Source organism: Hymenobacter antarcticus (assembly GCF_039539545.1).
Lineage (GTDB): Bacteria > Bacteroidota > Bacteroidia > Cytophagales > Hymenobacteraceae > Hymenobacter > Hymenobacter antarcticus.
This window is the reverse complement of sequence record NZ_BAABDI010000018.1, coordinates 1-57,671: the sequence shown is the minus strand read 5'-3', so window position 1 is coordinate 57,671 and position 57,671 is coordinate 1. Positions and strand designations below refer to the sequence as shown.

General features: G+C 61.9%; 49 protein-coding genes and 1 pseudogene (1 of these 50 running past the window's edge). 28 read left to right on the top strand and 22 right to left on the bottom strand.

The window, feature by feature from the left end; translation table 11 throughout:
• The 4 genes from ABD819_RS13395 to ABD819_RS13380 form a co-directional block, all read right to left on the bottom strand.
• On the bottom strand, positions 1 to 157 hold the 5' portion of the coding sequence (locus tag ABD819_RS13395) for a hypothetical protein (protein ID WP_345125148.1). It extends 200 nt beyond the left edge of the window; only the first 157 of its 357 coding nucleotides appear in the window; it begins with the start codon at positions 155 to 157; its stop codon lies off the left edge, out of view.
• 108 nt (positions 158 to 265) lie between these two features.
• Complete coding sequence (locus ABD819_RS13390) at positions 266 to 619, bottom strand: hypothetical protein (protein ID WP_345125147.1); 354 nt, start codon at positions 617 to 619, stop codon at positions 266 to 268.
• 40 nt (positions 620 to 659) lie between these two features.
• Positions 660 to 932, bottom strand: a complete 273-nt coding sequence (locus ABD819_RS13385) for a hypothetical protein (protein WP_345125145.1) — start codon at positions 930 to 932, stop codon at positions 660 to 662.
• A 116-nt stretch (positions 933 to 1,048) separates the two neighbouring features.
• Entirely contained in the window at positions 1,049 to 1,666 is a 618-nt protein-coding gene (locus ABD819_RS13380) for a DUF3846 domain-containing protein (protein WP_345125143.1), read from the bottom strand.
• A gap of 382 nt (positions 1,667 to 2,048) precedes the next feature.
• On the opposite strand from ABD819_RS13380, the gene ABD819_RS13375 reads away from it, so the two are divergent.
• The 4 genes from ABD819_RS13375 (at position 2,049) to ABD819_RS13360 (ending at position 4,473) form a co-directional block, all read left to right on the top strand.
• Positions 2,049 to 2,438, top strand: coding sequence for a hypothetical protein (locus tag ABD819_RS13375; RefSeq protein ID WP_345125140.1), 390 nt, complete (start codon positions 2,049 to 2,051; stop codon positions 2,436 to 2,438).
• Positions 2,381 to 2,998, top strand: coding sequence for an IS630 family transposase (locus tag ABD819_RS13370; RefSeq protein ID WP_345125138.1), 618 nt, complete (start codon positions 2,381 to 2,383; stop codon positions 2,996 to 2,998). Before ABD819_RS13375 ends, ABD819_RS13370 begins: the two co-directional genes overlap by 58 nt.
• A 373-nt stretch (positions 2,999 to 3,371) precedes the next feature.
• A complete protein-coding gene (locus ABD819_RS13365; protein ID WP_345125134.1) occupies positions 3,372 to 4,013 on the top strand; it encodes a hypothetical protein in 642 nt (213 codons plus the stop codon).
• A gap of 256 nt (positions 4,014 to 4,269) precedes the next feature.
• Positions 4,270 to 4,473, top strand: a complete 204-nt coding sequence (locus ABD819_RS13360) for a hypothetical protein (RefSeq protein WP_345125131.1) — start codon at positions 4,270 to 4,272, stop codon at positions 4,471 to 4,473.
• A 135-nt stretch (positions 4,474 to 4,608) separates the two neighbouring features.
• Here the strand turns inward: ABD819_RS13360 and ABD819_RS13355 are convergent, their stop codons facing one another.
• The 4 genes from ABD819_RS13355 to ABD819_RS13340 all read right to left on the bottom strand — a co-directional run bounded on the left by ABD819_RS13355 (position 4,609) and on the right by ABD819_RS13340 (position 6,836).
• Positions 4,609 to 5,049: a hypothetical protein gene (locus tag ABD819_RS13355; protein WP_345125130.1), complete on the bottom strand. Its 441-nt coding sequence runs from the start codon at positions 5,047 to 5,049 to the stop codon at positions 4,609 to 4,611.
• Positions 5,050 to 5,227: 178 nt separating this feature from the next.
• Complete coding sequence (locus ABD819_RS13350) at positions 5,228 to 5,437, bottom strand: hypothetical protein (protein WP_345125128.1); 210 nt, start codon at positions 5,435 to 5,437, stop codon at positions 5,228 to 5,230.
• A 212-nt stretch (positions 5,438 to 5,649) separates the two neighbouring features.
• The gene (locus ABD819_RS13345; RefSeq protein ID WP_345125125.1) at positions 5,650 to 6,552 is read right to left on the bottom strand and encodes an IS3 family transposase; all 903 of its coding nucleotides are present in this window, start codon (positions 6,550 to 6,552) and stop codon (positions 5,650 to 5,652) included.
• Positions 6,549 to 6,836, bottom strand: a complete 288-nt coding sequence (locus ABD819_RS13340; protein ID WP_345125124.1) for a transposase — start codon at positions 6,834 to 6,836, stop codon at positions 6,549 to 6,551. The genes ABD819_RS13345 and ABD819_RS13340 overlap by 4 nt, the downstream gene beginning before the upstream one ends.
• Before the next feature lie 426 nt (positions 6,837 to 7,262).
• Between ABD819_RS13340 and ABD819_RS13335 the strand changes: the two genes are divergently transcribed.
• Together ABD819_RS13335 and ABD819_RS13330 are read left to right on the top strand one after the other, a co-directional pair.
• Positions 7,263 to 13,484, top strand: a complete 6,222-nt coding sequence (locus tag ABD819_RS13335; protein ID WP_345125123.1) for an FG-GAP-like repeat-containing protein — start codon at positions 7,263 to 7,265, stop codon at positions 13,482 to 13,484.
• A 562-nt stretch (positions 13,485 to 14,046) separates the two neighbouring features.
• Positions 14,047 to 14,319 (top strand): annotated as a pseudogene (locus ABD819_RS13330) (ISKra4 family transposase); the annotation flags it as partial.
• 34 nt (positions 14,320 to 14,353) lie between these two features.
• Here the strand turns inward: ABD819_RS13330 and ABD819_RS13325 are convergent.
• The 8 genes from ABD819_RS13325 to ABD819_RS13290 form a co-directional block, all read right to left on the bottom strand.
• A complete protein-coding gene (locus tag ABD819_RS13325) occupies positions 14,354 to 14,569 on the bottom strand; it encodes a hypothetical protein (RefSeq protein ID WP_345125122.1) in 216 nt (71 codons plus the stop codon).
• Between the two features lie 28 nt (positions 14,570 to 14,597).
• Positions 14,598 to 16,007, bottom strand: a complete 1,410-nt coding sequence (locus ABD819_RS13320; RefSeq protein WP_345125120.1) for a Fic/DOC family protein — start codon at positions 16,005 to 16,007, stop codon at positions 14,598 to 14,600.
• A complete protein-coding gene (locus ABD819_RS13315; RefSeq protein WP_345125119.1) occupies positions 16,007 to 16,276 on the bottom strand; it encodes an antitoxin VbhA family protein in 270 nt (89 codons plus the stop codon). The genes ABD819_RS13320 and ABD819_RS13315 overlap by 1 nt, the downstream gene beginning before the upstream one ends.
• Positions 16,277 to 16,414: 138 nt before the next feature.
• On the bottom strand, positions 16,415 to 17,374 hold the full coding sequence (locus ABD819_RS13310; RefSeq protein ID WP_345125118.1) for an ATPase: 960 nt from the start codon (positions 17,372 to 17,374) through the stop codon (positions 16,415 to 16,417).
• A gap of 26 nt (positions 17,375 to 17,400) precedes the next feature.
• Positions 17,401 to 17,694, bottom strand: a complete 294-nt coding sequence (locus ABD819_RS13305) for a hypothetical protein (RefSeq protein WP_345125117.1) — start codon at positions 17,692 to 17,694, stop codon at positions 17,401 to 17,403.
• Between the two features lie 105 nt (positions 17,695 to 17,799).
• Entirely contained in the window at positions 17,800 to 20,175 is a 2,376-nt protein-coding gene (locus ABD819_RS13300) for a TraM recognition domain-containing protein (RefSeq protein ID WP_345125116.1), read from the bottom strand.
• A gap of 50 nt (positions 20,176 to 20,225) precedes the next feature.
• Complete coding sequence (locus tag ABD819_RS13295) at positions 20,226 to 21,245, bottom strand: DUF5712 family protein (RefSeq protein ID WP_345125115.1); 1,020 nt, start codon at positions 21,243 to 21,245, stop codon at positions 20,226 to 20,228.
• Between the two features lie 7 nt (positions 21,246 to 21,252).
• Complete coding sequence (locus ABD819_RS13290; RefSeq protein ID WP_345125114.1) at positions 21,253 to 21,777, bottom strand: BfmA/BtgA family mobilization protein; 525 nt, start codon at positions 21,775 to 21,777, stop codon at positions 21,253 to 21,255.
• An 816-nt stretch (positions 21,778 to 22,593) separates the two neighbouring features.
• Between ABD819_RS13290 and ABD819_RS13285 the strand changes: the two genes are divergently transcribed.
• A complete protein-coding gene (locus tag ABD819_RS13285; RefSeq protein WP_345125112.1) occupies positions 22,594 to 23,385 on the top strand; it encodes a ParA family protein in 792 nt (263 codons plus the stop codon).
• A 260-nt stretch (positions 23,386 to 23,645) separates the two neighbouring features.
• On the top strand, positions 23,646 to 23,945 hold the full coding sequence (locus ABD819_RS13280; RefSeq protein WP_345125111.1) for a hypothetical protein: 300 nt from the start codon (positions 23,646 to 23,648) through the stop codon (positions 23,943 to 23,945).
• Between the two features lie 208 nt (positions 23,946 to 24,153).
• Here the strand turns inward: ABD819_RS13280 and ABD819_RS13275 are convergent, their stop codons facing one another.
• The 3 genes from ABD819_RS13275 to ABD819_RS13265 all read right to left on the bottom strand — a co-directional run bounded on the left by ABD819_RS13275 (position 24,154) and on the right by ABD819_RS13265 (position 26,057).
• Positions 24,154 to 24,549: a hypothetical protein gene (locus ABD819_RS13275; protein WP_345125109.1), complete on the bottom strand. Its 396-nt coding sequence runs from the start codon at positions 24,547 to 24,549 to the stop codon at positions 24,154 to 24,156.
• A 79-nt stretch (positions 24,550 to 24,628) separates the two neighbouring features.
• Positions 24,629 to 24,916 (bottom strand): hypothetical protein, encoded by a 288-nt coding sequence (locus ABD819_RS13270; protein ID WP_345125107.1) that lies wholly within the window; start codon positions 24,914 to 24,916, stop codon positions 24,629 to 24,631.
• A 97-nt stretch (positions 24,917 to 25,013) separates the two neighbouring features.
• Positions 25,014 to 26,057, bottom strand: a complete 1,044-nt coding sequence (locus ABD819_RS13265; protein WP_345125106.1) for an ArdC family protein — start codon at positions 26,055 to 26,057, stop codon at positions 25,014 to 25,016.
• Between the two features lie 688 nt (positions 26,058 to 26,745).
• Here ABD819_RS13265 and ABD819_RS13260 point away from each other — a divergent pair.
• The 5 genes from ABD819_RS13260 (at position 26,746) to ABD819_RS13240 (ending at position 33,216) form a co-directional block, all read left to right on the top strand.
• Complete coding sequence (locus ABD819_RS13260; RefSeq protein WP_345125105.1) at positions 26,746 to 27,123, top strand: ArsR/SmtB family transcription factor; 378 nt, start codon at positions 26,746 to 26,748, stop codon at positions 27,121 to 27,123.
• The gene (gene merTP, locus ABD819_RS13255; RefSeq protein ID WP_345125104.1) at positions 27,120 to 27,746 is read left to right on the top strand and encodes a mercuric transport protein MerTP; all 627 of its coding nucleotides are present in this window, start codon (positions 27,120 to 27,122) and stop codon (positions 27,744 to 27,746) included. Before ABD819_RS13260 ends, merTP begins: the two co-directional genes overlap by 4 nt.
• Positions 27,746 to 29,098, top strand: a complete 1,353-nt coding sequence (locus ABD819_RS13250; RefSeq protein ID WP_345125103.1) for a dihydrolipoyl dehydrogenase family protein — start codon at positions 27,746 to 27,748, stop codon at positions 29,096 to 29,098. The genes merTP and ABD819_RS13250 overlap by 1 nt, the downstream gene beginning before the upstream one ends.
• Before the next feature lie 11 nt (positions 29,099 to 29,109).
• Entirely contained in the window at positions 29,110 to 29,343 is a 234-nt protein-coding gene (locus ABD819_RS13245; RefSeq protein WP_345125102.1) for a GDCCVxC domain-containing (seleno)protein, read from the top strand.
• A gap of 702 nt (positions 29,344 to 30,045) precedes the next feature.
• Positions 30,046 to 33,216 (top strand): CehA/McbA family metallohydrolase, encoded by a 3,171-nt coding sequence (locus ABD819_RS13240; RefSeq protein WP_345125101.1) that lies wholly within the window; start codon positions 30,046 to 30,048, stop codon positions 33,214 to 33,216.
• A gap of 207 nt (positions 33,217 to 33,423) precedes the next feature.
• Here ABD819_RS13240 and ABD819_RS13235 read toward each other — a convergent pair whose 3' ends face one another.
• Positions 33,424 to 36,021 (bottom strand): toprim domain-containing protein, encoded by a 2,598-nt coding sequence (locus tag ABD819_RS13235; protein ID WP_345125099.1) that lies wholly within the window; start codon positions 36,019 to 36,021, stop codon positions 33,424 to 33,426.
• Positions 36,022 to 36,123: 102 nt separating this feature from the next.
• Positions 36,124 to 36,528 carry a hypothetical protein gene (locus ABD819_RS13230; protein ID WP_345125098.1) on the bottom strand — a complete coding sequence of 135 codons (405 nt, stop codon included), beginning with the start codon at positions 36,526 to 36,528 and terminating at the stop codon, positions 36,124 to 36,126.
• Between the two features lie 267 nt (positions 36,529 to 36,795).
• Between ABD819_RS13230 and ABD819_RS13225 the strand changes: the two genes are divergently transcribed.
• From ABD819_RS13225 to ABD819_RS13165, 13 genes are all read left to right on the top strand, one after another.
• Positions 36,796 to 37,503, top strand: a complete 708-nt coding sequence (locus ABD819_RS13225) for a hypothetical protein (protein WP_345125096.1) — start codon at positions 36,796 to 36,798, stop codon at positions 37,501 to 37,503.
• Positions 37,504 to 37,542: 39 nt separating this feature from the next.
• On the top strand, positions 37,543 to 37,668 hold the full coding sequence (locus ABD819_RS13220) for a hypothetical protein (protein ID WP_345125095.1): 126 nt from the start codon (positions 37,543 to 37,545) through the stop codon (positions 37,666 to 37,668).
• 70 nt (positions 37,669 to 37,738) lie between these two features.
• A complete protein-coding gene (locus ABD819_RS13215; RefSeq protein WP_345125093.1) occupies positions 37,739 to 38,116 on the top strand; it encodes a hypothetical protein in 378 nt (125 codons plus the stop codon).
• A 54-nt stretch (positions 38,117 to 38,170) separates the two neighbouring features.
• Positions 38,171 to 38,452, top strand: a complete 282-nt coding sequence (locus ABD819_RS13210) for a hypothetical protein (protein WP_345125092.1) — start codon at positions 38,171 to 38,173, stop codon at positions 38,450 to 38,452.
• On the top strand, positions 38,421 to 41,036 hold the full coding sequence (locus ABD819_RS13205; protein WP_345125091.1) for a VirB4 family type IV secretion system protein: 2,616 nt from the start codon (positions 38,421 to 38,423) through the stop codon (positions 41,034 to 41,036). Before ABD819_RS13210 ends, ABD819_RS13205 begins: the two co-directional genes overlap by 32 nt.
• Positions 41,033 to 42,187 carry a hypothetical protein gene (locus ABD819_RS13200; RefSeq protein WP_345125090.1) on the top strand — a complete coding sequence of 385 codons (1,155 nt, stop codon included), beginning with the start codon at positions 41,033 to 41,035 and terminating at the stop codon, positions 42,185 to 42,187. Before ABD819_RS13205 ends, ABD819_RS13200 begins: the two co-directional genes overlap by 4 nt.
• Positions 42,188 to 42,207: 20 nt before the next feature.
• Complete coding sequence (locus ABD819_RS13195; protein ID WP_345125089.1) at positions 42,208 to 42,846, top strand: hypothetical protein; 639 nt, start codon at positions 42,208 to 42,210, stop codon at positions 42,844 to 42,846.
• A 102-nt stretch (positions 42,847 to 42,948) separates the two neighbouring features.
• Complete coding sequence (locus tag ABD819_RS13190; protein ID WP_345125088.1) at positions 42,949 to 43,683, top strand: conjugal transfer protein TraK; 735 nt, start codon at positions 42,949 to 42,951, stop codon at positions 43,681 to 43,683.
• 22 nt (positions 43,684 to 43,705) lie between these two features.
• The gene (locus ABD819_RS13185) at positions 43,706 to 44,638 is read left to right on the top strand and encodes a DUF4138 domain-containing protein (RefSeq protein ID WP_345125086.1); all 933 of its coding nucleotides are present in this window, start codon (positions 43,706 to 43,708) and stop codon (positions 44,636 to 44,638) included.
• 11 nt (positions 44,639 to 44,649) lie between these two features.
• The gene (gene traM / locus ABD819_RS13180; RefSeq protein WP_345125085.1) at positions 44,650 to 46,077 is read left to right on the top strand and encodes a conjugative transposon protein TraM; all 1,428 of its coding nucleotides are present in this window, start codon (positions 44,650 to 44,652) and stop codon (positions 46,075 to 46,077) included.
• Between the two features lie 29 nt (positions 46,078 to 46,106).
• The gene (locus ABD819_RS13175; protein ID WP_345125083.1) at positions 46,107 to 46,994 is read left to right on the top strand and encodes a hypothetical protein; all 888 of its coding nucleotides are present in this window, start codon (positions 46,107 to 46,109) and stop codon (positions 46,992 to 46,994) included.
• A gap of 5 nt (positions 46,995 to 46,999) precedes the next feature.
• Positions 47,000 to 47,539 carry a hypothetical protein gene (locus ABD819_RS13170; protein ID WP_345125082.1) on the top strand — a complete coding sequence of 180 codons (540 nt, stop codon included), beginning with the start codon at positions 47,000 to 47,002 and terminating at the stop codon, positions 47,537 to 47,539.
• 162 nt (positions 47,540 to 47,701) lie between these two features.
• Positions 47,702 to 47,944, top strand: coding sequence for a hypothetical protein (locus ABD819_RS13165; RefSeq protein WP_345125081.1), 243 nt, complete (start codon positions 47,702 to 47,704; stop codon positions 47,942 to 47,944).
• A gap of 101 nt (positions 47,945 to 48,045) precedes the next feature.
• On the opposite strand, the gene ABD819_RS13160 is transcribed toward ABD819_RS13165, so the two are convergent.
• Positions 48,046 to 48,528, bottom strand: a complete 483-nt coding sequence (locus tag ABD819_RS13160; RefSeq protein WP_345125080.1) for an HNH endonuclease family protein — start codon at positions 48,526 to 48,528, stop codon at positions 48,046 to 48,048.
• A 1,359-nt stretch (positions 48,529 to 49,887) separates the two neighbouring features.
• Here ABD819_RS13160 and ABD819_RS13155 point away from each other — a divergent pair.
• Positions 49,888 to 53,478, top strand: coding sequence for an RHS repeat protein (locus ABD819_RS13155; RefSeq protein ID WP_345125079.1), 3,591 nt, complete (start codon positions 49,888 to 49,890; stop codon positions 53,476 to 53,478).
• A gap of 67 nt (positions 53,479 to 53,545) precedes the next feature.
• Positions 53,546 to 57,671, top strand: a 4,126-nt coding sequence (locus tag ABD819_RS13150; protein ID WP_345125078.1) for a DUF6443 domain-containing protein, incomplete at its 3' end; no start/stop codon positions are given.

Sequence of the window (57,671 nt, the reverse complement as noted above, 5' to 3'; positions counted from 1 at the left end):
CCGGCTCTTTGATGCGGCGCTGGGCCGTGCGGTAGTTAATGCCCAACGCCTCGGTAAACTGCAACGTGTTAGTGCCCGTCTGTTTCAGCAGCTCCGCTAGGGTGCTGGCCGTGACGGTTGAGGGCTGGGGCTGAATGGAAATGGCGTGTTCGGTCATGGGGAGGGGTTATTTTTTGCTGCGGTGGGGGAGAACGGGTGTCTGCACGGCCCGGAACGTGGCGCGGGGTTCCTCGCCGGCCGTGAGCTGGGCCATCAGCTCGGCTGCCTAGTCGGGGTCGAGCGGTTCGCGGCTGGGGCCAAAGAAGGTGAAACCATTGAACAAATCCCGGTCGCCCTGGATGAAGTGCACCACAAAATAACTGTCGGCGTCGGGGTACGCATAACGCACCAGCAGAACCAGCGCGGCCGGGTCAACGTCGTACTCGCCGCAAATCTTGGCCGCTAGGGTGTGGGGGCACTGGTTGATGCCGGCGTGGCCGGACTGCGGTAGCTCGGTGGCAATGGCCCACCCGTGGGCCAGGTGTACGACCAGGTCGCACCGGGTGGGATGGTGCTGGGCATCGAAAAAGTGAAACGGCCGGACCTGCTGGGTGCCGGGCATGTCAAGCGGGGTTTCCATAGAAAAAGGGATTGGCAGCAGGAAAGAAAGGGCGCGGGCGTTAGTGAGGGTAGGCAGGATGCGCGGGCGGGCCGGGCTGGGCCTCTTCGCGGGCCAGCGTGGCATTTTCCCACTGTTCGCTTTCGCGCAGGGCCAGTGCCGCCCAACGGCTCACCTGCTGCGGGTCGGTGGCAGTGCCCATCAGCTCCCCGGCCTTGTGCCGGCGCTCGGCGGCAAAGGCGGGATGATTCAGCACGTCGGCAAGCCTGGCCCTGGCGGCGCTCAGCGTCGGCCGGCCGGCAACAAGGGGGGCGGTTGGAAAGGAAAGGGCCATATCCTTACTTTGCAAAATATGCAAAACGTGTTTGTGCTTACTACAATAATACTGCGCGGGTTGTGCGTATGCCAAACGTCCCGGCTGGCGCTGGGCCAACCGGGACGTTGCGGGCATTACTTCATCATCCGGGACTTCATCAGCAGCACCGGCCCGGCTACCACATCGACGGGGAAATACTGGTCGAGCGGGTAGCTCTCGTACCAAAGGGCCGTAGCCAGCGGGTTGATGGGCCGTTCCTTGAACTTGCCTTCGTCATCAAAAACCAAAATCCATTCCTGGTACGGGCCGTGCTGGGGGCGGTGAACGTCGATGAAATCACAATTCAGCGCCTCGTACATCTGGTCGAGCTTAAAGCGCTTGCCCTTGCTGGGCCGGATTTCCTGGGTGCTCCCATCAACGCCTAGCAGCATCGCCCCGCCCTCGGCCGGGAACATCGCCCGGTGCTGGCCGGCGAAGTAGTCAGCGAGTGCGCCCACGCTGGCCACCTGCTGCCCGTTCTCCAACTTGAAAGGGCCGTGCTCATAGGCATGAGTAACAAACCGCTTGCCCGTGGTCCCGCACAAGGCCACAATGCGCGGCGGCTGCTCGGGCTGCACCTGCACAAACAGACGAGGGGGCAATGCCTTCCAAGCGGGCTGGGGGCCAACTTGAATTTGGCTGCTGTGTAAGCTGAACAACAACGGCGCGGCGGCCGTCAGTGTCGAGGAGGGGATTTGCGTGGCGTTTTCCATTACTAAAAAGCTATTAGAGTGTTGGTTGCTTCTTCTTAGTAAACGACTTTGGACTTTCTTTAGTTGCATTTTATACAATTATATTATGTATTAATTACTGTTATACGGGTATAAAAAATCCCTGCCGTTGTGGGTAGGGCGGGGCTGGAATAGACAAGGGAGGGCAGTTCTTTCACGCTGCCCTCCCTCTAACTTCTACCCGTAAGTCGGCGCTGGCCTCTTTCAAGGACGCCCACCGCGTAGCTGCTGGGTTAAAGGTAGCGCCGGCACCGGCCCCACTTTTCCCCGACCGCCCATTTTGGAGTCCTCTCAGAAAACGGAAAATATAGCACGTTAGAGCAGTTTCGGATTTAGTGTACATGATTTAGTTGTAACTTCGGAGATGCAAGCGTATTCACAGGATTTACGGGAGCGCGTAGCCGCCGCCTGCGCCGAACCAGGTGCCAAAATCTGCCAGGTAGCCGCGCGTTTCGCCGTTTCGTTGTCGTTTACTGACAAGCTGTTGCGCCGCCAACGCACGAGCGGCTCGGTGGCCGAGCTGCCCCGCCACCCCGGCCCCGCGCCGCGCCTGGACGCGGCGGGCGACGCGTTGCTGCGCGCCTGTCTCCAGGCGCAGCCCGATGCTACGCTGGCCGAACTGGGCACGGCCCTGGTGGCGGCCGGTGGCCCCGCGTTGCAACGCACGGCCGTCTGGCAGGCGGTGGAACGCCTGGGTTGGGGCCGCAAAAAAAAGGCACGCACGCCACCGAACGCGACACCGAACGCGTCCTAGCCTTGCGCCGCTTGTTTGTGGAAGATGTTCAGGAAGAAGATTTTACCCGGTTCGTCTTCGTGGACGAGACCAGCACCAACCTGACGTATTGCCGCCGCTACGGCCGCGCCCCGGCCGGTCAGCGCCTGGACCAAGCCGTGCCGCTGCACGGCGGCCCAAACGTGACGCTTATCGCCGCCCTGACCCCGGACGGGCTTGGGGCCTTGCTCAGCGTGAATGGGGCCGTCAACGGCGACGTGTTTGCCGTCTACCTCGACCAAGTGCTGGGCCCCACCCTGCGGCCGGGCGATGTCGTGGTCCTCGACAACTTGTCGGTGCACAAGGTGGAGGGCCTGCAAGACATCGTGCGAAAATATGGAGCCCGCCTGCGCTACCTGCCGCCTTATTCGCCGGATTTCAACCCCATTGAGTTGGCTTTCAGCAAACTCAAGACGTGGCTGCGCACGGCCCAGGCACGCACCCCCGACTTGCTGGAGCAGGCCATTGAAGCAGCTGCCGCGTGGATAACCGAACAGGATGCGAAAAACTGGTTTGACCATTGCGGATATCATGTACAGTAACCCCGAAAACGCCCTAAGGCTCAGGAAACGACCTTTGAAGCCGTGATTTTACGTGTTGCAGCCGACGACCAGTTACAGTATATAAAAGGGCCTTCTCGGCTTATTCAAATCACCGTTTGAGTGAACTTGATGGTTTTTTTAGCCAGGATATTCCACACTTGGCTTTTCCACTTTCTTTGCGGCGTGAATACCTGTTACTGCCCTTTTTCCTCTACCATGAAAGTTATTTGGTTTCCGGCTTTGGTGTTGCTTCTGGGTGCGGGGCTCCCGTCTTGTCAGGGCGACTTACCCCCCCCAATCCCTCCCCAAACCGGGGGTAGACCCCTGCACACTGCCGGCGAGTGCCAAGTATTACTTCACGGTAGCCAATGAAGTGGACACCCGGTACTTTTCCAGCGACACCATCTTCGCCGGCGGCCTCATGGGCACCGTGCGCCTGCTGGCCCCGCCCGTATACCGCTCGGTGGTGTGGCAAGTAGGCAGCGACCCGCGGACGTACACCACCAACCCCTTCAAGCTGAATTTTCCCACCGCCGTGGGCACCGTGCGCATCCGCTTAGTGGGCACGCGTCCCGTCGACGCCTGCCGCCCGGGGGACCGGGGGGTAGACACCCTAACGCAGCTCCTGACGGTAGTGCCGTTTAACTACCGGCACCCCCACGCGGCCGTGGAGGGGCGCTTTGCCGGCGCTACGACGGCCGCGCCGCTCGATACGTTCACCGTGCGCATCTTCACTCGGTTGGTCCCGCTCACGCCGAGCGACACGAGCAATTACGTGCTGAACGTCTACAACCTGAACAAAGGGTGCCCGGGCTTGGACATGAACGTCATTCCGGGCTACCGCGCCCTGGTGTTCAACCAAACCCGGGGCGACGCGCAGTGCCACGGCGTTTACGGCGCGGCGGCGGTCGATTCGACCGACCGCAACATTCTGCGCATCCGCTACCGCGAACAGGTCACCCCCGGCCAACCGGCATACGTCGACCGCGAATTTATTGGGCGTCGGGTACGGTAAGCACCCTTTTTTATTCGCTCGTAATTCTGAACCGAGCGCGTTTACGGGCCCACCGTTTGGCTAAACTGATTGGACCAGTAGCAGAGACTGCTCTGCTGCCGTGCGGTAAGACGTGGTCTAGTACCATGTTTCCTTTCGTTCCACTTGCTAATTCTTGCCGAGTTGGCTGCCATCAGTTGGATAAGAGTCGACACGTCACCCTCCTGCAAATAGAGAATAGTTTGTAGCTTGGAGGCTCACTTTTTAACCAATACCCATGGCGCAACGAGTAATTACCGAAGTCATCAGCCTGGCTTCTACCAGCCTGACTACTGAAGCGGCCTATACTACTTCTTTCGAGAACAAACCAACGGGCGATACAGCCAATGCGCTGAAAGAGGGATGGATAATCAAGCAGATTTCTACGTGCATTGAAAGCGGCTATCACTGCTCAACCTTTGTTTTGGAGAAGCCAGACTAGAAAACGGCTACGGCTTGCAAACGGCCACGGCTTGCTCTGCTTGGAATAGCGACCGTTTTCGTGAACGGCTAGTCATTAGCACTGCTGTGGCGGAGTCTGCCTTGCCAGTTTCGCCTGCGCCGTGCTGCTGGCTGGTTAGACGCCGTCGGCAAACTCCATCAGGTTGAATAGCTGCTCGGCCAGCGCGCGATTGCGCTTCGCTTTCACGCCAAGTGGGCTCGTGTCCAAGTCCAGCGTGGAAAAATACTGATACCACGGGGACGCATCCAGCCGCTCACGCTCCCCTTTCCGTTCGGCCGGCGACAAGCCCCTAACCCATCGGCTATAAGCTGGCTTCACTTGCCTTGCTCTGGCCTGCAACGCGGGGCCTTTCCGCCGCAGCAAGGCCACCGCCTGGGCGTCGGAGAGGGCCGTGGCCTGCTGCAGCAAGTGGGCAATATCGGTAGCCACTTGCGAATAAGCCAAGGAAGGGGAGGCCGGTTGAATGATGACTGCCGGGGCGGCCTGCTGCCCCTGAACAGGGGGCTGGATGACCGCGACGCCGAGCAGCGCGCAAAGGAGAAACGAAAACTTCATGGGCCAATAATAGGGAGGAGCGTCGGCATACGTACCCCGGCCCCTCACTTCGGCTATCGGCGTTCGCATGAACTGCTTTATCGGATGAACGGCGCGCGTTTATCTTCCGACCGTTTCAGTGAACCGAAGCGGGCAAGCCCATCTGCACGGCACTAGGCCGTAATTCATCCGTGTCTTCTTAGCGCGGACTGGCTAGGTTGCCCTTTTGTTTTTTGTGCACAACAGAGGCGAAGATGAGCAAGACCGCGCCCCCAACGCCCAGCCCCAGCCCCAGCTTCGCCAAGGAGTCGTTGCGGCCGGAATAGTAGCCCATCATGAAGATTCCGGCCAAGGCCAAGAGCATGCTTAAGGTGGCAACAAAGTAGAAGGAGCGGGATGGGTTTTTCATAGGGATTCGCAGTCGGTGGTATCGTGGGAACAAAAAGGTGCCGAGGCCATGGGTTTCTTCTGGCAAATCTGGCATTCGGACGAGCCTTACAAGATACCTGGTTTCGGGTATTTTTTGAAGCGCTGTCGGCCAGCCAAAGGTCAAATAAACACTCCTTATGGTAAACGGCAGAACTCAGCCCTGCACCTGGTGGCCAACTTGGGGTGGTCTAGTTAAGCAGGAGAGAATTGGGTGATATTGTTAAGTTGTTGTTGGTGAAATTGATAAGGCTTCATATAGCCAATGCTGGAGTGACGGCGCTCATGGTTATAGTAGTCAAAATAGTCGGCCACGCTGGCTTGCGCATCGGCCAGGTCCGTAAAAACGGGCCAGTCCCGGGCTTCGAGCTCCTCGGTTTTGAGGCGCGACCACAGGCTTTCGGCTTGGGCATTGTCGTAACACTCGCCGCGTCGGCTGTGGGAGAGCTGGGCCTGGGCATCGCGCAGCAGGGCCTTGTAGGCGTTGGCCACGTATTGCCCGCCCCGGTCGGAATGGACAATCAGGCCGGGGGTGGGCCGCTGAGCCAGTAGAGCCCGCTGCAAGGCGCTGGTAACCAGCACTTCGCTCATATCGGCCCGCACCTGCCAACCCACCACGTGCTTGGTGCACACGTCCTGAAAGGCGCACAGGTAGGCCCAGGTCCCGTTGGCCAGCGGCAGGTAGGTGATGTCGCTCACCCACACCCGGTTGGCTTGCGTGGGACGGGGCTGATTAAGCAGCAAATTGGGGGCGCAGCGCTGCCCGTGGGTCGAATCGGTCGTGCGCGGGACGAACGACTTGGGCTGCAAGGCTTTCCGCCCGTGGCGGCGCAGTCCCGTGCGCAGGGCCTGGCGGCCCACCCGGTGGCCTTTTTCCCGCAACTCGACCTGCAAGCGGCGCGTGCCGTAGCGGCGTTTATGGAGGTCAAAAACCGCCACCATTTCCGTTTCCCAGGCGGGCTCTTGCTTCCCCACTGCCCCATTCGCCTGCGCCACCCGCCAGGCGTAGTAGCGGCTGGAAACGACCCCGAGCACCTGACAGAGCTGCTGGACAGGATAACAAGTGCGTTGCTGGTCAATGAATTGCAGCATACTCATTGGGCCGGGGAATGTGAAAAGATGGCGATGGCTTTTTTTAAAATATCGAGCTCCTGCGTCAGCCGTTTATTGGCCGTGCGCAGCGCCCGTACTTCGGCGGCCTCGGCCGGGTCGGCGGGCAAGGGCGCCTGGGCCGCTTTCTGCCAGGCATAAATCCGCTTGGCATCAATATTCAGGGCGCGGGCGGCGGCCAGCGTGGAGCGGCTTTCGCTGGCCAACCGCAGCGCTTCGGCGCGAAAGGCCGCATCATAACGCGGCCGTTTTGTAGGAGGGGCTTTTTCCATGGGTTTGGGAAGTTACCACCTAATTCTCTCCTATTTTACCCGACCACCCCAAACTGGCCCTAATTAAGCTGGACTAGTTTAAGAAACTCGTCTACGATTCCTCGTTTACGAAACGCGCCGAGGAGATGAGTTTCGTAGACTGCTCCAAAGTAGCGGAATGGGGCCTTCCGTCTCCTCGGGGAATGGCGCCGGGGAGGGCGAGCAACGCCGATACGCGAACAGGGGCGTTCCTCCATCGTTGCCGGCCCCGCCAACCCCGTGGACGCCGGGATTTTGCCGGCAGACAACTGCTCCGGCTCTTTGGTTAGCGGGTAGGACGGGTCGTATATTTGTTGGAATTATTCAATTTCAACTATATACTGGACATCGGCAGCAACTGCTTGCGTCTTGGCCTTCTCCCCCGGACCTGGCCCGTCTGCAAGCTGCATGATGCACCCTTACGTTTTGGCCGCCCGTGCGGCCCACGTTACCCGGCTGGCCCTGCTGGGCGGTTTCCTCACGCTGCTAGCGTGGCTGCTGCCGGGCACGGCCGGGGCGCAGGTGTACGATTTCACGGCGGCCATCAGTTTCAACCCCGACGGTATCTACGGCACCTCGACCGGCCGTGCCACGGCCACTGACGCGGCGGGCAACCAGTACGTGACGGGGGAATTTACGGGCACCATCGTGCTGGGAAGCGCCACGTTGGTTTCGGCGGGGGGCACCGACGTGTTTGTGGCCAAGCGCAGCGCCAGTACCGGCGCCTGGCTCTGGGCCGTGAAGGCCGGCGGCACCAGCGGCGACATTGGCCAAGGCATTGCGGTGGACGCCAGCGGCAACGCCCTGGTCACGGGCTACTTCCAGGGCACGGCCAGCTTCGCCACCAGCCCGACGGCCACCGGTCTGACCTCGGCGGGCAACACCGACGTGTTCGTGGCCCGGTTTGGGGCCGCCGACGGGGCCTGCGCCTGGGCCGTGCGCGCCGGCGGCACCAGCGGCGACGTTGGCCAAGGCATCGCGGCCGACGGCAGCGGCAACGCCTTGGTCACGGGCTACTTCCAGGGCACGGCCAGCTTCGCCACCAGCCCGACGGCCACCAGCCTGGCCGCGGCCGGCGGCCAGGACGTGTTCGTGGCCCGGTTTGGGGCCGCCGACGGGGCCTGCGCCTGGGCCGTGCGCGCCGGCGGCACCAGCGGCGACGTTGGCCAAGGCATCGCGGTGGACGCCAGCGGCAACGCCCTGGTCACGGGCTACTTCCAGGGCACGGCCAGCTTCGCCACCAGCCCGACGGTCACCAGCCTGGCCGCGGCCGGCAGCCCCGACGTGTTCGTGGCCCGGTTTGGGGCCGCCGACGGGGCCTGCGCCTGGGCCGTGAAGGCCGGCGGCACCAGCAACGACGTTGGCCAAGGCATCGCGGTGGACGCCGGCGGCAACGCCCTGGTCACGGGCTCCTTCTTCGGCACGGCCAGCTTCGCCACCAGCCCGACGGCCACCAGCCTGGCCGCGGCCGGCGTCCAGGACGTGTTCGTGGCCCGGTTTGGGGCCGCCGACGGGGCCTGCGCCTGGGCCGTGCGCGCCGGCGGCACCAGCGGCGACGTTGGCCAAGGCATCGCGGTGGACGCCAGCGGCAACGCCCTGGTCACGGGCTCCTTCCAGGGCACGGCCAGCTTCGCCACCAGCCCGACGGCCACCAGCCTGGCCACGGCCGGCGGCCAGGACGTGTTCGTGGCCCGGTTTGGGGCCGCCGACGGGGCCTGCGCCTGGGCCGTGAAAGCCGGCGGCACCGGCATTGACGTTGGCTACGGCATCGCGGCCGACGCCAGCGGCAACGCCCTGGTCACGGGCTCCTACACCGGCACGGCCAGCTTCGCCGGGGTAGGCGATGCTATTGCCCCCAGCACAGGGCTGTTTGCCGCCCGGCTGGCCGGTAGCACGGGCGCCTGGCAACCCCCGGCGCTGGCCAACAATGGCAGCACCTCGACCGGCCGTGCCACGGCCACCGACGCGGCGGGCAACCAGTACGTGACGGGGGAATTTACGGGCACCATCGTGCTGGGAAGCGCCACGTTGGTTTCGGCGGGGGGCACCGACGTGTTTGTGGCCAAGCGCAGCGCCAGCACCGGCGCCTGGCTCTGGGCCGTGCGCGCCGGCGGCACCAGCAACGACGTTGGCCAAGGCATCGCGGTGGACGCCAGCGGCAACGCCCTGGTCACGGGCTCCTTCTTCGGCACGGCCAGCTTCGCCACCAGCCCGACGGCTACCGGTCTGACCTCGGCGGGCAACACCGACGTGTTCGTGGCCAAGTTTGGAGCCGCCGACGGGGCCTGCGCCTGGGCCGTACGGGCCGGCGGCACCTTAAATGACGTAGGGTATGGCATCGCGGCCGACGGCAGCGGCAACGCCCTGGTCACGGGCTCCTTCACGGGCACGGTCAGCTTCGCTACCAGCCCCACGGCCACCAGTTTGGTGTCGGCAGGCGGCATCGACGTGTTCGTGGCCAAGTTCGGGGCCAGCACCGGGGCCTGCGCCTGGGCCGTGCAGGCCGGTGGCGGCAGCGCCGACACTGGCTACGGCATCGCGGCCGATGGCAGCGGCAATGCCCTGGTCACGGGCTACATCGTGGGCGGGGTCAGCTTCGCCACCAGCCCCACGGCCACCAATCTGAACACAGTGAGCGGCAGCAGCGACGTATTCGTGGCCAAGTTTGGGACCACCGACGGGGCCTGCGCCTGGGCCGTACGGGCCGGCGGCACCAGCACCGACATTGGCCAAAGCATCGCGGTAGACGGAGGGGGAAACGCCCTAATCACGGGCTACTTCGACGGCACCACTAGCTTTGCCACCAGCCCCACGGCCACCAGCCTGACCACGGCGGGCAGCACCGAGGTATTTGTGGCCAAGTTTGGAGCCAGCGCCGGAGCCTGCGCCTGGGCCGTACGCGCGGGCGGCACCGGCGCTGATATTGGCTACGGCATCGCGGTGGACGCCAGCGGCAATGCCCTGGTCACGGGCTCCTTCAACGCCACGGCCAGCTTCGCCACCAGCCCCACGGCCACTAGTCTGGTGTCGGCGGGCAGCAGCAGCGACGTGTTTGTGGCTCGGTTCGGGGCCACCGACGGGGCCTGCGCCTGGGCCGTGCGCGCCGGCGGCACCAGCGGCGACGTTGGCCAAGGCATCGCGGTGGACGCCAGCGGCAACACCCTGGTCACGGGCTCCTTCACAAGCATGGCGGCGTTTGGCAGCGCCTCGCTGGTCGGGGGGGCTGGCGTCGCGACCGGCTTTGCCGTGCGGGTAAGTCCCGTGCCTGCGCCCGCCATCATCAGCTTTTCGCCCACCAGCGGCGTGGCCGGCACTCCCGTCACCCTCACCGGCACCAACCTCACCGGCGCCATGAGTGTGACGGTGAACGGCGTGGCCGTGACGCCTGCCAACGTCACCGCCGCCACCCTCACCTTCGTGGTGCCGGCCGGGGCCAGCGCCACCCAAAGCATCACCGTGACCACGCCCAGCGGCACCAGCGCCGCCAGCACGGCCTTCACCGTGCGCCTGACCGTAGTGGCCACGGGCACCAGCCCGGCCGCCAACGCCCTGACGGCCCCGGTGGCCAGCTCGGCCCTGGCCGTGGGCTTCACCGAGCCGGTCACGGCCGCCTCGGCGGCCACGATTAAAGTCTTCTCGGCCCAGGCCGGCGGCCTCAAGGCCGGCACCGTGACCAGCAGCGGCAGCACCGCCCGCTACACCAGCAGCCTGGGCGCGGCCCTGCGCGACTTCCGCGCCGGCGAAACGTTGAGCGTAACCGTGCCAGCCACCGTGCAGGGCGCGGGCGGGCTGGCCCTCACGGCCCCCTCCGTGTACCAGTTCACCACGGCCACCGCCGCCAGCCCCGGCACCTTCGCCGGCCGCACCGACTTCGGCGCGGGCACCCAGCCCTACGGCGTGGCCCTGGGCGACGTGAGCGGCGACGGCATCCTAGACATGGCGGTGGTGAACGACGCCAGCGCCAGCGCCTCGGTGCTGCTGGGCACCGGCACGGGCAGCTTCGGCCCCAAAACCGACTACGCTACCGGCACCAACCCCGAGGTGGTGGTGCTCGGCGACGTGAACGGCGACGGCAAGCTGGATATCGTGACGGCCAACTTCGGCACCAGCAACGTCTCGGTGCTGCTGAACAGTGGCACGGGCAGTTTCGGTGCCCACACGGACTTTGCCACCGGCACCCAGACCCGCTCGGTGGCGCTGGGCGACGTGAACGGCGACGGTGCTCTGGACATTGTAACGGCCAACTACGGCAGCGCCAACGTTTCGGTGCTGCTGGGCACGGGCACGGGCAGCTTCGGCCCCCACGCCGACTACGCCGCCGGCACCAGCCCGGCGGGCATCACGCTGGGCGACGTGAACAACGACGGCAATCTGGACCTGGTGGTGGCCAACATTGGCAGCAGCAACATTACGGTGCTGCTGGGCACCGGCACGGGCACCTTCGGCACCCGTACCGACTACGCCACCGGGCTGAATCCCGTGGGCGTGGCCCTGGGCGACGTGAACAACGACGGCAAGCTGGACATCGCCGTAGCCAACTTCGGCACCAACGCTAATTCGGCCTCGGTACTGCTGAACACGGGCTCGGGCGCCTTCGCGGCCCGCACCGACTACGCCACCGGCACCCTGCCCATCTCCGTGGCCCTGGGCGACGTGAACGGCGATGGCAAGCTGGACCTGGCCACGGCCAACGTGACCGGTGGCAGTGCCTCGGTGCTGCTGGGCACGGGCACGGGCAGCTTCGGCCCCCACGCCGATTATACCACCGGCACCAGCCCGGCGAGCGTGGCGCTGGCCGACCTAAACGGCGATGGCACGCTGGACCTGGCTACGGCCAACACCGGGGCCACCACCGCCTCGGTGCTGCTGGGCCTGGCACCGCCCGCCCTCACGGCCGTGGCCCCCAACCCCGGCGGGCTGGGCCAGAGCATCACCCTTACCGGCACCAACCTGAACAGCCCCACGGCCCTTACCATCAACGGGGCCAACGCCCTGGGCACCATCATCAGCAACACCGGCAACGTGCTGGTGGTGCGCGTGCCCGTGACGGCCACCGCTACCGGCAACGTGAGCATTACCACGGCCGGCGGCTCGGCCAGTTTGGCCTTTACCGTGATGGCGCCCCCCGGCAACGCCCTGGCGTTTGATGGCGTGGACGACTACCTGGCCCTGCCCGCCAGCACCCCCGTGCCCCTGGGCAACGCCGCCTACACCGTGGAAGCGTGGATAAACGCCAACTCCATGAACCTGGGCAGCATCATCGGCTGGGGCAACTACGGCACCACCAACCAAGCCAACGGCCTGAGCCTGTACCCCACGGGCCTCATCAACTACTGGTGGGCCAACGACCTGCAAAAAACCACGCCCAACCTAGTAGGCCGCTGGCACCACGTGGCCGCCACCTACAACGGCACCACCCGCACCATCTACCTCGACGGCGTAGCCCTGGGTTCCGACGTGCCGGGCGTGCACGCCGTGCCCAACGCCCAGAACCTGCGCATTGGCTCGAACAGCAACGGCGCCTTCACCTACCTCAACGGCCGCCTCGACGAGGTGCGCGTGTACTCCGTGGCCCTGACCCCCGCCCAGCTGCGGGCCGACATGACGAGCACCACGGCCGCCGTGCCCGCCAGCCTGGTGCTGTACTACAACTTCGACCAGGGTACGCCCGCCACGGCCAGCACCGGCGACAACACCGGTCTGACCACGCTCTACGACCTGAGCAACAACGCCACGCCCGGCACGCTCACCAACTTCGCCCTGGCCAGCGGCAACACCACGAGCAACTACGTGCAGAGCTACGCCCTGGTGGTGCCCACGGCCACGGTGTCCACCGCCCGCAGCGCCACGGGCTTCACCGCCAACTGGACGGCCCCGGCCATCGGCACGGCCACGAGCTACCTGCTCGACGTGTCGACCACGCCCGACTTCGCGTCGCCCATCGCCGGCTCGCCTTTCGCCACCACGGCCACCAGCTACGCCCTCACGGGCCTGAACCCGAGCAGCCCGTACTTCTACCGCGTGCGCGCCCTCAACAGCGCCCTGTCCCCGGCCGACCAGGGGGCCTACTCCAGCGTCATCGGCCAGGCCACCCCGCTGCCCGTGGAGCTGAGCGCCTTCACGGCCACGGCCGAGGGCAGGGCCGCCGTGCGCCTGGTATGGGCCACGGCCTCGGAGAAGAACAGCGCCCGCTTCGAGGTGGAGCGCAGCACCGACGGCCGCACGTTTGCCGCCATCGGCGCGGTGGCAGCGGCCGGTAGCAGCACGGCCTTGCGCAGTTACGAGCTGCTGGATGCCACGCTGCCCGCCAGCACCGCCACCCTCTACTACCGCCTGAAGCAAGTGGACCAGGACGGCAGTTTCAGCTACTCGCCCGTGCGCACGGTGGCGGTGGCGGGCGTAGCGGCCGGCCTGGGCCTGTACCCCAACCCGACCCACGGCAGCGGGGCCACGCTCACGGGCGCGGTGCCCGGCACCATGGTCACGGTATTCGACGCCTTGGGCCGCGTGGTGGCTTCAGCAACGGCTGATGCCGCGGGCAGGGCCACGCTGGCGCTGCCGGCCGGGCTGCCCATGGGGGTTTACGTGGTGCGCGCCGGTACCAAAGCCCTGCGCCTGACGGTCGAGTAACCCGAGCGGTTCTCGCTCGGTCCCAACCGGGGCCACGCAAAAAAGCCCTCCTCCGTTGGAGGAGGGCTTTTTTGCGTGCAGCTGATGCGCCGGCGGCCGGCCGTGGGCGGGCGGCCAGTGAGCAGGCCGTTCAACGGGCCGCCGCGAGTCCCATCGCCGATAGAGCGGCGGTAACACCCCGTCGCCGGAGTTTACGAAACTCATCCCATCGGCGTGTTTCGTAAACTATGAATCGTAGACGAGTTTCTTAAACTCACCCCGTGCTGCAGGGGCCAATTAGCACTTAGTGGGGTGTTGTTAAACAAATAGGGGGAAACCTCCGACTTGACAGCCAAACTGCTTAAATGCCACCGATAAGGCATAACTGCGTCGTAAGAGTAGCGAAAAACGATGCTTTTACACGCTCCTTAAGGTTATCGGCAGGGAATAGCGAAAACGAACGTTAAGGCTATCGTTTTGCCCGCGTTTCGAGTAACACATTGTTCATCAAAGCACTAATCGTTGGAAATGCGTGGTTGTGCCGACAAGTCGGAGGTTTTGCCCTATTTGTTTAACAACACCCTACGTGGAGCAGAACAGCGGCTTCATCGTGGACTACTCCGAGCGCCATAACTACGGCGAACGGGTGTCTACGGGCTTTGTGGAGTCGGCGGTGAACCAAGTGCTGGCCAAGCGAATGGTGAAGCGGCAACAAATGCAGTGGACTAAAAAAGGGGCGCACCTGCTTGTGCAGGCCCGCACGAAGGTGCTCAACGAGGAATGGGAAGACTGTTTTCGGCAGCAGTATCCCGGCTTCCGGTCAGTGCCAGCAGAACCGATGCAGATGGCCGCCTAACCCCATTGCCCCACACTTTTTGATGCTCTCCATTTTAGTTCTGCCGGGCCTGGCGCTTGGTCGGCGTCCAGTCCAGCCACGTCCGTTCGGTTTGGCAGCAAGTACACTGCATCTGCAACTCGGTGGCCAGCGGGTAAACCTCCAAAACTTCGGCGTGGGCGTGTAGGGTGTCCTCGTTGCACGTCGCGCAAGCCAGCAGCTCCGTACCGGCTAGTTGCTCCTCTAGGAATGTCAGCTCGTCGTTTTCCATGGGAAGGTGGGTGTATTAAAATGAGGGTTTACCGCTCAATGCCGCCGCTGCAACCGATGCTCGGACCGCTGCGCTCCTGACCGGGGGGCGACATTTCGAGCACTTTGGATGAACTACGCAACTCGTCCATGAACTTGTTCCCGCTCAGGCTGGGCACCTTCTCGGCGGCATCCATCGCCTTCTTAAAGTTTTCCGCGTTGCCGCCAACAATGGCCGGGCTGCGCTCTACAAATTTGGCCACCTCGCGCAAGCTAGCACCGGCTAAGCCCTGGCCGTTTGCCTCTAGCTCCTTGGCCACCTCGCGGGCGGCTTTGGCAAAGACGGGCTGCGCTTCCTCGTGGGTCTTAACGACCTGGGCGGCGGGATGAGCGGGCTTTTCCTGCACCGATGCGGCCGGCTGTTTCTGCTGCTGCGGGGCCACTATCTCCTTGCCCTCGGCCAACTGCATGACCTGCATCGAGGCGACTTTTAACCGCTTCCCATCGGCTATATCGAGCGGGGTATCTTTCAAGCCGGGGTGCTTGATAATCTTATCCGCAGCCAACTGCATTTCATTAATGCCTGGTCCATTTAGCACTTTGGGGTCGAGGTTCACAGACTCTATCCGCTGGGCCAGCTGTACCCCCTGCTCCCGGTTGCCTGGCCCTGGCATATTGGCAATAATGTTGGCGGAACGGTATCCCGTAACCTCCAGCTCCCGCCGCGCATCCATCGCCCGCATGGCCGGGCTCAGCTCCGGGGTCCGGGCCGGGGCCTGGCTGGGGTCGCGCAACTTCTCGGCTTCAACTCCAGGCGTGGGCGTGATGACTTGCTTAAACATGTCTTTCAGCGGCTGCAAGTTCTTCCCGGCCTCGGCCGGGGGGTACTGGCGCACGATGGCCAGGTCCCGGCTGCGGTTCAGAATCTCCGGGCTGGCCCGGTTAAAATCCACGTCGTAGCCGGCCGCCTTTCCAAGTTGGGTAAAGGTGGCCTGCATCGTCCGGCCGTTCCCGTCGCGGAAAGCGTGGGTGTGGTTGTACTGGTCGAGGTAGTAAGCGGCCCGCTCGGCAAATTTGTCCGGCGCTAGTCCTTTCAGGTTGTTCTCCTTGTTGAGCTGCGCGCCGATGGCATTCAGTCGCTCTGGCACTTCCTTGTGGGGCGCGTAGGTCATGGTTTCCTTGAAGCCGGTCACTTTGGTGTCCTTGTGGCCCTGAAACTCGCGGTCCGCCCGTGTTTCGCCGGCCCACTGGTACACGCCGCTGAATAGCCGCTCGTGAACCTGTTTCAAGTGCGCCTGGTCGTACTGCCCGCCCTGGATGCCGCCCGCCCGGTTGAGCTGCGTCAAGCGCGGGAGCGAAGATTCCGTTTCGGCCTGGGCCAGTTGGTCCTTGTCGGTGATGCCAAGCTTGTTCAGCCGAACGCCGTTCTCGTCGCTGAACCTGTCGTTGAGCACTGCCATTACCGGACCGCTTCAACAGGTGCCTCGCTGCTGGCTTTGGGGGCGTAGCGGGCCAGTAGCATGGCGTCGGTTTCTTCAATGGCTTGCTCAATGGTCAGCTCCCCATCCACGAATCGCTGCATGATGGCCAAGCTCTCCGGGCCGGGGGCCGGGCCGTTGCTCATCAGCGTGGCAATGGCATTGTTGCTGTCGTGCTCCCGCTGCTGGCGGGCGGCAAGCTGCTCCGCGTCGAGGCCGGCCGGAGCGGGCGCAAAGAAGGTCTTGTTCATGACTTTTGGGTGTAGAAATGGATACTACTACAACGAAAAAACGGCCTGAAAAGTCGTTTTCAAGCCGTTTTGAGCCTTACTTTTAGTTCCTACTGCTAAGGCGTTTACCAGGGAGCCTAAAAGTTTATTCTGCTTCGGCTACCGTTCGATGCCCCCCCCCTCGCGGCCGGGTGCGTCGCGCTGCGGGGTGCTGGCGGCGGCTCCGGGCCGCTCGTGCATCGGCTGCGCTAAGGCTTTGCTGGAAGTACGCAGCTCGGCTACCTGGGCACTGCCGACGAGGGCCGGCACCTGGTCAGCAGCCACGGCGGCGTTTTCTACCCGTGCCACGTTCGCCCCCCCGACGTAAGCCGTGCGCGCTACCACGCTGGCCACCGCCTGCAACTCGGCGGCGGCCTGGGCATCGGATGCCCGGCCCGTCCCGCTCAGCCCGGCCGCGACGTAGGCGGCGGCGGCACTGAAACGCTCCTGGGGCGTAGCCGCCGCGACCTGCGCGTCGGTCTGCTGCTGCTGCTCTACCTGCCGGATATGGTTTTTGATGTCCGCTACCCACTGCGGTAGCTCCGGGGCTTCCTGAACAATCCTGCCCTGCTCAATAGTCAGCAAGGGCTTGAGGTTGTGCGCTAGGCTCGGCCCGGTATTGTCAAGGAGAGTAACCTTGTCGGGCACCTGGTAATGGTCCCGGACGGTGGCCAGTCCCCCCTTGAAGCGTTCCTCAACTTGCTTATCGGAGATGTTGTGTCCGCCGTTGGCTACCCGCGCCGCTACCCGCCTTTTGCAGTCCTGGGCCGATTCCAGACTAACGTAGATTACTTCGACGCGGTAGCCGGCCTCCTGGTAGCGGGTAACGGTATTGAGGTTACTGGCCTTGTAGAAGTTGTTTTCCGTGGCGAACGTCGCCCGTTCGTGCATCAGCTCCTCTACCCGCCGCCCGGCCTCGATACCGGCCCGGCCCTGGCTGTAAGTCGGGTTCTCTTTCTGAATCACGTCCGCGTTTACCTGCGGGTATTCCTTGCTGCTGGCCTCGTATATAGAAGATTTGCCGGCCCCATTGGGACCGGCAAACATATAAATTACTGGTTTGGGCGGCTCTTGCTCCATCAACCTGGTGCTTACCTGGTGCTTACCTAGTGCGCGGCTAGCACGGGCTGCGGGAAGCGGTAGGGCGTTGCCTCGACGACGAGGGCGTCTGCCGGGGCCACCGGCACCCCGTGCACCGAAAGCAGGGTGAGGGTTTTATCATCTGCGCTGACCTCAAAAATCTCCTCCGTGGCCGGGTATTCCCGTACCGTGCGCTTCTGCGCGTCTTTGTACACGATGTACGAGTGATTGCGCCGGGCCGTGCCGCGCACAACGTCATCGAAGCGGGCCTGAAATTCCGGGCTTTGGACGGTTTCACCGATGTTGGCTAGGGAGTTCATGGGAGGGGAATTAAGTGGAAAGACTGCTTACACCTACTACAAAAAATACTTGTAAAAAGTGCAGTTTTTTACGGTTTATGGGTGCTTGCCTTGGTAAAAATACGCTTATTGACTGGCTCCGGCTAATGTGTTGGGGTGTTCCTTAATCGCATCCATTACCTGCTGCCGGACCAGTAGGAAATTATCCATCACCGCCTTGGAAAGCGCGGCCTCCGCGTCGTCGCCGGGACCGCCAAAGGTTACCATCGGATGCAAGGGAAACCGCTCCCCGGTGGCGTCGTTGCGCGAAATAGTACCCTGAAAAAAGGTGCTGCCGGTTTCCACCGTCTGCCCGATAAATTCCCCCTGCTGCAAGCCGATGGCATCCTGCACCCGAACCAGGCTGCGCTCCTGGTAGCTGGTGCTCTGATTGGTGGAATTGTTGCGGGCTCCCCTCCCCTGACTGGTGCCGGTGCTGGTGCTCGTCATTTCCTTTTCCTCCCGGCCCACCATTTCCGAAATGAACTTGGCCGTTTCCAGCGAGTTCACCTTGCCGAAAAACTGGTTGTTCAGGTTTGATACCATGACCTGCATTTTCTCCTTGCCGTAGGCATCCGTCATTTGGGCTAAGTCCTGCGTCATGTACACCATCGCCACCTTGTTGCTCCGGGCCGTGGCCGGTATCACTTCGAGGCCGGGCACATAGATAGTCGCGGCTTCATCCAGGAAAACGTAGCTGCGGTGCTTGTTCTGCTGGTTCATCAGCTTTAGGGCTACCGTGATAACGCAGCTCACCACGGGCGAGAAGGTTTCCTTTAGCGTCGGGTCGTTGCCGATACAGAGCAGCTTGGGGTTTTTCTTGTTGTTCAAATCCAACGAAAACCCCTCCCCTGCCGCCTCGTTTGGGGTCAGCACCCACACAATTTCCGGGCTGTTAATCCGGGTCAGCGTGACCTGCAAGGTGCCGAGTACCGCGCCCACCTGCTTATCGGCTTTGGTCTGGACCGCTGAAATAATGCTGCGTACCTGGTCGCCGCACTCTGTATCGGTTTCCAGCATACTCAGGACATGGGTGTACTCCCGGTACATGGCCGTAGCTACGACGTGGGGAATGGTGCAATACCGGGGGTAGTGCTTCTTATAAAACCAGATGATGCCAGTTAGGTAAGCCACCGCGCTAATGTCGAAGAACTCCATCTTGCGGATGCTGGACGGGTTCAGGTTGTTGATGATGGCCCGGCTATACTCCTCGGCAAACGCTACTACCGGCATATCAGCGGCGCGTAACGGGTTCACCTTCTCGCTGCGGGTCAGGTCGCGGAAATTGATAATGTGGAGCTGCACCGGCTTTTCTTCCTCTGGCTGCTGCTCGGGCTGAAACAGCTTGGCGCTCACCTTCGCTTGGAGCTGGCCCGCTGCACTGGCCGCGTACTTGTCTTTCTTCTCTTTCTCAGCCATGTGCTGACGCTCGGCCAGCACCAGTGCTTTTTGCAACGCCTCGGCCAAAACCGGGAATTTGAAGTCGTACACCAGACCGGCGAAATTCTTATAGGCAAACTGCTCAATCAGCGGCTCCCCTATCGAGTAGGTCTTGCCCGCGCCGGCTCCCCCGAGTACCAATGTGCCCCGGAAGGGGTTGGCTATCGTTATCCATCCCCCGTCAGCGGTCGGGAAGTAGATGGCGTCCGGGGTTTCCACCTTCTTGCGCTCGGTGCTCAAGCCGAAGGCCGGCTTTTTGGTCGTGGCCCAAAGCAGACCGACCAACCCACCACTGGCCAGCACGGCGACGGCGGACCCTGGATAGCCAAACTCAATAAAGCCCGTCGAGTAGCCGCCCATGCTCAGCAGCACATACCCGGCAATCAGAAAGACTAGCCCGCTCAGGCCCGCTACGATGCGGAGCGCCTGCGGGTCGATGGCGCGTCGCTTGGCCTGGCCGGGCTTGTCCTGGGGGGCTTTCTGGATGAATACCAACGCCAACCCGGCCAGCAGCAGCAGTGCCCGCAGGTATACGCCGAACGGGCCGTAGAACCTGGCCACCTTCAGTAAAAACTTATTGCCTATCCCACTGCCGGCGTTGGCTAGGGCGTCGGTTCCGGTCTTAGCTTTAACTAGTCCCTGGTCGGTGGCTTTGGTCAGCTCCACCGCGCCCTTTGCCGCCCCCTCCCCTACTACCGGGGCCGCTGCTTCCTGGGCCTTCCTAATCCGCTCCTGGCGCTTCTGCTCGGCAATGCGCGCCATTGTCGCGGCCAGCCGTTGCTTGGGAGTCAGGTTCTCGGCCGGTGCCGCGCTGGGCGCTGCACCGGGTACCAAGCTCGTCGCCTCGCGCTGTGCCTTCTGCTGGGCTAACTGCGTGGTGCGTTGGGCAAGGCGGGCCTGGGCTATCTCGGGGCCGTGCATCAGCACGTAATAATCGCCGCCGATGATGGCCAGCAGAACCAGGCCGAAAATCAGCCCGGCGTTCTGCATTCCGGCCGCGGGCCGGGGTGCTGAATTGGTCATGTGGAAAGGGAACTGTGGGGAAGGTATTAACAGTAGTGGGCTGCTTTGCCCTACATTTCAATGTCAAGCTCGGCGCTCCTGCGCCCTTTTTTCTCGGCTATGTTCTCGGTCTGCTCGTCGCGGCCAGTGTTCGACCTCACCGCATGCTGCACCGCCTGTAACACGGTGCTGGCGAACCGCTGCGGCTCCGCCCGCTCCTTGCCCGTGCTCAGCAAATGGTAAGCGTTGTCAATGGGGGAGCCCGACTTCGACCGCTCCTCAACCCGGCTCAGCATCCGGTAAAAGGTCTTATCGTACTGCCGGCCCTCGGCTATCTGCTGCACCCGCGCCGGGTCTAGCCGCTGCTCCTTGCCCACCCGGCCGTTTATGCCCCCAACCCGCTCGGCAATCTTGACCGCTCGGGCGGCGTCGCGGCTGGCGTCGCGCTGCTTCGGCCGTAGCTTTTCGTGGGCCTGCGCGGTATAGCCGAACTGCTTTTCAAACTGCTTGCCCGCTCCGGCCTGCCACTTCATCAGGTCAAAGCGGTTGCGCCGCCCTGCTGGGTTCAGGCTGATTTTCTGGCCGGCATCGCGGGCGCTTACAATAACGTGAACGTGGGTCTGCAAGCCGGGCCGCTGGTCGCCGGTCTTGGCATTGCCGGCCGCTACCTCCGGGTCCGTGCCCCGATAGCTGCGCTCCTGGTGGACGGTAGCTCCCCAAACAATATCCTCGCTGCCAAGCTGCTTCCCATCCTTTAGCTGGAAGTTGGCCGCGTACTGCTCCATCACCTTGCGGGTGTAGTCTTTCAGCTTGTCCTCGTCGTTGTCGATGTGGGCCAACTCGGCCTCGCTAGGGCTTAGCACCAACGAGTAAAACTTGGCATCCTCGGCCCGCAAGCCCTTCACGTTGGAATCAATATCAGCCATCAGCTCGGCCGCGCTCAGCCCGTCCTCCTCCGAGTTAAAAAACGCGGCTTCCTGCCCGTCTTTGCCGGCCTCCGGCTTCAAATAATTTAGCGTCTGCGCGCTCCTCCCGCTGTTGTTGTAGGCCGCTTGGCCGTGCGTTGCGGGGTTAATTAGTTTGACGTACATACGCGCTTTACTGGCTTAATTCCGCGTCGTTTTTGCCCGCTTGCCCCTCGGCTTTGGGCTTTCCTGGCCCCGCTTTTTTTGCGCCGGCAATTACTTCCTGTACCTGGCGCTCTATCATTTCTTCGTTCTGTGCACGGAGCTGTTTGCCCGCCTCGCGCTGGGCTTCTATCTGCTCCTTTGTCATGGTTCCTAGCTGCCGATTCAGGTTGGCAACCAGGATTTCATTCATGCGGAGCACCCTGTCAAGTGTAACGCGGGACCGCAACATTTCCTCTAGCATCGGAACGAGCAAGCTCCGCTCCTCCTCCTGCATGTAGCTAAAAATCCGGTCGCCTAGCTTCTTCACTTGCAGCATGATTAGCTCACCCTCGCGGGCTACGTCTCCCACGGGGTTAAGCTGGCGGCTCGTGAAGTAGTCCAACGTCGCCTCAGTGTACTCGCTCAGAGTAAGCCCACACGTAGCAGCGGCCTTTGTCGCGCTGGCGTGGCTAGTGGGCGCTACTCGAATCTGCTGCCGCTTGGGTCTTTCCATCTCTCGGCTAAAACTAGGGTTAAAACTACTCTCTACGCTTCCCCTGTGACCAAATCTATGCTATTAATCAATAACTTAACTACTCTGGTCACACAATTTCAGCTCTGTTGAAATCTAAACAACACAACACCAAGGCTTTAGCCTTGCGTTTGTGTTGTTCTTCTTGCTAATAATCATTGTTACGTATTGTCAGGGGATTATGGTTAGGTTTCTACTGCTATTCCTACCGACTACCGGCTAAAATTACGGCTATTATCTTCTACTATTCTACCAAACCTGCACTTAATTACCTCCCACGGCCTTTTTATTGCTTTTTTATTTGCTTTCTACTATTCTACTTTTCTACCACCCGTTTCTATCAGCCAGTTCCTGCCCCATCTACTCCCTGAAAATACCCTGGGCTTTCTTCTATTTCGGCGTCTACTATTCTACTATTCTACTTTAATTAATACGACTACCTTATACCATTCCCTTCCATTCTTCTTTTCTACTATTCTACTATTCTACTTTTATTTAACTCTTCACCATTTACATTTTTTTGTTCCTCTACTTTTCTACTCGTCTACTTCTTCGCCGCACTCACTTATTATTCTACTCGTCTACCCTTCTACTGTTCTTCTATTCCTCTTTTCTACTCGTCTACTATTCTACTTTTCTACTCATCTACCATTCTACTTTTCTACTCATCTACCATTCTACTGTTCTTCTTTTATTCTTTTCTACTCATCTACTATTCTACTTTTCGCGTACTTTTGTTTTTCTTCCGAACTGACCACTCGGCGGCATCACTACCTCACCCTTTAACCAGTAAAATCCATGTCAAAAGTTATCAGCTTTGCCACCCAAAAAGGCGGCTCTGGTAAATCTACTCTGGCCCTCGTTCTGGCAGTTCCCCTTGCCACCGAATACGGCTTGAAAATCGCAATTCTTGATTGTGACTATCAGCAAAGCATTGTCAAAACCCGCCAACAGGTAGACGCCCAAAGCATGCAAGTCATGCTCGAAGCCGACCCCAACGCCAGGTACCCCTACGATGTATTTCCAATGGGGCTGAAAAACATCTTTGACTTTATCGACAACCCCGATAATGACTATGACCTCATCATTATCGACATACCCGGCCGAGCCGATGGGGAAGATGTTTTTAACGCGCTCACCGGCTGCGACGCGGTAATAGTGCCCCTGGTATCGGATTACCTCGACCGCGCTTCCACGGCTGAATTTATGGGCATCCTGGAAGCCCTGAAAAAAGCCGCTGATAAGGCCCAAATTGACTTCCAATACTTCGGCATCTCGACCAAGCGAATAGCGGGCCGTAGGGAAGAAAAGGAAATGGACGACTACATAGACGGGCTGGGCCTCTCGCGCTTTGATTCCTACCTCAGCAACCGCCTGGCTTATACCCGCGCCTCGACCCTTCATAGCCTGCTAACGCCTTCGTTTCGCAACTACGCGGGCGGCACCAAGGATAGCTCGGACGAAATCCGCAAGGTCTGTGATGAGCTAGTGCGACGCCTGGACCTCCCCAACCGCAAAACCAGCGCCGGCGCTTCTGCTGAAGTAGAAGATTCTACCGCTATCACCTCCACCAAAACGGAAACGAAATAATGGCTAAGAACCTCTATGGCAAGCCGCAAATTGTGCCCCCCCGCCCGCGAATCCCGGTCAGTGAGGAGGACCGCCGCGAAGCCTTTGCCGGCATGGGCGGGGAGCTAACTAAAATAGCGTCAGAGACGGCCGCTGCGGCGACTTCTGAACCATTGCCTGTACCTGCCCCTGCCCCAGTTACTGCGGCCCCCGTGCCCGAACCAACACCCGAACCAACGCCAGCTCCTGCGCCCATTGAGGCGCCAGCTCTGGTACTCCCCGTGGCCGCTGCCTCACCTCAGCCAGTAGCTAACCTGGTAGCGGTGGCTCCGGTAGCGGTGGCTCCTGCGGCAGCAAGTCGGCCGCGTGGGCGCAAGCCTGCGCCGGCTGATGCGCCCGCGTCGCCCGCCGTGAAAAGCATGAAAATGCTCCAATCCGACTGGCAGGAAATACGGCGGCTGCTGCCCGACATTTCCCCCGGCACGGATATGCCCACCAACATTCTGACCTATTTACACGCGGCGCACCGGCACTACGAGACCCACCTACGGAAAACCGGCAAATTAGTCCCTGGGAACTAACGTAATTTGCAGGACTGGTTAAGGGTAACTGGCCGGTTTGGTCGCCGGCACTTCGTTTATCCTTGCAATCCGGCGCAGTGGCATCCAATGCGCCAAATAAGGGCAGCTCCTAACGGGGCTGTCCTTTCTTTTTTTGGGCGGTTGGGAAAAAAAAGAGCGCAACAACCGGCACGGCTGCTGCGCTCAGGCAAAGAGGGTAGGGGAGGGGCTACACTTGGCAAACGTGGCCCTGCTCGGGGCGGCTGCTCCGGCGTGGGCCGGTGGGCAGCTTCGACTCGAACCAATCCCGATAGGCCGTAGTCAGCCGGTCGGCTACGATGGCCAGCCGTTCCGGGGCTGCCTGGTCGCCCGCGCCCTGGGCGCGCTTCATCCAGACGTGGGAGCCGCCGCCGCCGACGAGGTAGCCCGCGCCCATCAACTCCCGCAGGGCCGGCGCTAAGTCGCGCAAATCGGCCTGGTGGGTATGGGCCTGCACGTAGGCCCGCGCCTGCTCTAGCAGACGCTTTTCGGCCTCGTCGCGGGGTTTCTGTTCAATGGCTAGGTATGCCTCCTGCGCGGCCCACGTCGGGGCGCTGCTGGTGGCGAATGGAGTTGATTTTAACATGGGGTTCTGGTTAAGGGATGGGGTAAGCGGCCGGGCTGGTCAGGCCCGGCCGGTGGGGGAGGGGTTCTAGTGAAAGAGATTAAAGCAGGAGAACAAATTGTCCGCCTTGCTCCTGGCTAGTCATTCGCAGCCTTTCGCCGGCAATCGGGCGGGTGGCTTTAACGAGCTTTAGTAATGCCTCGTAAGCCTCGGCCGTGTCAATCTGAATACCTAGCCGCTGGGCTACCTCCTCGGTCATTACCTCGCTGTTGATGCCTTTATCAAGCTGCTGCATCAGCACCTCAACATCGGCAATCGCGGCAATAATCCGGCTCCGGTACTGGTTCCACGTCGCGCTTTGAATGGTGGGGGCTTCGCTGGCTTTCATGGTTTTTAGAGCTAGAGCTAGGGCTAGGATTAGGGCTAGGGCTAGGATTAGGCTAGGGGGGTAGCAGCTCGGGCGCTGCTACCCCTGGCCGGCTGGGTTAGGCGTTGGCTAACCAGCTCAGCTCTGCGGCCAAAAATTCGCGGTCGGTGTCGTCGAGGATGGCGGCGGGTTCGCTGGCCACTGTCGCGGCGGCTGGCGTCGCCTCCGGGGCGGCCGGCGCTTCGGTTTCGCCTTCCGGCTCCGCCGTGGTGCCTAGAATCATGCGGGCGGCGGCTTGGGCCTTGCTGGCGGCTTTTACCACTAGCTGCTTGTCATTTTTCAACCGCTCCAACCAGCTTTGAATGTAGGCTACTGCGTTTTCCTCTGTCTGCTCGGTGGCAATGCCGGCCGCTGCGCTCAGGAACGATGCCCCCATTTCAGCGGTCAGCTCCTCGCGGGCGTAACTCAGGCTTTGCTTGCCCTCACCTGCGGTCAGGTCGGTACGGTCAAGGCGGGACTTGTGGCCGGTGCTGTGGGTCAGCTCGTGGAATAGGGTTTGATAGTAGCCCTCCGACGTGGTGAAGGTTTCCGGCTTGGGCATATTCACAAAGTCCAGGCTGGGCGAGTAGTAAGCGCGCTGGTGCAAGTGGGTAATGGCGGGCTTTTCGGCCCACTCGGCTACGATGCCTTCCGCTACTTCGCTGGGGGTAAATTCGCGCTCCTCCACCTTCGGCAAGTCAAATTCAATGCCTTCTATATCTTCCACCGAAAAGACGGTGTAATACTTCAAAAAGGGCATTTTCTCCTCTTTGCCGGTCTGCTTATTCTCCCGCGTGGAAATGTTGTAGTAAACAACTTGGTGGCCTTTGGCCCCTTTCCGCACGTTGCCGCCCAAAGCCAGCGCCTGTTTGAAGGTCATAAAAAACGGCAGGGCACCGCTGAAATGGAGCAAAAACAGGTTAATGCCGCTGTATACTTTGCCCGTGGCATAATTGCGCGGGAGGCCATAAACCGCGTTCCACGGCTTGCGCCACGGAATGATACCACCCTCTAACGCCGAAATAATCCGGTCCGTCACAATCTGGTACACGTCGGGCCGGGGAGTAATAGCGCCGGCTTTCTTGGTAGATTTCTTGGCGGCGGTTTTCGTGGTCTTTTTCATGGCTAAAGAGCTGTTATTCTGTTTGTTTGTTATACTTGTTAAACGTATAACGGCCCTAATAAGTTGCATTTTATACAATCTTTTTACGTATTTTAAGCATATTGTTTACCCTCCCTTTACCTCATTTTGCCGCCTTTTTCCCCTACCGCCCCAATCGTTGCTCTTGCGCCTGCGGATGGACTGGCTTTTGGGCCAGTTGGTCCGCAGCCCCCTTTTGCTGAATAGGGTGGGGGCCGGCGCGGCGCGGTATCCGGCCTGCAGCCGGCGCGCCCAACGGGAGCAAAGGCAGCAGGCCGGATACCGGGCGGCGTGGGCCGGGGCGGTCGCGTGAAGGATAGGAAGGGTTTAGTCCGTAGGACCGGAGGCGAAGCCGTAGCCCTGGATAGCCTGGCCCGAAGGGACACGCCCAACTCCTCGAAAACGGGCTTACAAAACCTATTAATTGCTACTTACCAGCACGGCTGCTGCTTCTGAAAATAGCCCTGAAAAGCTGCAAACCACTAAAAAGGGGCGGTAGGGAGATAAAGTTGGCCTTGGTTAAAGCTTGGTACGGATGTTACATCCCCATTGGAGCTAGCCAGAAGCCCGGGCCAAAACTCAATCGGCGAAAAATGAACGTACAAGGGAGAACCTTTTATTTTAGCATTTGCTTAATTAAGTGAATGCTGCTTTTGCTAAAACTTCTTGCATGAAAGAGACCGCGTGTATCCGGGTGTTTGCCGACACCGACCACATTCAGCACTGCCAAACGCGCCTGGCGCACGTCGAGCCGGCCCTTCAGTCGCTGGCGGCGGTGCTGGCCCTGGCCGGCAACGAGGTGCGCCTGAAAATCCTGTTTCTGCTGGCCGATGAACAGCAGCTTTGCGTGTGCGACATCGCCGACGTGCTGCAAATGACTGTTTCCGCCGTCTCACAGCATTTACGCAAGCTCAAAGACGGGGGCGTGCTGCACGCCCACAAGGTCGGCCAGACGGTGTTTTATGCCCTTAGCCAACCGCATTTGCCCATCCTGCAACCGCTGCTGGCCGGCTTATCGGCCGCGCCTACTTTCCAACCCGTCCAATGAATCAGTCTCCTGCTTCCACCAATAAGCCCCTGGTGGGCGCGGGCTTGCTGGCCGCGCTGGCCGCTTCACTCTGCTGCATCACCCCGTTGCTGGCCGTGGTCGGCGGGCTGGGCGGCGTGGCCTCGTCATTCGCCTGGCTCGAACCCTTCCGGCCCTATTTGATTGTGCTGACCGTGAGCGTGCTGGGTTTCGCCTGGTACCAGAAGCTCAGGCCCCGACCGGCCGATGACTGCGGCTGCGCGGTGGACGCCAAGCCCTCGTTTCTGCACTCCAAGGGCTTTCTAGGGGTCGTCACGGTGCTGGCAGCGCTGCTGTTGGCTTTCCCCTACTACGGGGCCAAATTATACCCCACCACGACCAGAACGGCGCTGGTGACCATCAACGAGGCCGCGCCGGTATGGCAAACCGCCAATTACCGCATTGGGGGCATGACCTGCGAAGCCTGCGCGAAGCACATCGAACACGCGGTGCAGCAGCTACCGGGCGTGCAGGCCGTGACCGTCTCCTATGACCAGGGCACCGCGCAGGTCCGCTTTGACGCGGCCAAAAGCCCCGCCGCGCAGGTCGCGCAAGCCATCAACGGCACCGGCTACCACATTCTCCCCGCGAACGCGCCCCGCTAATGGAAACGACCGAATTTGACGTGCTCGTTATCGGAACGGGCGAAGGGGGCACCACGGCCGCGCACAAGTGCGCCAAGGCCGGCAAGCGCGTGGCCATCGTGGACGTGCTGCCCTTCGGCGGCACCTGCGCCCTGCGCGGCTGCGACCCCAAAAAGGTGCTCATCGGCGCGGCCGAAACGGTGGCCCGCTCCCAGCAACTGCTCGGTCACGGCCTGGACACGGCCGCAACAATAGCCTGGGCCGACCTGATGCGTTTCAAGAACAGCTTCACCGGCAAAGTGCCCGCCGCCCGCGAAGCCAGCTTGCAACGGGCCGGCATCGCCACGTACCACGGCCTGGCCCGTTTCACCGGTTCCCACACGGTACAAGTGGGCGATGATGAACTGCGGGCGAAGCAGTTCATCATCGCGGCGGGGGCGCGGCCCCGGCCGCTCGGCATTCCGGGGGAAGAATTGCTGCTGGACAGCACGGCCTTTTTGGAACTGGCGGAACTACCGGCCGACCTGACGCTGATTGGGGGCGGCTACATTGCCTTCGAGTTCGCCCACCTGGTGGCCCGCTGCGGGGTTGCCGTCCGCATTCTGCACCGGGGGGCGCGGCCCCTGGAGCACTTCGACGCGGACCTGGTGGCGCACCTGGTGGCGGCCTCCCGCGAGACCGGGATTGACGTGGTGTTGAACACGGCCGTGACCGGCATCGCGCAGCAGCCGGACGGGCGCTTGCGGCTACGGGCCGAATCGGGCGGGCACGCCGTGGACTACGCGGCGGCGATGGCCGTGCACGCGGCGGGCCGCGAACCGGCCCTGGCCGCGCTGGACCTGGACCGGGCCGGCGTCGCGCATGGCCCGGCGGGCGTAACCGTCAACGAATTTTTGCAAAGCACCACCCACCCCGACGTGTACGCCGTGGGCGACGCGGCAGCCTCCGGCCTGCCCCTGACGCCGGTAGCGGCCAAAGCCGCCTTCGTGGCGGCCAGCAACCTGCTCAAAGGCAATCACACGCCGGTCGCGTATGGCGTGGTGCCCACGACAGTCTTTAGTCACCCACCGCTGGCCGCCGTGGGCCTGAGCGAAGCCGAGGCGACCCGGCAAGGGCTGAAATTCACCGCCAAAAGCGAGGTCACCACCGACTGGTTCACCGCCCGGCGCTTGCGCGAACCCGTCTCGGCCTACAAGGTGCTCGTGGAAGAGGGCACCGGTCAGGTGCTCGGCGCGCACCTGCTCGGCCCCAACGCGGACGAAGTAATTAACCTGTTCGCCGTGGCCATGCACGCCAAGCTGCCGGCCCGCGAGCTGCAAAAGCTGGTCTTTGCCTACCCCACCAGCGCGTCCGATATTGTCTACATGCTCTAATTCCCCTGCTCATGCTCCCCGCCGAACCGAAAGCCCCCCTCCTTACGTCCATCCTGACCTGCCCGGTCTGTCAGCACGCGCAAGCCGAACAGATGCCCACCGACGCCTGCCAGTGGTTCTACGAGTGTACGAACTGCCACACGGTGCTCAAGCCGCTGGCCGGCGACTGCTGCGTCTACTGTTCCTACGGCTCAGTGCCCTGCCCGCCCATTCAGGCGCAAGGCCCCGGCAGCTGCTGCGGCTAAGCCCCTGTCCAAGTAGTGCCCGCCCGACCTACCCAGACCGTGCGGGGCTTATTCTCCTCTTCGGCACAAAGGTATTCCGGCTACTGACCAACAAAATGGCTCCGAACCAACGGTAATTCAATCGTAATCTATTGGCAATAGGTGGCCAAGGGCGCTGGCAGGCCTGTTTTTTAGCGCAAACCTGGCCGAACTTTAGCGCGTGATGCATTGGTTATCCCACTTCCCATCGCGCATCTATCAGGTGGTAGAGGCGCAGGTACGGCGTGGCTGGCCGATGGGTGGTGGCATGGTCGGGACTGCTGGTGAAGGCGGCCGGTGCGCGGGTGCATTTACCCCGGAGGGGTCCCCAACGACTGGCCGGGGTATAAGGACCGGCCGCACTTTGAGGGGCAGTAGGGTGGAAATGAACCGAGCGGGCCGGGTGGTCCGCTCGGTTAGGTTTGAGTGGACCGTCGATTAATCAGGCGTCCATTCACCTTAGCTACTACCACAAGTTATAGTATTAATCATATTAAAAGCGGGATTTATATTTTAAATTGGTTCACTAAGCTCTGCAATATTCTTTTTAATTTGCGATTAAATTGCGCTTATTACATTATAATTAGCCTTTAAGCAAGCATTGATGGATAAGTAACGGTGAGTGCAACACCTTGGTAATATGCAACTATTACCTTCGTAGCTCTTTTACTATTTTACTTGCTTGTGCTTAAGAACTTTACCCTATTGCGAACGGCGCTCACGCTGCTGACGGGCTTTGCGACGCTGGCGGCCCGCGCCCAGGGCGTGGTACTGCTGGATGATTTCAACCGAGCCAACAACGCCACGGTGGGCAATGGCTGGACCGAAACCGAAACCGGTGGGACGGGCAGCGCCAGCATCACCAGCAACCAGCTCCGGCTCAGCAGCGGCACCGCCGGCCGCGACTTCGTGGTGCGCGACCTCTCGGCCCGCTACAACCCGGTGCTGAGCAGCAACCGCACCCGGCTCACCTGGGCCTGGAACACCCGCCAGTCGCGCCCCGACCCCTCGGGGTTCGGGGCCAGCAACTACGGCAACGCCTTCGTGCTGGCGGCCAGCGCCCCCGGCCTGGCCAGCGCGGGCACCAGCGGGTACGCCGTCGTGGTGGGCAATACCGGCGCGACCGACCCCATCCGCCTGGTGCGCTTCAGCGGGGGGCTGACCAGCAGCGCCGCGTTGGTCGACGTTTTTTCCACCACCACCGACTACGGCACGGCCTACCTGACCCTGCGCGTGTCGTACTTCCCCGACGACAACAGCTGGACCCTGGAAGCGAGCCCCAACACGGCGGCGTTCGAGGACCCCGGCCTGGCCACCACCGCCTTTACCACCCTGGGCACGGGCGTGGACGCCACCTACACGGGCACCCCTCTGCCCTACCTGGGCTGCTTGTGGAACCACGCCACGACGGCCGCCGAAAACGCCGTGTTCGACAATATTTACATTCCCGCGGCCTGCGCGGTCGGGCCGGAGCCCGGCACCTCGCCCAGCGGGCCCGTAGTGGACCAGCTCACCGCCTCGTCGGCCCGCCTGAGCCTGGTGGGCGGCGACGGGACGGCCCGGCTGGTGGTGTTGCGCGCCGGGGCAGCCCCCGGCTTTGCCCCCGTCGATGGCACGGCTTACGCCGCCAACCCGGACGTGGGGGCCGGCACGACCGTGGCGGCGGGCGAGTACGTGGTGCTCAACGGGCCCGGACCCAGCGCGTCGCTGACGGGCCTGCAGCCCTCGACCACGTATTTCTACGCCACCTATGAGAGCAACGGCACGGGCTGCGCCGCCAACTACCGGCAGGCCGGCCCGCTCACGGGCTCGTTTGCCACGCCGGCCTGCCAGCCCGCCGCGCCGCCCACAGTGCCGGCGAGCCAGGGCACGGCCGCGGCCGGCCCTACCAGCGGCACGCTGACGTTTGGCTGGACCGCCGGCGACGGCACCCGCCGGGTGGTGGTGGTGCGCCCCGCCCAGGCGGTGGCGGCCACGCCGGCCGATGGCCTGGACTACGCCGCCAGTGCCCGCTACGGGGCCGGTACGGCGCTGAGCACCGACGAGTACGTGGTGTACAGCGGCACGGGCAGCAGCGTCACCGTCTCGGGCCTGAGTGTGGGGCAGACGTACCACGCGGCCGTGTACGAAGGCACGGGCAGCGCCTGCGCGGCCAGCTACCGGCGGGCGACCCCCGCCACCGCGTCGGTCGTCGTAGCCGCGCCACCGGCCAGCACGACCTACCGGTTCTACCGGGGCAACCTGCACGCCCACTCGGGCTACAGCGACGGCAACAAGGACGCGGCCACGTCGGGGGCGTCGACCCCGGCCGACGACTACGCCCTGGGGCGACTGGCCCAGCAGTTTGACTTCCTGGGTATCAGCGAGCATAACCACGCCCAAGCGGGCATGTCGCTGCCCAACTACGCCCAGGGCGTGGCCCAAGCCACCCAGTCCAACCAGGACGGTACTTTCGTGGCCCTCTACGGCATGGAATGGGGTACCATCTCGGGGGGCGGCCACGTGATTGTCTACGGCTACGACCGGCTCATCGGCTGGGAAGCGGGCAACTACGATGTATTCGTGGCCAAGGGCGACTACACCGCCCTGTTTGCCACCGTGGCCCAGCAGCCCGGCGCCGTGGCCTACCTGGCCCACCCGCAAAGCGCCGACTACAACAACCTGCTCAACTCCCCGCTCAACGCCACCACGGCCCAGGCCCTGGTGGGGTCGGCCATGCGCTCGGGCCCGGCCTTCTCAACGGCCACCGACTACAGCGACCCGAGCGCCTCGAATTTCGAGGCCCGCTACAAAGACGCGCTGCGCCAGGGCTACCACGTGGGCCCGACCATGGACCAGGACACCCACTACTCGGTGTTCGGGCGCTCCTCGTACGCCCGCCTGGTGCTGCAGGCCCCGGCCCTGACCAAGGCCGCCCTGCTCGATGCCCTGCAGCAGCGCCGCTTCTCCGCGTCCGATGACTACAACGTGGAAGTGACCCTGCAGGTGGGCACCCGGCCCATGGGCAGCGTGCTGACCCAGGCCGGCGCCCCCACGCTCACCGTGGCCGTGACTGACCCTGATGCCAACGACGCGGTGGCCTCCATTGCCTTGTTCGCGGGCATTCCCGGCAGCGGCACGGCGGCCACCCAGGTGACGTCCACCACCGGCAGCGCCACGCTCACCTACACCGACCCCATTCCGAACCTGGCCACGTACTACTACTACGCCGTGGTGACGCAGACCGACGGCAACAAAATCTGGACTGCCCCGATTCGCTACACCCGTGACAACGCGCAGGTCGCGCCGCTGCCGGTAACGCTCACCACCTTCCAGGCCGTGCTGCACAACGCCCACGACGCCGTGCTGCGCTGGACCACGGCCAGCGAGGAGCATAGCGCCTACTTTGCCGTGGAGCGCAGCGCCGACGGGCGGGCGTTCGCCGAAACCGGCCGGGTGGCGGCAGCCGGCCGCAGCACCCAGGCCCGGGCCTACCAGCTGGCCGACCCGCAGCCGCTGACGGGCGGGACCTACTACCGCCTGCGCCAGGTGGACACCGACGGTACCACCACTTTCAGCCCCGTGGTGACGCTGTCGCCCGCCCGCCAGGAAGCGGCGCAGGTGAGCGTATTTCCCAACCCAACCGTGGGCCACGGGCCGGTGCAGGTGGCCCTGCGGGGCCTGGCGGGGCGGCCCGTGACGGTGACGGTGCGCGACCTGCTGGGACGTACCCTGCTCACCCAGCACCTGGTGCCGGCGGCTTATCAGGCCGTGGCCCCGTTGCCGCTGGCACCGGAATTGCCCAGCGGGGTGTACCTGGTGACGGTTACCGATGGGAGTCAGACGTGGACGAGCCGCTGGTCGAGGGAGCCGTAACTGTCGGTGCTGGCCATACCCCCAATCGCTGCTGCCGCTGCTGTAAGAAGGCCGTTATGTAACATGTGTACCAAATTTTTAACCAGGGCCAAAGTTGTCTGGCCCCCGCTATCCACTAAAAAAGCCGCCCCGGAATCCGGGGCGGCTTTTTGAAACAGGCATGGGTAACGCCGTCTTCGGCGCGGTGGGCGGGCGCGAAGCGCCCGGCTACCGGGTGATTTCGGCGGTGCGGGTCCGATTGAGGCTTATTTCCTGGCCCCGGCCAATGTCTTTCCGTTCGGCCCGGTCGCTGCTGTGCTCAATAACCTGGCTGCCTTTCTGGTTGGCCACGGCGTCGAGCGTTTGGCTGATTTTGGCAAGCTCGGGCTGGTCGGTGCGGTACGATACCTTCATTTCCGAGTGCCTGATGCCCTGCTCATCGGTGGTGCTCTGAATGTCGCCGGCTTTGGCTCCGCTGCCGGTGATGGCGGCTTTCACGGCCTCGGCCTGGCCCCGTTCGCCCACCGTGGTGGCCGGCTCGTCTACCTTGATGACAACCTGCTTTTCGCTACCCTGGGCACTGATGCTGGCGGCTTCCTTTTCGGAAGGGGCGGGCTTCTCGGCAACGTCCTGGCTGCGGTCCCGGTTGTGGGGCTGGATGGCGGCGGCCTCCGCTGCGGCCTGACGAGCGGCGCGGTCCGACTCACTTTCGGCTATACTAACGCCGGCATATTTTTCATTGCCGGCTTCGGCGCGGGCGTTGGTGTTGGTAAGGATGGCGTGAATGATGGCAATATCCGGCTGGTCGTTCCGGTACTTCATGTCGAACTCGGCCCGTCGGATGCCCTGCTCATCGACGGTGCTCCGAACTTCACTCGTCTGCATCGAGTAGCCGGAATTATTCAGGATTTCCTTCCACGCCTCGGCGCGGCCGGTGGTGTTGGCGGCTACCTCGTCAATCTTCCACGTCGCGGTTTTCTCCTCGGCGGGCGGGCCGGTGGGCAAGGTGATGGCGGCGGCGGGCTCGGCATAGCGGGCTCGGCTGCGAAGCTCCTCCTGCTCGGCTTCATCGACTTTGCGGCCGGTAGGGGCGGGGTTGTCGTTGATGTACTCCTTTAGCAGCACCAGGCCGGCATCTTTGGCATGGACAAACTGCGCGGTGTGCTCGGCCGCTTCCTGCTCACTGCGGTAGGAGCGGAATTGCCGCCCGTCGTCGGGGCTGCCGGTGTCGGCCACGGCCGCGCCCACCACGGCCTGATTAAGCCGCTGGTCCTCCTCCCGGCGCTCTTTCTGCGCCTCCGGGGTATTGTCCCGCTCCCGCTGTTTCTGGGCCTCGTCGTTCTGGCGGCGGGTTTCCTGCTCGTCGCGCTTCTGCTGCTCCTCCTGCTGCCGGCGCTGCTCCCGCTCGGCGGCGCGCTGCTGCTCATCGAGCACGGCTTGGGCGCGGATTTGCTCGGCGCTCATGCCCTGGGCGGTTAGCTCCAGGTCCCGGTTCCAATCTTTGGCTATCGGATAATCGACGCGGATAAAGGTTTCCTGGCCGCGCTCCTGCTCGGGCCGAAGCTGCTCCCGCTGGCGGTAAAGCTCCTGGCTGATTACTTCGAGCTGCGCGGTGTCGGCCCTGGCCACCGACAAGCGAAGGACGGTTTCCCGCTCGGTGCTGCGCTGCACCTCTACCTCAATGGTCGGCCCGGATTCCCCGGTGCCGTTCATTTTCGCTACCCGGTCCGTGAGCTGCTGCACCTGGGCTGCGCCGTTTTCGGCGCTGTCGTGGTGGTAGCTCACTTTTAGGCCTGTGTGGTACTTGTCGCTGGTTGCGTGCCACTCCACCGGCCGGCTGGCCTCTTTATAGGCTTCCTGGTCGGCTACGGGCACCATTGGGCGGGCGGGGTGCAATTCATTCATGTAATTCATGTTGAACTGCCGCCCTCCGGCGTCGCGGTCATTGGCCAGCACGATTTCTTTGGGCTCCTGCTTGTCGATTACCCGTTGAATCAAGGCTACCTGCGCTTCCGTGGGGGTGCCGCTGGTGGCAATGTAAAGCGTGTTTTTGGCGTCCTTCTCGTGTTTGAGCTGGTAATGGGAAAGGGAATCCACGGCCGATTCGGATACGACTATCCGCGCTACCGGCGTTTCTTTTCCCTCCGTGGGGTGCGATACCCAAATGCCGTTTTTCGGCAGGGGAAGCAAGTTTTTATAGTGCTCGTTCTTCTGCTCAACGCTGGCCAACCCCTGCTCGTTATAGAGCGGAAAGGCCGTGTTTTTGTGCTCGTTCTGCTGGGCCGTAAAGATGCGGCCCTGAAAAGCCGGGCTGTCGATGGTAGTATCGTCGATGCCGCGCCCGTGCAAGTAGCTGCGGTCGGTCAGCTCACCCCTGACGCCCAGCACTTCGGTAATGAGGCGGGTTTTGCGGTCCTCCTCCTGCTGGCGCTCGTGTCCGGGGTCGCCCACGGGCAGGGCATTGAGCCGGGAAACGTCGGGCGCTTGGGCGTACTGGCGAACCGGAGCCGGTCCGTCGTTCAGGTACTCGCGCAGCTCCTGGCGCACCTGGCCGAGATTCAGACCCGAACCGTCGCCCCCTCGGGTCTTGGCGAAGTCAATAACGCTGCCCTTGTCGCGGTCGTCGCCCACGTTCAGGTACACCTGATGGTCATCCTTGCGGGTAACGATGAGCTTTTCCCCGTCTTTTTCTAGTTGGTGCCAGTGCCCGTTACGGCCTTCCCTGGTCACTTCGTAGCCGGTGCGCGAGGCGTAGTCTACAAGGTCAATGTCACGCTTGAATCGGTCAAGCTCGGTGGGGTCGTTTTCTCGGGTAGGGGCATTCATCGCGGGAGGCTTACGGGTGGTCTTAAATGACCAGTAGCTCCGGGCGGAAAGCGAGGCGGTGGGCGGAACCGCTTTGCTACCAGGAAAACTATCCGGTCGTGGTTATGGGGCAGGGGATTCCGATGCGTCGGGCTCGGAATCGGGTAGGGTAGGGGTGCCGCTGTCAAAGCATTTAAGCTGCGCTTTGAAAGTGGTCAGCGCCTCCAGGTTGGGAAACAGAAAGCGTGGGGTCACGCTAGTGGGCGGAATCCTGATTAGCTCAGTGGCGACGGCAAGGCTGCGGAGTAGCCGTTGCAGCAGGCGGGGCTCTTCGCGTTTGAGGGAGTTGTTTTTCAGGCCAACGATGCTGGTGTAGGGAAGCTCGTGCTGGTCGCAAAACGATTTCAGCTCCCCTTTGGCCTGCATTAATAATCGAAACTGGGCGTAGCGTAAAACATCGGCATAGGGAACGGAAAGCTTTAGGTCAGGGAAGCCCAACGGGGCCGAAATATTAGGAGATGGTACCATGCGGCAAGCGGGTTTTGTAAGGGTGAACGTGTGCGTGAGTGGATTGGAAAAGAAGGATAAACCACAAAGACACGAATTGCAGCCAATCGCTGCAAATACCTAACCGCAAAAAACACAATCATACCCCGAGCCGGGTCAGAAATTAAGGGGAAATCAACCCCTAAACCGGTTAAGCGCTGCTAACGTAGAAATATTTGAGAAGTTTCAAAGAATCTTATAAGAGACTTTTCAGAACTTTAACAGAACATATGCCGTAAGCTGGCGGAAATGAAAATGGCCCTGTTCATTATTCTAGCGCTCTTTCTACTGGGAGTGCTCTCCGGGATAGCCTGGAAGCGCATCAAGAGCAGAGCTAAGAAAGTGGACCTGATAGCGAAGAGCAACCACAAATCAGTTTGGTCTTTTCACTATGGCCCGGCCCCGGTGATTCCGGTGCGGGAGCCGGCGACAGCGGCACCAGCGCTGACCCCGGATAATCCGCTCTCGCAGCTCATGCCGGAAGAGGATTTCCGCGCCAAGGAAGAACAAGAAATTGCCGATGAAGCGGCCCGCGTCGAAGCGGCCCAAGCTGCCGAGCGGGAAGAAACCCGAGTGGCATTCCCGGCGGCCGATGAGCAGGCCCCGGCTGCTGAACCAGAAGCGCCAGAATCAGCACCGCTGCTGGCTTCCTCCCGTCACGCCCCCGGCGCTTTTGATGTACTGGCGCTAGTGGGCAACGATGTGCCGGCTCCTGCACCTGCGGCCGTGGCTGCTTCGCAACCCGTGGCAGCGAGTGTGCCACTGGATGATGAGAAGGTGTCGCAAGCCATTTATGATAATGCCCTGACCGAAGCGACGCGCACGAAAAACGACGCGGCTAACCGGCAAGCGGCGGCGGAACTCCGCAAGCGCAAACGGGCGGCATTTCAGGCCGGCACCGATGGCCAGAAAGCGGCCCTCACTGCGCTGATTACCGAAACCAACGCCCCGCTTTGATAGGGTCTTCCTGCATTTCACCTTTCACCCCTTTTTCCGATGTCAACACTCGTGCAAGTACAAGCGGCGGCGGTCCTCATGGCTGAATTTCTGTTCGGAGGGATGCTGCTCATCGGCCTTTTTCGGGTCGGTCAGCTCACGTTCGCCAGGGTTCGCAAATCCTAATCATTTCGGTTTAAACCCGCTTTTTTTGGGAGATAAGCACCCCGTCCAAAACCCCTTTCCATCCTTTTTTATGTTCAAGAATCCCCTCAACTTGGCTGCTAACCTGGTGGTTGCCGGTCAAGCCTACCAACCCTCGAAATTGGAGCAGCGCGGTTACGCCCTACTGACGGTGCTGGCCCTGTCCACTGGCGCGGCGCAGGCCCAAAGTGCCGAAGCGGCGCTTGTGCAGGTAAAGGAGAAGGTAATTGGTATCGTGCAGGTCATTTTCGCCATCATCCTGATTATCGGGCTGATTCGGGTTGTAATGAAGTTCGTGCAGGGTGCCCCGGATGCGCTGGGTAGCCTCGGCTGGCTCGTGGGCGGCGTTCTCCTGTGGTTCGGCTTCCAGCTTTTCAAAGACGACCTGGTATCGGCCGTGAACGGCAGCTCGGGTGGTGGACTTGAATAAGGTTGACCCATGCGCTCCTATAAATCAATAGAGCGACCGGCTCAGGTCCTGGGGATGAACCTCCAGGACCTGGGCATTTTGGTTGGCTTGTTCATCGGTTCCGTGCTGCTGCTCGGCTTTTTAGGCATGGCGGTAAAGATTCCGCGCCTGGTCTATCTCATCGTCATAGTGATGGAAATCGGCCTCATCCTGGGCTTGCGCTACCTCACCAGGACGCAAGCGCCCGGCTTCCTGATGGGGTGGCTCTCCTACACCTTCATTCAGCCCCGCCGCCTGGCCGTGGGGCCTTTACCAACTCCTACTGATGGCAAAAAAACCAAAAACAACCGCGTTTGACGCGGTAATGCCGGTGCATTCCTTTGAGGAGAACAAGGTTGTTTTCAAGGATGGCCGGGTAGCCATTGGCTTCCTGGTCGAGCCGGCCGAAATGGAGAGCTGGACTGTCGAGGATTACGACACCTTCCAAACCTCGCTCGTGGGCGTCATGCGCCCGCTGCCGGTGGGCACCGTCGTTCAGAAAACCGACATCTACTACGACCGGCCTTATCGGGAAGATAAAACCCAACAGACCTACTTCGAGGGCAAGATGAACAAGCACTTTTTCGAGCGGCTGGTGCTGTTCCAGAAGTCCTACCTGTTTATCTCCTTCGCCCCGGTGGCGGTGAAAGCCACCCGGACCAACGCGGTAAACGCGCTGGTGTCGCGGGCCGGGGAATCCATTATTAAGAATCCCTTCGCGCAGCTCGTGCAAACCCTGGAGGTGGCCGAAACCAGCGCCGTAGAATTTGTGCAAGGCATCAAGAACATGGGCGGCGTGACGTTCGAGCGCATGACCAGCCTTCAAATTCACCAACTCTACCTCCAATACTTCAACCTGAATTTCGACGGTCAGCCTACCCGGCAGGAGCGCGAAATCGGGAATGACATGGGCTCGCTGAGCGTCGGGGAGCACAAGGTGAATATCCTCTCGATGGTGGGCCAGGGCAGCGAAGCCCACACGGCGGTAAAGAACAGCTACGGCGTGACCGCGCCCATGCTCTACCCGCTCACCCACGTTTTGCAGTGCCCCCACGTCCTGACGCAAGCCATGCTCATTCAGGACACCCGCGCCGAGCTAAGCAGCCTGGACACGGACCGCAAGCTAAACGGCTCCCTCTCATTCCTATCGACGCAGGATAACGCGTTGCGGGCGGCGGAAGTCGAGGAGTTTACCGCCGAAGTCCGGGCCGAAAACAAGCAAATCGTGGGCCTGCACCTGTCGGTAATGCTGTGGGATACGAACGATAACAGCCGGCGGGAAAACATCGAGAAGGCCACGGCGGCCTTTCGCTATATGTTCGGCACGGAAAGCGTGGTCGAAAGCTACCTGGCCCTGCCGGTGTTCTTCGGCCTGCTGCCGGGTAACGGCTACCAGGTGCCGGACCGCTGGCTGACCTGCTCGGCCGACCGGGGCGCGTGCTACGCCCACTGGACCGCGACCTACAAAACCGACCCGGTGGGGGAGTTCCTGACGGACCGCTTTCGCAACCTGGTCCAGGTAAACCTATTCAATACCGCGCTGGATAACCAGAACGCGATTGTTATCGGGCCTTCGGGCTCGGGCAAGTCCTACACCTTCGGCAACCTGATTGTACAACGCTTCGAGAAGGGGGCGCGGCAAATCATTATGGACGTGGGCGGCACCTACCGCAACGTGCTGCAATCCCTCAACGGGGATGATTTCGACAACACCTACTTCGAGTATGACCCGGCCCGCCCGATTGAGTTCAACCCGTTCGTGGTACCCCGTGACAGTGCCAACAAATGGATTTACGGCGACGAAAAAACCAACTTCCATCTGGCGCTGTTGGCGGCGCTCTGGAAGGGCGGCAAGGATACGGGCCTGGACAAGTCGGAGCGTACCATCCTAAGCCGCTTTCTGATTGAATACTACGTGTATCTCAACGAGGATGATAAGCTGGGCCAGAAGGACGAGGAGTTTCCCGGTATGGAGAGCTTCTACCGCTTCGTGGAACGCTACGACGAGGACATGCAAAAGGTGGTGGTGGCAGCCGGCGACGGCATCACCCCGGACCCCAAGGACGGGGCACGCCGGCAATACCAGAAGAACCTGAAATACATTGACATGCACCAGTTTTTCCTGGTGCTGGGGCAATACGTGACGGGGGGCCGCTACGAGAAGGTCCTCAACGCGCAGCGCGACGTGGACTTGAGCGAGTACCGCCTCATCTGCTTCGACCTGGCCAAGGTGCAGGCCGACCCGGATTTGTACCCGGTGGTGGCCATGCTCATTACTGAGCTGTCGCTGGACCTGTTCCGCAAGTTCCCGGATGCGACCAAGTATATCGCCCTCGATGAAGCCTGGACGATGCTAAGCGGCGTGCTGTCGGAATTTATCGAATCCATGTACCGCACCATTCGGAAAACCAATGGCTCGGTGACCATCATCACGCAGGGCATCACCGAGATTACCAGCAGCAAGATTGGGCCGGCCATCATCAACAACTCGGCTACGAAAATCATCCTGCGGCACATTAACCCGGATTCACTGGCCCAGCTGCAACCCCCGCTCGGTTTGACGGGGCACGAAATGGACCTGATTAAGTCGGTTCGTTCCACGGATTCCCTGCGCGAAATCTTCATTAAGCAGGGCGCGAAGGGCAAAATCTTTGGAGTAGAAGCTTCTCCTCAACTGGATGCTATTCTGACTTCTAAGCCCGTCGAGCGCAACTACCTCAATAAGCTGGTGAAGTTCTACCAGCAGACCAACCGAAAGCCCGTGCTGGATAAGGCCGGCCGCTTGAAGCTGGACGAGGAGGGCAACACGGTATTTGAGGAGGTCAAGGTTCAGCGCCTGGACTACGCGGTAGACCAGTTTGTCGAAGATAAACAGGCCCGCAAGGGCGTTCTGGCCAAATGAGCAGCTGCTATCTAATGGTCGCCTACGGGGCGGACCCGGGGTTTCTGACTGCCTGCGACCAGACGCTGCAAATCGTGCTGCGCGCCTGCCGCTTCATCACGCCCACGTTTATGCTGATAGCCTTGCTCTACACCATCGGGCGGGGCTTTATCAGCGGCAACGGCCTGGCAATGGACTGGGGGCCGATTATCAAGGCGGTCTGGATATTCTTCCTGCTCTTTTTCTATAAGGAGCTGATTGATACGCTCAGCTCGGGCGTGGCCAATTTCACCCGGCTCTTTGCGCTTCCCAATGGCTCTACGGCGGCTTCCATGATGGGCGCGACCATCAGCGCGGGCGAAACCCTGTCCCAAAAAACAGTCGTCGAACAAGCCACGGATGAGATAAGCAACCTGCTGAAAACCATTACCTCGTTCAGCCTGACCAACATTCTGCTGCAACTCATTACCGGGGAGGTGGTCTTGCTGATTCGCCAAATCATGCAGTTCATTCAGCAGTTCATCCTGGGCTTCCTGTTTGTCTGCGGGCCGATTTCCATTTGCCTCTCGGTGGTGCCGGCGTTCGGCCAGCTCGCGATGAAATGGCTGCAAAACTTCCTGGCCGTGCAACTGTGGGGCCTGTCGTTTGCGCTGCTGGACTTGCTCTACACCTTCTACACGGCCACGAATACCACGTTCGGCGGGGTTTTCTCCGGCCCCCTAAGCCCCACGTCGGCAGAAACGGATACCAAGCAGCTGATTGTATCGGTGGCTTTCATCATGCTTTACCTCATGGTGCCCTACCTCACCTCGCTCATCATCGGCTCCTCGGCGGCTCAGGGCTTCGTCGGCTCGGTGGTCGGCATGGCGGCCTCGGCGGCGGCGGCGGGGGCCGGCGTCGCGGCGGGGGCGGCGGGCGGCGGACACGGCGTTTCCGGGGCCATCGGCCGCGCTATGGGCGGCGGTAGCTCTGGTGGTGGCAGCGGCGGCGGCGGCGGTGACACTGGCGGCGGGGGCGGCGGTAGCAGCTCGGCCGGCGGCGGTGGGGGCGGGGGCGGCAGCAGCTCCGGGGGCGGCGGTAGCTCCGCCTCGGCCGGCCTGCCTTCCATTACTATGTCGGACGCGCTGAACCCTTCCTACCGGCAACGGGCCTCGGGCCTCTGGACTGCCTAACCTACTCCAATTCCTTTCCTATGAAACATACAACCTGCTCCCTCGCCCTGGTGGCGCTGGGCCTGGCTACTTCCTGTCAATCGAAGCAGGAGAAAGCAAGTGCTGCCCTGGTAGACGCGCTGGAAGCCCACGCCGAAGCCGTGGCCGAAAGCCCGGCTGAACAAGCCCGCCTGGCTGCCCAAAAAGCCGCGGTTGTGCTGCCGGCCCCGCTGCCGGCGTCCGCCGTCGATGTGCGCGCCGGGGTCGCGCTGCTATTGCCCGAAGAAGGGTATTTGGAGCTGGTTTCGGTCAAGGGCCAGAACCTGCAACCGATGACCATTGGGCTCCCGCCGATGGCGCGCATTGGGGTAAAGGCCGGCTATCCCAAAGTAGCGCCGGGCTACAAAATCCCCTTTGAGGCGGTGTTGCGCTGGAAGCCCACGGGCTACGTCACCAGCAAGCCCAAGCAGGGGTTGATGGGGGTTCAGACGCCCAAAGATTCGCTTTTGGGCTTCTACATCTCCGAATTGAGCCTGGGACATAAGACCGTGGCGGTTCGCCCTGGGGAGCCCGTGACCGTGCAAGGGGCACTCTACGCCTACTTCGACAAGAACAACCCGCAACGGCTCGTCCTGTACCCCTACCAAAATAAACAAGTGTATCTGCCCCTCACCAAATAGGGGCGGTTGGGAAGAAAATCCCGGCCTTTCAATCGACCAGTTTTTCCTTAACCAGTTAAGAAAATGGACTCTGCCAAAAATCTAAGTACCTCCTTCTCCACCATGCGAAACCTTGCAATGGGGAGCGTCGCGGCCCTGCTGCTCGTCGCCCTGGCGGCGGGTTTCCTCGTGTACCGGGCCTATGAGAACAGCGGCCGGCGCGTGTACGTCGTGGGTCAAACGGGCTCGGTGGCCGCCCTCTCCGCGCCCACGACCGAAACGCATACCGCCTACGAGGCGCGCAACCTGGTGCGGAACTTCATGCTCACCATGTTCGGCCACGACCAGTACACCTACAAGGCCAACCTGGATGCGGCCCTGCCGCTTATCGAAGGTCGCGGGGGCCGGCGCATCTACGACGGGTTTACCCGCGGTCAGGTACTGCAAAACTATGAGCGGTACGCGGCCCGCAACGTCGTAACCGTGGATAGCGTGACTATCGACATGAATCATCGCCCCTGGTCGGGCCGGGTGTACATCAAGCAGCGGATTTTCATTGGGGGTGAACAAAAGGAGCCGCTGCCGCTGGGGGCCAAGTTCAACCTGTCCGAAACCAACCGCTCGGACGCCAACCCCTACGGGATGCTGATTACCAACTTTGACTACATCCCCTACAACCCGGAAGTGTCACGGGAGGAAGTGCAAGCCCTGAAAGAACAGGAAGCCGACCGGCAACGGGCGCTCCAGGAAGCGCAGCGCGGCGCGGGTACTGCGGCCCCGGCTGCCGAAGAAGCAGCCCCGCTACTGGCCCCAACCCGGCCGGTAACCCCGGCTGCTCCGGCTCCTGCCCGTCGCTAATCCTTGTCATTCCTTTTTCGTCATGGCTACTTCTATGTTCGCTAAAACCCTGCTGGCTTTGAGCCTGCCCCTGCTGCTGGCCTCGGCCACGTCGGCCCAAACTACCCCGTCGCGGCAATCCACGGCCGCGATGCAGCGGCCGGCCTCGTCGGCGGTTCGCGCTTCTGCTACGCTGCTGGACGTGGCCGTATCGGATAGCTCCACGACCTACCTCGTGTTCAGCGGCCCGGTGTCGCTGGTCGATGTGGGCATGGCCAATAACTACATGGTCAAGATTGAGGCTAACGCTGTCTTCGTGCGCGCCCGGCGCAAGTCCGCGCCCCCTACGCCCATGCTTATCCGCTTTGGGAGCAAGTATTGGATGGGGAGGCTCGTGTACGTGGACCGGCCCGTACTTCAGCTCTACGACTTTCAGAAAGATGGGGCCCTGGGCATGACAATGGGCGGCAACGGCTCGGCCTCGGGTTCGGCTCCGGAAAATGAGCTGGCGCTGGATAAAGAGCGGGAAAAGAAAAACGCGGTTGAGGGCAAGCTCAATAAGCTCCGCAAGACGCGGGAGGAGCACCAGGCGGTGGCCGTGGTCGATAATGATTTGGTCCTCTCCCTGGCCAACGTCCGCAACGACAAGGATTTTACCTACCTCCGGTTTAAGGTTATCAACCACTCGGCCATTGATTATAACGTCGATTTCACCGACTTCCAATTGGTTGAAAACGCCCAAAAGAAGTTTCTTTCCAAGAAAAAGAACGAGGCGCGCCGGCCGCTGGCCCCCTCGGGGGGCTCACCTAATCAAATCGTAACCGGGCGCACCACGGGCTACCTGACCTATGCCATCCCGCTCTACGCGGCGACCGACCGGGGCTACCTGGAGGTCACGCTACGGGAGCTGAACGGGGCACGGGTGCTGGTGCTGCCGGTGCCCTCGCGGGTAATCAATCGGGCCTCTACCATTTAACTGCCGCTCTTATGGAATCTGCAAATCCCAACAACCAAGCTCCGGCGATGGGCTCGCCCGACAACGACGACCAGGAGCGGTTTGGCCCGGAACGGCCCGACCCGACCGATAAGCCAAAAGCTACGCCTGTCGAGCTGCTACGCAAGAATTGGATGGCCGTAGCCCTGGGCCTGCTGCTGCTCGTCGGCGGGGGGCTGTACCTGTGGCTGCGCTCCGCTACGCAAGCGGCTCAGCAGAACAGGGAGGTAGTGGCCGCTGCCTCGGAAAACATCGAGCCCGAAATTAGGGCGGCACCCAAAGCGTCTACTGAGGCGGTTTCTCCCTCGGTGCAGATGGAACAGCAGCGGCGGCAGGAGCAGGAGTCGCAAAGTGCGCCCGTCCGGCCCAATACCGATGAGGTAGCGGAAGTATTCGTGGTTGATACCACGAGCCAGGCCTTGCGCCGGAAACGGCGGGCAGCGGCTAACATAGCTGCCGCTCGTCGTCGACAAGACGAGGCGCGGTTAGCCGCGGCCGACGTGGACACTATTGAAACCACAATTCAGGACGCTACCACGGGTTCCTACCGCTCGGAAACGATGATAGTACCGCGTCGTCGGCCGGGTCAGGCCGTGGGCTCGGCGGCACGGCGGGCCAGCTCGGGTGCTGCGCGGGGCGTTCGGAAAGCCCTGCTGCCGGCTAACGATACGGACGGAACGCCTTTTGAAACCGACCCTGATGTACTCTCCATGCTCAGCACGTCGCCCCCCGAAACCCGCGCTGCTTACGAGCGCATGACGGGCAAGCGGTATCGTGACCCCAACGTGGCCGCCCAAGCACTGGCCAACCGGGCCGCTGGGATGGGGAGCAATTTGCCCGACGGCTTTAATACCGTCAAGGTGGGTAACTCCTCGCGCATGATGGCGCAAGGAAACCAACAGGAACTTGTACCAGACGTGTTTTTTAAGTGCGTGATTAACGGGGAGCAAAAGGTCCGCACGGGCTCGGTGGTGATGCTGCGGCTGCAAGAAGATGCCGTCGTGTCGGGCGTGACCTTTCCCAAGAATTCCATTTTCGCCGGCATGGCCAGCGTGGGCACCAACAACGTGACGCTGGAAGTAAACCGCCTCGGGCCGACGCGGGTAGCCGCCCAAATCTACGATTACAACTACATGCCCGGCATTATGATAGACCCGGTAAAGCGCGTGGCCAAAGATGCCAGCCTGGCCGGTCAGGACTTGCAGCAGCAATCCACGCAGGAAGTAAGCACCGCTATTGACCGTTCGGCCTCGGCGGCTAACTCGGTAGTGGGCGTCGGGGGCCGCGTCGCGATGGGCATGCTCGCCCGGCCCAAAACCCGGACGAAGCTGCGGGACGTGTTGCTGCCCGATGGCTACCCCATCCTGATTACCACGGCGGCGGCGGGTCAAATGGGGCCGGCATCTGCTAATGGTCGTTAATTCTTTTGATTCACCTACTCTCTAACAACATGAAAAAGACTCTTTTTCCGGCCCTGCTGGCTGCTGCGTTAGTACTGGCCCCGGCTGATAAAGCGGCGGCTCAGATGGTGGTAAATGACCCGCTGCACATGGGCGTACAAATTGGCGAGTTCGCCAAGCGCCTGCAACAGTGGTCCTCGACGGTGCAAAATTACCAGGTCGTGAAGGATGCCCGCCAGATTGCCGGCGTCACGAAAGACATTACCAGCCAGGTCAAAGACCTGACAACGGAAGGCCTGAACCTGCAAAAGCAGATTCAGGCAGACTTGCGGAAGGTAGCCAGCATTCAGGACTTGCGCCTTTCCAACCCGCAGGAGTTGTTTGCACGGGCGCTGTCGATGAGTGGCCGGAGCCAAACCAACCAAATGATGCCGGTGTACGCCAAGGCGCAGCGTCTGCGCCAGGCCATGCAACTGACCAACCCCGCGCAGGACGTGAACACCATGTTTGACGTGTTCTCGCGCTTCGGCACCAGCTCGACCGACCCGAACGGCAACATGACCAGCAACGAGTATCAGGCGAAGCGGCAGGAATCCACCGTTTCCCTGTTCGCGGCCGAGGAAATGATGGCCAAGCGCAAGCTGGCAATGGCCGTGAACTACTACAAGATTGCCGACGAAATGACCGCGCAAAGCGTGGAAATGCAGGCGACTTTGAAAAACCCCGGCCGTTACGCCATGACGGAAGGCGAACGGATGGCCGCGCTCAACTCGTCCAACGACAACATGATTAAGGCCATGCAGCTTCGCGAACAAGGCGACCGTTTATTCATGGAAGCCTCGCAGGCCGGTCCTGCTCACCAGGCCGCCGAATCGGTGTACGCTTCGACGCTCAGCCGAAACGCGCTCATCAAAATGGACCGTAACCGGCCGCGTTAGAATCTATGAAAAAGCTCCTTTTAGTGGTGCTGTTACTGGCAGGGGCCGGCATTTTGCCGGCCTCCGCTCAGCGCCACGTTAAACACATTTCAAGCTGGGGCGCGCACGTCGGGCGCTCCGAGAAAGGCGACTACTACGAGCTAAGCTATACGCCCATGCTCACCAACCGCCTGGCCCTGCGCCTGAGCGGCGGCTACGAAAACGGCAACCTGGCCACGGCCGGCGAATACTCGGTTTATCAGGGCCGGGTGTTCCTCTCGCCCCAACTGTTCCAGCTCGGGGAGTTTGCCTACTTCCATCTGCTGCTCGGCGCGGGGGCCGGCTACGAGTGGACCAATCAGAACGGCACGGGCGAGCTGGCCACCGGCACGAAAGAGCCCCAACGCTTCACCTACGGCCCGCAGGCCGGCCTCGAAGCTGATTTCTTCCTGGGTAACCGGCTCTCGCTGGTTGCCACCGGCACGAAAGGCTACCTGCTCAATAACCCGCTGGTGGACCAATGGCCCGGCATGGCCAGCGTCGGCCTGCGGTATCACTTCCGCTAATTTCTACCTCCTGTCCCTATAAAAAGACTTGCTTATTTACTCCTAAGCTGCGCGGCCCTGGCCACGGCCTCCGGCTGCTCGAAGAATGATGCGGAGCCTTCCGGCCCGAAAGAATACCAGGTAGAATACAAGGTTACCTCCACGGCCGTAGAATCGGACTATGTGAGCTACACCAACGAAAGCGGCGGCACTACGACACTGGGCACTACGCCGCTGCCGGCCACTTACCGCTTTGAGCGCACCATGAAGCAGGGGGATAATCTAACCATCCTGGCCAGCATCGGCGGGGGCACGGCGGCATCCGAAATTACCTGTGCTATCCTGCTCGACGGGAAAGAGGTGAAGAAGCTAACCGGCCGGGGTGTCGATGCGTCGGCGGTCCCGGTTTACGTCATCGGACAATAGTATTACTACCTGCCACAAAAGTAAAGAAGCCCAACCATAGTATGGTTGGGCTTCTTTACTTTTTATGCCTGCGGTATTGCCAGTGGCTCAGCTATCAGCCATTACAGGTATTCAGTAATGAATTCAATGATGCTTGCCTTGCGGTCTGAAATCATCTGTTTACTCCACAGATTGGATTTCGCGCTCAGGCCCTGTATTTCCCGCTGCTGCGCGGTGTGCGTGTAGGAAGCTTGCTTGTCCAGAAACGGACTGTTCCCAACTGAGCAGTTATGGGACTTGGATAACAGCAGGTAGTTGCCTAAGCAGTCGATATACTGGTTTCTAAACTCGTCGTCGTATGCCGGGTAGCCCGCGGCCACTGGTTCACCTTTGGTTGGCGTCTGGGGTGCAATATGCTCCAGCTCCGGGCGGATAACGGCGTCAAAGCGGGAGAGGGCATACCCACTTTTGCCCTGGCTCTGCAAGTGGTTTTCATATTTCCACAACAGGAACCGGGCAGTGGCCGGTTGCAGCCACCCTTGCAGGGCTTTGTCCAGCTCCACTTTATTCCAATAGGCGTACCACCATTCGGTCGTCGTTTTCAAATAGTTGACCCGCTTGACAATCGGCTCGATGGAAGGGTTCTTCTCCGTGAAGGCCGAATACACATCATTCAGACGCGATGTTAAATCGGCCCGCGTACCAATTACCCTGCTCCGTAGTAGGAGAGCATCAAAAAGTGTGGGGCAATCTGGTTTTGGGCAAAACAGCTGTTTGCTCCGTCTCCATCCAAACCAACGTGATAGTAGACCTGCCCCACACTTTCTGATGCTCTCCGTCCTGGAGGCCGCTTTGCCGGCGGGCGTGGTGGGGGCTTTTGCAGCAAGAATTCGTTAGGGTCCTTGTGGCCGCGAAAGCCTTCGTTTTGGGCGCACAACCAGCCCCCGTGCTGCCGGCAATGGGCGTGGTTACACACCTGCAAGTCGATGCCCCCCTGGTCGTTATCGTCGTAGTAAAACTGACTGCCCCCACCTGGGCCAGCAGGGGCCGCAAGCGGCACCGGATGCGGCACTAGCGCAAAGCATAGAAACGCCGTCCCCGGGGGTGGGTGCGCTTTCAGCCCCGCGTGGGCGCCGCAAAATACAAATGCTCAAGGGCCTTGCACTCCGCAAATTTGTCTGCGCCGAATGGCGCAAAGTTTCTAGCACCTTTTGCCGAAACCCGACCCAGCATCCGCTAAAGCCATGCATGTCCTCCGTGGCAGCGCTTCCTTATTTTCGCCGGCAAAAGGTTCGCCCTAAAATAATTTTTACGCAAACAAAACAATGCAATTGATTACCAATGCTTTCCATGTGCCAGCAAAGTACTATTGTCGTGTGGGGCACTGGTGGCAGTAGGATATATTAGAGACGCAGCCCTTAATTTGTTGCACCGTTCGCCGTTTCTCCACCGGCCACATGGGTCTTTCTACCCCGTTGGTGTTTCCACCACCACTGGGGTCTCCGCCGCAGCCATAGGCTGCCCGCGAACTCTGCCGCTACTTGCGTAATACGCAGTGCCAGAGCCGCATACGTTTGCGAGGCTGTGCGCCAGTTTCCGGTTCAGTCTCGTGTTTACCCGTTGCACTGCCAGTTTTCGCTTGGCCCGTACTGACTACAATTCTTAAGCCCAGTTGTACTGTTTCACAACGCCAAGAGTTGTTTTCAATGTGGTACCACGCGTGTATGTTGATGACCATCACCGTATTGGCACAAGGTACTGGACTAAAAGGTGACCTGGCTAATGCCAAGAAAGTCACCCTGTTTTTTTACAAAAAGCTTGACTTATGAACAATACCAAGCCCGACGCCCCGAGGCGTTTAGCCCAAGTCGTGAGTGCCACAACCTGCCTGAATTACTTCCGTTCGCATGAAACTACGTCTACCTTTTTGCCCTAGCGGGTTAGTTACTTGGCTGTGCAGCGGTTTGTTTCTGCTTCCCGGCACCGGGGTTGCCCAACAACCCGCACAGCCGCAATTGTTGGGTATGTCACTTATCCCTCCCTCGCCCGAAGCCGCGAACTTGGGTCGTTGGGCGGCTACACCCGTCAGCCACTACACTGGCGCGGTGCAAATCAACCTGCCTCTGCACGAAGTACGAGCGGGCGGGCTGCAGGTGCCCATTTCGTTATCTTACAACACCACCGGTCAGCGCGTGGAAGAGGTCGCCGGCTGGACGGGCCTGGGTTGGACTCTTAACGCTGGCGGGGTGGTCACGCGGGTGGTGCGGAGCCGTCCCGACGACCTGCGGCCTCCCGCCGGGGGGTTAAATTTCTTGCGCTTGGTGCATACGATCGGACCATTTGAGGTCGAAACCAATGCCATGTACCTGGAGATGATTTCGCACGGTTGTTACGACGCACAGCCGGATGAATTTTTCTTCAACTTCAACGGGTACACGGGCCGATTCGCGTTCGACTGGCAGGGTCAGCTTGTCGTAAGCTCGACAAGTCCGATTACGGCAACGCCCCGCTATTCAACTGCTGTCAATACGCCCCAAAGCGGGAGCATCGTGGGCTGGGAATTAACCACTCCAGATGGCGCAAAGTATACGTTTGCCGAAACCGAAACAACGCAACAATACTCCCCGGGCAATAATGCAAGTAACTGTACTCCCACCCGCGGAATTGAGTATATCTCGTCGTGGTACTTGACTAAAATCACGGATGTCAACCGGGAGCACGCCATTGAGTTCGCGTACGACCCCTATCGGATAAACTATGCTTTCCGGGCTTCCGAGTCAATTAAAGTCCCCCTTGATAATTGCAGCTTTTCGCAAGCGGGGCAATTGATCAGTTCTTACTCCCAACTCGACCACCGGGCGGTACGGCTACGCCGCATCACCACGTCTGACCGCGACACCGTTTTATTTGATGCCGGAGCCCTGCGTACCGACACGTTGGGCCTGACGGGTCGGTACACGCCGAACTGGCGTCAACTGGACCGAATCCGTGTCAGAGCGGATGGGGCCGACCTTAAAACCTTTGCTTTTACCTACCTGCCTAATCATCCCACCGGCCGGTTGACACTGGGCAGCATACAAGAGCGTGGAATCGGTGGGGCCACAAAACCGCCGCACCGGTTCACCTACCACCCGCTGTCGTTGCCTGACGACGTTCGCAGCAAAAGCCAAGACCATTGGGGCTACTACAACGGGGCAACTAACAACTCCCTGATTGCAGGCGCCCGACTGCTCAGCCTTCAAGGGCCTTACGAGGCGACGGGAGCCAACCGGGACGTGAACCCAGCATTCACGCAGAGCGGTATGCTCACGCAGCTGGAATATCCAACGGGCGGGCACTCCGTCTTCGAATACGAAAACAACGATTACAGCTACATTCAAAAAGATTCGTTAAACGAATACGCAACCTTCACGGCGACGTACGACTTGACAATCGGCACAGACGACATTCCCCCAGGACCTAGTTCACAACAAAACTGCGGTTCGCGCCAGCGTTCCTTCACTGTTGCCCCCAACCCGGCCAGACCCGACGATGAGCGCGCAGTCCACGTCACCTGGAGTGGCAGTAATCTAGGCAAAGCCAATGGTTTCCGTCCCTACGTCAGGATTCTGAACAGCCAAGGTATGGCAATTTACAACCCCAGAGTAGCCTACGTGGGTGTCGGAGATTGTTACGAACAAAATTGCCCGGAATGCAGTGATGAGTTGATGCTTGCACCGGGAACGTACAGCCTATTGGTGTATTCTTGTAATCCTTTCACGGAATACCCCAACACTCCCAGATGCTCCGGTGGACCTTACGCCGAGATCGCTGTCTCTTATTTACAATACGTTAATCAGCAGCCAATTCGCAGAAAATTAGCTGGAGGGTTGCGCATTAAATCAGTGCGCGACCATGCGTCGGCGCACGACCTCCAGCCCGCCGTTAGGCAGTATTCTTATCGGGCACAGGCCGACTCTTCCCGGTCCGCAGGCGTCATCTACGCAGCACCGCTGTACGTCTATGGCTCGTGGGAATGGTTCGAAGCCTCTCCGAATACTTGGTACAAGTGCAATTATCAAATGCGGACGGCCCAAAACGCCACGGTGCTGGGCACGACCCAAGGCAGCTCCGTTGGCTACCGCGAAGTCACTGAATGGCGCGGCAACAACGGAGTGGGGGGCAAAACCGTGTACCGGTACACGTCCCCCAGGGAATACCTTGACGCGTTGGACCAACGACCACCGTTCGTGCCCCCTACCTCGCAAAGCCATATGACCGGCCTATTGATTGAACAAACCGACTATCGAGCGGTAAAAAACTCATTTATTCCTGTAAAACGTGCGGTGCAGGAGTTTAAACAATTCTCGGCCAGCATTTACGGCATAGGTGCCGCGTACCCCGGTTCCAGCTACGGCGTAAACAAACCCGATTGGTACCAAATAGGTGCTTACGAGCTGCGTTTGGGGCATACCCAGCTTGCCCGCCGCGAGGAACGTGTGTACGACCCGGAAGGGCAAACGTGGCACGGCCAGACAACGACCGTTAGCTACAATGCAGCTGGTACCCAGGTTCGAACCCGAGCGACGCCAACGGCGGACGGCACCCGCCTTGACAGCTACTATTACCCCAACGACTACCGGCAGCCGAGCGCCACGCTCCGAGCGATGGCCGATGCGCTTTACTTGGTTCCCGTAGAGGTTGTTACGGAACGAGTGCATCGCGGTGATACGGCCGTGGTCGGGGTGCTTTACAATACGTACGCTCAAGATGCTGGCAGATTGCGGTTGGCCGCTCAGGGCACCTTGCGTACCGCCCAACCGCTTCCCAAGCGCAGCTACCGCTATTCTTACCAGCAGGCTGAAGGAGCCGCAGACAGCCGTGTCGGGTCCGAGGTTGTCATCGACCGATACGATACCGCTGGCAATATCACGCAATTGCATCGGAAAAACGGTACGCCCGTTGCCCGTCTCTGGGGTACCCAACGGCAAGAACTCGTCGCAGAGGCCACCGGTGCGCCATACCCAACGGTGGCCGCAACCAGCTTTGAGCCGCACGCGCCGGGCCGCTGGCAATGCCCCCCAGCCCCCCTCGTGGCCTACCTACCGGGTGGGCACGCGGGCCGCTGGCTGTGTCGGCTGGCCGCCGGGGGCACCGTTTCGCGCGATTCACTTCCCTCCGGCCAGTACGTGTTATCCGTCTGGGCGGAGGCCGCCCCAGCGATCTACGTAAACGGCTTGCTCGTCCCCGCTTCTTCCCAAGCAGCAGGGCCAGTCGATAAGCACGGACTGCGGCAGTATACGGCAACGGTGAAGGCACCCTCGGCAAGCAACACAGTGGCCCTGGCCGTACCAGGCGGCCGTTCTGCATTGGCGCTTGACGAATTGCGCCTACACCCCGTAGGTGCTCAACTGATTACCTATACCTACGACCCACTGGTCGGGATGACCTCGCAAACCGACCCCAGCGGCCGCACCACGACTTACGAGTACGACGGGCTAAGCCGACTGGTACGGGCCCGCGACGAGCAGGGCCGCATCCTCTCCCAGCAGCAGTACCACTACGCTGGTCAATAAGCCGTTCGCCCTATACCCCGCTTACCCCGCCGCCGACGGGGCGGCTCACCCTTTCGCTGTTGCCTCCATGCCCCCTTTCTACTGCTACCTAGCGCCATTGCGGCGCGCGCTGATTTTGCTGATTTTGCTCTGCGCCGCGGCGTTGGCGACCCGGGCTCAGTCCGTTCCGGCCGGCGAGGGCCTGGTGGCCGACACGACCGAGCTGCGGGTGCTGCGCGAGTTGTACACGGCCACCGGCGGGCCGCAGTGGACGGACCACACCAATTGGCTGAGCGGCACCACGCTGGCCGATGCGGCGACCTGGTACGGGGTGGGCGTGAGCGGGGGCGACGTGACGAGCCTTCGGCTGGGCAGCAACGGCCTGAGCGGGCCCTTACCGGCGGCGTTCGGGGCGTTGCACGAACTCCAAATACTCTATTTGCAAGGCAACGCCCTGAGCGGACCGCTGCCGGCGTCGCTGGGGGAATGCCTGCGCCTGGTGCTGCTTTACCTGAGCCAGAACCGGTTCTCGGGCGCGCTGCCGGCCAGCCTGGGCAACCTGGCGGCCTTGCAGCAGTTTGGGGCCGACCACAACGCGTTCGAGGGCCCCTTGCCTGCCGCTTGGGGCCGCTTGCAGCAGCTCTGGGTGCTAAGCCTGAGCGACAACCGTTTGAGCGGCCCCATTCCCGGGGCCTGGGGCGGGATGCAAGGGCTAACCCAACTGTTTCTCTCGCGCAACCGCCTCGCCGGGTCCTTGCCCGACAGCTTGGCCTTGTTGCACCGCCTCAACTACCTGGACCTGGACCAGAACCAACTCAGCGGCCCGCTGCCGGCGGCCTACAAAGCCTTGCGCGCGCTCTCGCGGCTGAACGTGTCCTACAACCAGCTCAGCGGCCCACTGCCCGACTCGCTCGATGCGGCGTTTCTGCTGCTGGCCCACAACCGCTTCACCGGCACCGTGCCGGCCAGCTTCGTGACCCAGCCGCAGCAGTTCCAGCTCGTGCTCGACGGCAATGCGTTCACGTCGCTGCCCGACTTCCACGCCTCGCGCTCGTGGCCGAGCCAGCAGGTGACCATTTCCGGCAATTTCCTCGCATTCGATTCCTACGAGCGCAACCTGGTAAGCCCGGGCGTGTACCAGTGGTTTTACGACTACGGGCAGCGCTCCCCCGGCCCGGCCGACACGACCCAGGCCCTGAGCGGGGCGGCGGCCGCGCTTGACGGGGCCATTGGTGGGGCGCACAACCGCTACCAGTGGCAGCGCCTGGTGGGCGGGCAGTGGGTGACCCTGCCCGGCGACACGCTGGCCACGCGGCAGTGGGCGGCGGTGACGGCCGCCGACGCGGGCCTGTACCGCACGCACGTGACCAACCGCTGGGTCGTGGCCGTCGAGCTCAACTCGCGGGCCCATTACTTGGACATCACCCCGTACCGCGCCCTGGCCCGCAACCGGCCCGACGACGCGAACCAGGGCTTGGCCCTGGCCGCCGCCGGGCCGACGCCCGATGCCGGGGCCCCGCGGCGCGGCGCCCTGAACTTCGTGCGCACCTGGACCCCGCGCGTGGCCCTGACCGACAGCCTGCTCGTGCCCCGGTCCGGGGCGGCGGCCGTGGCGGTGGCCACCGACTACCTCGACGGGCTGGGCCGGCCGGTGCAAACCGTGCAGCACCGCGCCTCGCCCCGACAGTGGGACCTGGTGCAGCCGCAGGCCTACGACGCGCTGGGCCGCAACCCGAAGCAGTACCTGCCCTATGCGGCGGACCCGGCCGATACGAGCCGCACCACCGCCCAGGGCTATCACCACCGGGCCCTGACGGACCAGCAGGCGTTTTACCGCCGCACCACCCCGCCCGGCGGCGGTGCCGGTCCCCTGGCGGCCGACGACCCCGTTCGGGGCGTGGCGCGCACGGGCGTGGCCTTTGCCGAAACCGTGTTCGAGGCCTCGCCCCTGAACCGGGTGACGGCCCAGGGCGCGGCCGGCGAAGCCTGGCAGGTGGGCAACGGCCACGTGGTGGAGCGCACCGAGCGGCCCAATACGGCGGCCGACTCGGTCCTGCGCTTCGTTCCCGGCTACGACCCGGCCGTGGTCGACCCGGGCTACCGGGGCTTCTACGCCCCAGGCGAGCTCTGGGGCACGGACGTGGCCGCCGAGCATGGGCCAAATGAGCCCGGGGCCCGGGGCTACCGCACCATCGAGTGGACGGACAAGCAGGGGCAGGTGGTGGGCCGGCAGGTGGAGGCGGGCCGCCGCCGGGCCAACGTCTTCGGTGCGGTCAGCGTCGGCGAGGAGGTCATGGAACGTGACGACGTGCCGCTGCTGCGCCGCTGGCTGCGCACGGCCTACGCCTACGACGACTTTGGCCGCCTGCGCTACGTGGTGCAGCCCGAAGGCACCAAGCGGCTGCTGCCGCTGGCCGTGCCGGCCGGGGGGACCGCGCCCTGGCCCGCCGTAGTCAACGCCTTCCTGTTCCACTACCGCTTCGACGGGCGGGGTCGGCAAATTGCCAAGCAGGTGCCCGGCACCGACGGGGAAACGCTGGTCGTATTCGACCAGCTCGACCGGCCGGTGCTCAGCCAGGACGCGGCCCAGCGCACCCGCCGCGAGTGGAGCTGGACCAAGTACGACGCGCTCGGCCGCATCATTCTCAGCGGCCTGGTGACCCGGGCCGATACCGCGGGCCGGGTGACGATGCAGGCCCAGGCCGACCTGGCCACCGCCCCCGAGGCCCAGTACGAGGAACGCACCGCGGCCGCCCCCCAGCCCCAGCACTACACCACCGACCGCGCCTTTCCGCGCCTGGGCCAGCAGGGCTTCGGAGCGGGCCTCGTGCTCACCGCGACCTACTACGACGACTACAACTTCGACAACGACGCGGCCGGGGTCGCCGACCGGGACTACGACCCGCGTACCGACGCGGCCTTCCCCCAGGGCCTGGCCCCGGTGGCCGACGCGTTGCGCACCACGGGCCTGAGCACCCGCACCATGACGCGGGTGCTCAACAAGCCCGACACAGACCCCGGCGTGGACTGGCTCACCACGACGACCTTCTACGACGAGCGGGCCCGCCCCGTACAGGTGCAGACCGGCAACGCCCGCGGCGGCCTGGACCTGCTCACGACGCAGCTCGACTTCACGGGCAAAGTCGTGCAGAGCGTGGCCGTGCACGCGGGACCGAACCACGCGCCCGTGACGGTGGCCGAGTTCTTCACCTACGACCACACCGGCCGCCTGCTCACCACCCGCCAACAGCTGCCCGGCGAAGCGCAGCCGACCCAACTGGCGAGCGTGGCCTACAACGAAATCGGGCAGGCCGTCCAGAAAACGATGGGCACCGGCCGGCTGGCCCAGCAGGTGGACTACGCCTACAACATCCGCGGCTGGCTCACCCAGCTCAACAACCCCTACTACCCCAAGGCGGAGAACCTGTTCAACCTGAGCCTGCACTACGAGACCGGCTTCACCAAAGGCTATGAGCAGTACAACGGCAACCTAACGGGCCAGACCTGGCGCAGTGCCCGCAACGGGGTGCAGCGGGCCTACGGCTACGCCTACGACCCCTTGAATCGCCTCTTGCAGGGCGACTTCGTGGCCCGTAACGCCTCGGTGGCGGCCACGCCCGCCACGGCCGGGGCCTGGCGGGCCGAGGAGGACAACTACCGCCTGAGCTTCGTCAGCTACGACGACAACGGCAACATTATGAGCCTGCGCCGCCGGGGCCTGCTGGCGAATGCCACCCACGCCACGGCCAAGCGGTTCGGGCCGGTCGACCACCTGGCCTACGCCTACGCCGGCAACCGCCTGCAAGCCGTCGACGACCAGGTGAGCACCAACCAGCTGCCGCGGCCCTTCGGCTACGAGGGCGCGCCGGCCTCGCTGGCCGGCGACTTCCAGGAGGGCGGCTCCCGCCAGGGCCGCGAGTACTGGTACGACGCCAACGGCAACCTGACCCAGGACCGCAACAAGGGCATCACGGGCATCGCCTACAACCACCTGAACCTGCCCCGGCTCATTCACTTCGGCATCCGGGGCGACAGCCTCGTGTTCCGCTACACGGCCAGCGGGCAGAAGGTGGCCAAGCTGGTGTATCAGACCGGCAAGCCGACGCAGCGCACCGACTACCTCGGGCCGTTCCAGTACGAGGGCGACTCGCTGCGCTTCTTCCCCCACGCCGAGGGCCGGGTGCTGCGCTTCGTCAGCTACGACGGGGCGCGGC

What these genes read in the sequence shown, in the direction of transcription:
- ABD819_RS13285 (WP_345125112.1), top strand. Translation starts at nt 22,594, where the DNA reads ATGTCAAAAGTTATCAGCTTTGCCACCCAAAAAGGCGGCTCTGGTAAA.
- ABD819_RS13295 (WP_345125115.1), bottom strand. Translation starts at nt 21,245, where the DNA reads ATGTACGTCAAACTAATTAACCCCGCAACGCACGGCCAAGCGGCCTAC.
- ABD819_RS13170 (WP_345125082.1), top strand. Translation starts at nt 47,000, where the DNA reads ATGAAAAAGCTCCTTTTAGTGGTGCTGTTACTGGCAGGGGCCGGCATT.
- ABD819_RS13230 (WP_345125098.1), bottom strand. Translation starts at nt 36,528, where the DNA reads ATGGTACCATCTCCTAATATTTCGGCCCCGTTGGGCTTCCCTGACCTA.
- ABD819_RS13275 (WP_345125109.1), bottom strand. Translation starts at nt 24,549, where the DNA reads ATGTTAAAATCAACTCCATTCGCCACCAGCAGCGCCCCGACGTGGGCC.
- ABD819_RS13215 (WP_345125093.1), top strand. Translation starts at nt 37,739, where the DNA reads ATGTTCAAGAATCCCCTCAACTTGGCTGCTAACCTGGTGGTTGCCGGT.
- ABD819_RS13390 (WP_345125147.1), bottom strand. Translation starts at nt 619, where the DNA reads ATGGAAACCCCGCTTGACATGCCCGGCACCCAGCAGGTCCGGCCGTTT.
- ABD819_RS13350 (WP_345125128.1), bottom strand. Translation starts at nt 5,437, where the DNA reads ATGAAAAACCCATCCCGCTCCTTCTACTTTGTTGCCACCTTAAGCATG.
- ABD819_RS13195 (WP_345125089.1), top strand. Translation starts at nt 42,208, where the DNA reads ATGAAACATACAACCTGCTCCCTCGCCCTGGTGGCGCTGGGCCTGGCT.
- merTP (WP_345125104.1), top strand. Translation starts at nt 27,120, where the DNA reads ATGAATCAGTCTCCTGCTTCCACCAATAAGCCCCTGGTGGGCGCGGGC.
- ABD819_RS13250 (WP_345125103.1), top strand. Translation starts at nt 27,746, where the DNA reads ATGGAAACGACCGAATTTGACGTGCTCGTTATCGGAACGGGCGAAGGG.
- ABD819_RS13360 (WP_345125131.1), top strand. Translation starts at nt 4,270, where the DNA reads ATGGCGCAACGAGTAATTACCGAAGTCATCAGCCTGGCTTCTACCAGC.
- ABD819_RS13310 (WP_345125118.1), bottom strand. Translation starts at nt 17,374, where the DNA reads ATGGAGCAAGAGCCGCCCAAACCAGTAATTTATATGTTTGCCGGTCCC.
- traM (WP_345125085.1), top strand. Translation starts at nt 44,650, where the DNA reads ATGGAATCTGCAAATCCCAACAACCAAGCTCCGGCGATGGGCTCGCCC.
- ABD819_RS13200 (WP_345125090.1), top strand. Translation starts at nt 41,033, where the DNA reads ATGAGCAGCTGCTATCTAATGGTCGCCTACGGGGCGGACCCGGGGTTT.
- ABD819_RS13185 (WP_345125086.1), top strand. Translation starts at nt 43,706, where the DNA reads ATGGCTACTTCTATGTTCGCTAAAACCCTGCTGGCTTTGAGCCTGCCC.
- ABD819_RS13220 (WP_345125095.1), top strand. Translation starts at nt 37,543, where the DNA reads ATGTCAACACTCGTGCAAGTACAAGCGGCGGCGGTCCTCATGGCTGAA.
- ABD819_RS13305 (WP_345125117.1), bottom strand. Translation starts at nt 17,694, where the DNA reads ATGAACTCCCTAGCCAACATCGGTGAAACCGTCCAAAGCCCGGAATTT.
- ABD819_RS13245 (WP_345125102.1), top strand. Translation starts at nt 29,110, where the DNA reads ATGCTCCCCGCCGAACCGAAAGCCCCCCTCCTTACGTCCATCCTGACC.
- ABD819_RS13315 (WP_345125119.1), bottom strand. Translation starts at nt 16,276, where the DNA reads ATGAACAAGACCTTCTTTGCGCCCGCTCCGGCCGGCCTCGACGCGGAG.
- ABD819_RS13385 (WP_345125145.1), bottom strand. Translation starts at nt 932, where the DNA reads ATGGCCCTTTCCTTTCCAACCGCCCCCCTTGTTGCCGGCCGGCCGACG.
- ABD819_RS13225 (WP_345125096.1), top strand. Translation starts at nt 36,796, where the DNA reads ATGAAAATGGCCCTGTTCATTATTCTAGCGCTCTTTCTACTGGGAGTG.
- ABD819_RS13205 (WP_345125091.1), top strand. Translation starts at nt 38,421, where the DNA reads ATGGCAAAAAAACCAAAAACAACCGCGTTTGACGCGGTAATGCCGGTG.
- ABD819_RS13235 (WP_345125099.1), bottom strand. Translation starts at nt 36,021, where the DNA reads ATGAATGCCCCTACCCGAGAAAACGACCCCACCGAGCTTGACCGATTC.
- ABD819_RS13290 (WP_345125114.1), bottom strand. Translation starts at nt 21,777, where the DNA reads ATGGAAAGACCCAAGCGGCAGCAGATTCGAGTAGCGCCCACTAGCCAC.
- ABD819_RS13335 (WP_345125123.1), top strand. Translation starts at nt 7,263, where the DNA reads ATGATGCACCCTTACGTTTTGGCCGCCCGTGCGGCCCACGTTACCCGG.
- ABD819_RS13265 (WP_345125106.1), bottom strand. Translation starts at nt 26,057, where the DNA reads ATGAAAAAGACCACGAAAACCGCCGCCAAGAAATCTACCAAGAAAGCC.
- ABD819_RS13345 (WP_345125125.1), bottom strand. Translation starts at nt 6,552, where the DNA reads ATGAGTATGCTGCAATTCATTGACCAGCAACGCACTTGTTATCCTGTC.
- ABD819_RS13380 (WP_345125143.1), bottom strand. Translation starts at nt 1,666, where the DNA reads ATGGAAAACGCCACGCAAATCCCCTCCTCGACACTGACGGCCGCCGCG.
- ABD819_RS13325 (WP_345125122.1), bottom strand. Translation starts at nt 14,569, where the DNA reads ATGGAAAACGACGAGCTGACATTCCTAGAGGAGCAACTAGCCGGTACG.
- ABD819_RS13300 (WP_345125116.1), bottom strand. Translation starts at nt 20,175, where the DNA reads ATGACCAATTCAGCACCCCGGCCCGCGGCCGGAATGCAGAACGCCGGG.
- ABD819_RS13375 (WP_345125140.1), top strand. Translation starts at nt 2,049, where the DNA reads ATGCAAGCGTATTCACAGGATTTACGGGAGCGCGTAGCCGCCGCCTGC.
- ABD819_RS13190 (WP_345125088.1), top strand. Translation starts at nt 42,949, where the DNA reads ATGCGAAACCTTGCAATGGGGAGCGTCGCGGCCCTGCTGCTCGTCGCC.
- ABD819_RS13175 (WP_345125083.1), top strand. Translation starts at nt 46,107, where the DNA reads ATGAAAAAGACTCTTTTTCCGGCCCTGCTGGCTGCTGCGTTAGTACTG.
- ABD819_RS13260 (WP_345125105.1), top strand. Translation starts at nt 26,746, where the DNA reads ATGAAAGAGACCGCGTGTATCCGGGTGTTTGCCGACACCGACCACATT.
- ABD819_RS13320 (WP_345125120.1), bottom strand. Translation starts at nt 16,007, where the DNA reads ATGGCAGTGCTCAACGACAGGTTCAGCGACGAGAACGGCGTTCGGCTG.
- ABD819_RS13340 (WP_345125124.1), bottom strand. Translation starts at nt 6,836, where the DNA reads ATGGAAAAAGCCCCTCCTACAAAACGGCCGCGTTATGATGCGGCCTTT.
- ABD819_RS13210 (WP_345125092.1), top strand. Translation starts at nt 38,171, where the DNA reads ATGAACCTCCAGGACCTGGGCATTTTGGTTGGCTTGTTCATCGGTTCC.
- ABD819_RS13355 (WP_345125130.1), bottom strand. Translation starts at nt 5,049, where the DNA reads ATGAAGTTTTCGTTTCTCCTTTGCGCGCTGCTCGGCGTCGCGGTCATC.
- ABD819_RS13270 (WP_345125107.1), bottom strand. Translation starts at nt 24,916, where the DNA reads ATGAAAGCCAGCGAAGCCCCCACCATTCAAAGCGCGACGTGGAACCAG.